57 protein-coding genes (1 of these 57 running past the window's edge) are annotated in these 57671 nt (G+C 43.8%); 47 read left to right on the top strand and 10 right to left on the bottom strand.

Translation table 11 applies throughout. The features are described 5' to 3' along the window. Together B4K11_RS08395 and B4K11_RS08390 are read left to right on the top strand one after the other, a co-directional pair. Positions 1-424: the 3' end of a Fic family protein gene (locus B4K11_RS08395; RefSeq protein WP_292949458.1), read on the top strand. The gene continues 788 nt to the left of window position 1, outside the view; only the last 424 of its 1212 coding nucleotides appear in the window; its start codon lies beyond the left edge, outside the window; its stop codon occupies positions 422-424. A gap of 509 nt (positions 425-933) precedes the next feature. Further along, positions 934-1395 carry a DUF1499 domain-containing protein gene (locus B4K11_RS08390; protein ID WP_292949461.1) on the top strand — a complete coding sequence of 154 codons (462 nt, stop codon included), beginning with the start codon at positions 934-936 and terminating at the stop codon, positions 1393-1395. Between the two features lie 426 nt (positions 1396-1821). Here B4K11_RS08390 and B4K11_RS08385 read toward each other — a convergent pair whose 3' ends face one another. Both B4K11_RS08385 and B4K11_RS08380 read right to left on the bottom strand, forming a co-directional pair. Next, positions 1822-3960, bottom strand: coding sequence for a TonB-dependent receptor (locus B4K11_RS08385; RefSeq protein WP_292949463.1), 2139 nt, complete (start codon positions 3958-3960; stop codon positions 1822-1824). A gap of 201 nt (positions 3961-4161) precedes the next feature. Then, the gene (locus B4K11_RS08380) at positions 4162-4707 is read right to left on the bottom strand and encodes an NUDIX hydrolase (protein WP_292949466.1); all 546 of its coding nucleotides are present in this window, start codon (positions 4705-4707) and stop codon (positions 4162-4164) included. 148 nt (positions 4708-4855) lie between these two features. Here B4K11_RS08380 and B4K11_RS08375 point away from each other — a divergent pair, with 148 nt between their 5' ends. The 4 genes from B4K11_RS08375 to B4K11_RS08360 are packed head-to-tail and all read left to right on the top strand — an operon-like array spanning position 4856 to position 6532. Further along, complete coding sequence (locus B4K11_RS08375) at positions 4856-5479, top strand: CoA pyrophosphatase (protein ID WP_292949468.1); 624 nt, start codon at positions 4856-4858, stop codon at positions 5477-5479. After that, positions 5479-6003: a gamma carbonic anhydrase family protein gene (locus B4K11_RS08370; RefSeq protein WP_292949525.1), complete on the top strand. Its 525-nt coding sequence runs from the start codon at positions 5479-5481 to the stop codon at positions 6001-6003. The genes B4K11_RS08375 and B4K11_RS08370 overlap by 1 nt, the downstream gene beginning before the upstream one ends. Before the next feature lie 3 nt (positions 6004-6006). Continuing rightward, on the top strand, positions 6007-6198 hold the full coding sequence (locus B4K11_RS08365; protein ID WP_292949471.1) for a DUF1289 domain-containing protein: 192 nt from the start codon (positions 6007-6009) through the stop codon (positions 6196-6198). 31 nt (positions 6199-6229) lie between these two features. Continuing rightward, positions 6230-6532, top strand: a complete 303-nt coding sequence (locus tag B4K11_RS08360; protein WP_292949474.1) for an MTH1187 family thiamine-binding protein — start codon at positions 6230-6232, stop codon at positions 6530-6532. 69 nt (positions 6533-6601) lie between these two features. On the opposite strand, the gene B4K11_RS08355 is transcribed toward B4K11_RS08360, so the two are convergent. Continuing rightward, complete coding sequence (locus tag B4K11_RS08355) at positions 6602-7879, bottom strand: HlyC/CorC family transporter (RefSeq protein ID WP_292949477.1); 1278 nt, start codon at positions 7877-7879, stop codon at positions 6602-6604. Between the two features lie 113 nt (positions 7880-7992). After that, entirely contained in the window at positions 7993-8778 is a 786-nt protein-coding gene (locus B4K11_RS08350) for a cytochrome C assembly family protein (protein ID WP_292949480.1), read from the bottom strand. A gap of 239 nt (positions 8779-9017) precedes the next feature. Here B4K11_RS08350 and ffh point away from each other — a divergent pair, with 239 nt between their 5' ends. The 16 genes from ffh (at position 9018) to B4K11_RS08270 (ending at position 27130) form a co-directional block, all read left to right on the top strand. Beyond that, positions 9018-10421 (top strand): signal recognition particle protein, encoded by a 1404-nt coding sequence (ffh, locus tag B4K11_RS08345; protein ID WP_292949483.1) that lies wholly within the window; start codon positions 9018-9020, stop codon positions 10419-10421. Positions 10422-10577: 156 nt separating this feature from the next. Continuing rightward, positions 10578-10826 (top strand): 30S ribosomal protein S16, encoded by a 249-nt coding sequence (rpsP, locus tag B4K11_RS08340; RefSeq protein ID WP_292949484.1) that lies wholly within the window; start codon positions 10578-10580, stop codon positions 10824-10826. A gap of 27 nt (positions 10827-10853) precedes the next feature. Next, positions 10854-11387 carry a ribosome maturation factor RimM gene (gene rimM, locus B4K11_RS08335; protein WP_292949487.1) on the top strand — a complete coding sequence of 178 codons (534 nt, stop codon included), beginning with the start codon at positions 10854-10856 and terminating at the stop codon, positions 11385-11387. Between the two features lie 3 nt (positions 11388-11390). Then, entirely contained in the window at positions 11391-12140 is a 750-nt protein-coding gene (gene trmD / locus B4K11_RS08330) for a tRNA (guanosine(37)-N1)-methyltransferase TrmD (protein WP_292949489.1), read from the top strand. A 17-nt stretch (positions 12141-12157) separates the two neighbouring features. Further along, positions 12158-12514, top strand: coding sequence for a 50S ribosomal protein L19 (gene rplS, locus B4K11_RS08325; RefSeq protein ID WP_292949491.1), 357 nt, complete (start codon positions 12158-12160; stop codon positions 12512-12514). A gap of 191 nt (positions 12515-12705) precedes the next feature. Further along, positions 12706-14127 carry a hypothetical protein gene (locus B4K11_RS08320; RefSeq protein WP_292949493.1) on the top strand — a complete coding sequence of 474 codons (1422 nt, stop codon included), beginning with the start codon at positions 12706-12708 and terminating at the stop codon, positions 14125-14127. Between the two features lie 98 nt (positions 14128-14225). Continuing rightward, positions 14226-15122, top strand: coding sequence for a site-specific tyrosine recombinase XerD (gene xerD / locus B4K11_RS08315; RefSeq protein WP_348703238.1), 897 nt, complete (start codon positions 14226-14228; stop codon positions 15120-15122). Positions 15123-15208: 86 nt separating this feature from the next. After that, positions 15209-15961 (top strand): thioredoxin fold domain-containing protein, encoded by a 753-nt coding sequence (locus tag B4K11_RS08310; protein ID WP_292949497.1) that lies wholly within the window; start codon positions 15209-15211, stop codon positions 15959-15961. A gap of 188 nt (positions 15962-16149) precedes the next feature. Next, positions 16150-17451 (top strand): homoserine dehydrogenase, encoded by a 1302-nt coding sequence (locus tag B4K11_RS08305; RefSeq protein ID WP_292949499.1) that lies wholly within the window; start codon positions 16150-16152, stop codon positions 17449-17451. Positions 17452-17463: 12 nt separating this feature from the next. Beyond that, positions 17464-18858 carry a threonine synthase gene (thrC, locus tag B4K11_RS08300; RefSeq protein ID WP_292949501.1) on the top strand — a complete coding sequence of 465 codons (1395 nt, stop codon included), beginning with the start codon at positions 17464-17466 and terminating at the stop codon, positions 18856-18858. Between the two features lie 102 nt (positions 18859-18960). After that, positions 18961-19839 carry a YdcF family protein gene (locus B4K11_RS08295; RefSeq protein WP_292949504.1) on the top strand — a complete coding sequence of 293 codons (879 nt, stop codon included), beginning with the start codon at positions 18961-18963 and terminating at the stop codon, positions 19837-19839. Beyond that, the gene (recJ, locus tag B4K11_RS08290; RefSeq protein WP_292949507.1) at positions 19839-21578 is read left to right on the top strand and encodes a single-stranded-DNA-specific exonuclease RecJ; all 1740 of its coding nucleotides are present in this window, start codon (positions 19839-19841) and stop codon (positions 21576-21578) included. Before B4K11_RS08295 ends, recJ begins: the two co-directional genes overlap by 1 nt. 18 nt (positions 21579-21596) lie before the next feature. Next, entirely contained in the window at positions 21597-21779 is a 183-nt protein-coding gene (locus B4K11_RS08285; RefSeq protein WP_292949510.1) for a hypothetical protein, read from the top strand. Between the two features lie 68 nt (positions 21780-21847). Next, a complete protein-coding gene (gene mobA, locus B4K11_RS08280; RefSeq protein WP_292949512.1) occupies positions 21848-22435 on the top strand; it encodes a molybdenum cofactor guanylyltransferase MobA in 588 nt (195 codons plus the stop codon). 559 nt (positions 22436-22994) lie between these two features. Then, positions 22995-25019: an acyltransferase family protein gene (locus B4K11_RS08275; RefSeq protein ID WP_292949514.1), complete on the top strand. Its 2025-nt coding sequence runs from the start codon at positions 22995-22997 to the stop codon at positions 25017-25019. A 263-nt stretch (positions 25020-25282) separates the two neighbouring features. After that, positions 25283-27130: an EAL domain-containing protein gene (locus tag B4K11_RS08270; RefSeq protein ID WP_292949516.1), complete on the top strand. Its 1848-nt coding sequence runs from the start codon at positions 25283-25285 to the stop codon at positions 27128-27130. 29 nt (positions 27131-27159) lie between these two features. On the opposite strand, the gene B4K11_RS08265 is transcribed toward B4K11_RS08270, so the two are convergent. After that, complete coding sequence (locus B4K11_RS08265) at positions 27160-28881, bottom strand: SulP family inorganic anion transporter (RefSeq protein WP_292949518.1); 1722 nt, start codon at positions 28879-28881, stop codon at positions 27160-27162. 141 nt (positions 28882-29022) lie between these two features. On the opposite strand from B4K11_RS08265, the gene B4K11_RS08260 reads away from it, so the two are divergent. The 9 genes from B4K11_RS08260 to B4K11_RS08220 all read left to right on the top strand — a co-directional run bounded on the left by B4K11_RS08260 (position 29023) and on the right by B4K11_RS08220 (position 37824). Next, positions 29023-29673 (top strand): NUDIX domain-containing protein, encoded by a 651-nt coding sequence (locus B4K11_RS08260; RefSeq protein WP_292949520.1) that lies wholly within the window; start codon positions 29023-29025, stop codon positions 29671-29673. An 84-nt stretch (positions 29674-29757) separates the two neighbouring features. Next, positions 29758-30201, top strand: a complete 444-nt coding sequence (locus B4K11_RS08255) for a DUF1249 domain-containing protein (protein WP_292949521.1) — start codon at positions 29758-29760, stop codon at positions 30199-30201. Further along, a complete protein-coding gene (locus B4K11_RS08250; RefSeq protein ID WP_292949523.1) occupies positions 30194-30964 on the top strand; it encodes a metallophosphoesterase in 771 nt (256 codons plus the stop codon). The genes B4K11_RS08255 and B4K11_RS08250 overlap by 8 nt, the downstream gene beginning before the upstream one ends. A 58-nt stretch (positions 30965-31022) precedes the next feature. Further along, positions 31023-31634 carry a YqiA/YcfP family alpha/beta fold hydrolase gene (locus tag B4K11_RS08245; protein WP_292959321.1) on the top strand — a complete coding sequence of 204 codons (612 nt, stop codon included), beginning with the start codon at positions 31023-31025 and terminating at the stop codon, positions 31632-31634. A 150-nt stretch (positions 31635-31784) separates the two neighbouring features. Continuing rightward, positions 31785-33677, top strand: a complete 1893-nt coding sequence (gene parE / locus B4K11_RS08240; RefSeq protein WP_292952146.1) for a DNA topoisomerase IV subunit B — start codon at positions 31785-31787, stop codon at positions 33675-33677. Between the two features lie 106 nt (positions 33678-33783). Then, a complete protein-coding gene (gene parC / locus B4K11_RS08235) occupies positions 33784-36063 on the top strand; it encodes a DNA topoisomerase IV subunit A (protein ID WP_292952149.1) in 2280 nt (759 codons plus the stop codon). Continuing rightward, on the top strand, positions 36056-36688 hold the full coding sequence (locus B4K11_RS08230; RefSeq protein WP_292952152.1) for an SH3 domain-containing protein: 633 nt from the start codon (positions 36056-36058) through the stop codon (positions 36686-36688). The genes parC and B4K11_RS08230 overlap by 8 nt, the downstream gene beginning before the upstream one ends. 104 nt (positions 36689-36792) lie before the next feature. Further along, on the top strand, positions 36793-37101 hold the full coding sequence (locus B4K11_RS08225; RefSeq protein ID WP_292952155.1) for a hypothetical protein: 309 nt from the start codon (positions 36793-36795) through the stop codon (positions 37099-37101). 27 nt (positions 37102-37128) lie between these two features. Further along, complete coding sequence (locus B4K11_RS08220) at positions 37129-37824, top strand: GGDEF domain-containing protein (protein ID WP_292952158.1); 696 nt, start codon at positions 37129-37131, stop codon at positions 37822-37824. A gap of 43 nt (positions 37825-37867) precedes the next feature. Here B4K11_RS08220 and B4K11_RS08215 read toward each other — a convergent pair whose 3' ends face one another. Further along, complete coding sequence (locus tag B4K11_RS08215; protein WP_292959320.1) at positions 37868-39415, bottom strand: hypothetical protein; 1548 nt, start codon at positions 39413-39415, stop codon at positions 37868-37870. Between the two features lie 225 nt (positions 39416-39640). On the opposite strand from B4K11_RS08215, the gene B4K11_RS08210 reads away from it, so the two are divergent. The 16 genes from B4K11_RS08210 (at position 39641) to B4K11_RS08135 (ending at position 53416) form a co-directional block, all read left to right on the top strand. Next, on the top strand, positions 39641-40897 hold the full coding sequence (locus B4K11_RS08210) for a glutamate-5-semialdehyde dehydrogenase (RefSeq protein ID WP_292952162.1): 1257 nt from the start codon (positions 39641-39643) through the stop codon (positions 40895-40897). Between the two features lie 6 nt (positions 40898-40903). Continuing rightward, on the top strand, positions 40904-41554 hold the full coding sequence (gene nadD / locus B4K11_RS08205; protein ID WP_292952164.1) for a nicotinate-nucleotide adenylyltransferase: 651 nt from the start codon (positions 40904-40906) through the stop codon (positions 41552-41554). A gap of 9 nt (positions 41555-41563) precedes the next feature. Next, positions 41564-41896: a ribosome silencing factor gene (gene rsfS / locus B4K11_RS08200; protein WP_292952166.1), complete on the top strand. Its 333-nt coding sequence runs from the start codon at positions 41564-41566 to the stop codon at positions 41894-41896. Between the two features lie 8 nt (positions 41897-41904). Then, entirely contained in the window at positions 41905-42372 is a 468-nt protein-coding gene (gene rlmH / locus B4K11_RS08195) for a 23S rRNA (pseudouridine(1915)-N(3))-methyltransferase RlmH (RefSeq protein ID WP_292952169.1), read from the top strand. A 27-nt stretch (positions 42373-42399) separates the two neighbouring features. Next, positions 42400-44298, top strand: coding sequence for a penicillin-binding protein 2 (gene mrdA / locus B4K11_RS08190; protein WP_292952172.1), 1899 nt, complete (start codon positions 42400-42402; stop codon positions 44296-44298). Further along, positions 44291-45433, top strand: coding sequence for a rod shape-determining protein RodA (gene rodA, locus B4K11_RS08185; protein ID WP_292952175.1), 1143 nt, complete (start codon positions 44291-44293; stop codon positions 45431-45433). Before mrdA ends, rodA begins: the two co-directional genes overlap by 8 nt. A gap of 106 nt (positions 45434-45539) precedes the next feature. Continuing rightward, complete coding sequence (gene mltB, locus B4K11_RS08180; protein ID WP_292952178.1) at positions 45540-46673, top strand: lytic murein transglycosylase B; 1134 nt, start codon at positions 45540-45542, stop codon at positions 46671-46673. 9 nt (positions 46674-46682) lie between these two features. Further along, positions 46683-47513 carry a septal ring lytic transglycosylase RlpA family protein gene (locus B4K11_RS08175; RefSeq protein WP_292952181.1) on the top strand — a complete coding sequence of 277 codons (831 nt, stop codon included), beginning with the start codon at positions 46683-46685 and terminating at the stop codon, positions 47511-47513. 123 nt (positions 47514-47636) lie between these two features. Then, positions 47637-48800, top strand: a complete 1164-nt coding sequence (locus tag B4K11_RS08170) for a D-alanyl-D-alanine carboxypeptidase family protein (protein ID WP_292952184.1) — start codon at positions 47637-47639, stop codon at positions 48798-48800. Between the two features lie 97 nt (positions 48801-48897). Then, the gene (locus B4K11_RS08165) at positions 48898-49752 is read left to right on the top strand and encodes a D-amino acid aminotransferase (RefSeq protein WP_292952187.1); all 855 of its coding nucleotides are present in this window, start codon (positions 48898-48900) and stop codon (positions 49750-49752) included. A gap of 17 nt (positions 49753-49769) precedes the next feature. After that, on the top strand, positions 49770-50048 hold the full coding sequence (locus B4K11_RS08160; RefSeq protein WP_292952189.1) for a YbeD family protein: 279 nt from the start codon (positions 49770-49772) through the stop codon (positions 50046-50048). Further along, entirely contained in the window at positions 50048-50695 is a 648-nt protein-coding gene (lipB, locus tag B4K11_RS08155) for a lipoyl(octanoyl) transferase LipB (RefSeq protein ID WP_292952192.1), read from the top strand. The genes B4K11_RS08160 and lipB overlap by 1 nt, the downstream gene beginning before the upstream one ends. Before the next feature lie 6 nt (positions 50696-50701). Next, a complete protein-coding gene (gene lipA / locus B4K11_RS08150; protein ID WP_292952195.1) occupies positions 50702-51685 on the top strand; it encodes a lipoyl synthase in 984 nt (327 codons plus the stop codon). A gap of 130 nt (positions 51686-51815) precedes the next feature. After that, a complete protein-coding gene (locus B4K11_RS08145; protein WP_292952198.1) occupies positions 51816-52253 on the top strand; it encodes an OsmC family protein in 438 nt (145 codons plus the stop codon). Positions 52254-52427: 174 nt separating this feature from the next. Continuing rightward, positions 52428-52820: a hypothetical protein gene (locus B4K11_RS08140; RefSeq protein WP_292952201.1), complete on the top strand. Its 393-nt coding sequence runs from the start codon at positions 52428-52430 to the stop codon at positions 52818-52820. A gap of 35 nt (positions 52821-52855) precedes the next feature. Beyond that, positions 52856-53416, top strand: a complete 561-nt coding sequence (locus B4K11_RS08135; RefSeq protein WP_292952204.1) for a lysophospholipid acyltransferase family protein — start codon at positions 52856-52858, stop codon at positions 53414-53416. A gap of 35 nt (positions 53417-53451) precedes the next feature. Here the strand turns inward: B4K11_RS08135 and B4K11_RS08130 are convergent, their stop codons facing one another. The 4 genes from B4K11_RS08130 to leuS form a co-directional block, all read right to left on the bottom strand. Further along, positions 53452-53784 (bottom strand): c-type cytochrome, encoded by a 333-nt coding sequence (locus B4K11_RS08130; RefSeq protein ID WP_292952207.1) that lies wholly within the window; start codon positions 53782-53784, stop codon positions 53452-53454. A gap of 93 nt (positions 53785-53877) precedes the next feature. Next, positions 53878-54912, bottom strand: a complete 1035-nt coding sequence (holA, locus tag B4K11_RS08125; RefSeq protein WP_292952210.1) for a DNA polymerase III subunit delta — start codon at positions 54910-54912, stop codon at positions 53878-53880. A gap of 20 nt (positions 54913-54932) precedes the next feature. Further along, positions 54933-55442, bottom strand: a complete 510-nt coding sequence (gene lptE, locus B4K11_RS08120; protein ID WP_292952213.1) for an LPS assembly lipoprotein LptE — start codon at positions 55440-55442, stop codon at positions 54933-54935. A gap of 23 nt (positions 55443-55465) precedes the next feature. After that, on the bottom strand, positions 55466-57671 hold a 2206-nt coding region (leuS, locus tag B4K11_RS08115; protein WP_292959319.1), incomplete at its 5' end, for a leucine--tRNA ligase.

The raw sequence follows: 57671 nt of genomic DNA, 5'->3' as shown, positions 1-57671 counted from the left end.
GTGGCTTGTATACGTATTGGGTGGAATCGTTAAAGAATTCAAAAAGGTTACAAATCTTATGGATTTTGAGTTTGTGAAAGAACATATCCTACTTTCAGCCATCAACGGCGCTTATGAACAAGGGAAGATTGAGCAGAATGATCATAAAATTCTGAGATGTGTCTATCATCTGGAAAGTTTCAAAACAGGTGATACCGAAGACCTCAAGCTGGCCCCTGCATACAGATCAAGATTGCTTGGCGCTATGCTTGAAAAGGGGCTGATTAAAACGAAGGCAAGAAGAGGTCGTATCTATCAAGTTAACTATCTTCATCCACAATTAATGTACGGGGTTCTCAAAGCACTTGAGTATCAACGAATGCTGCCTCCGCCGGACAAAATGCTAGCGAACGCTATTAGTAAGGAACGACGTGAACTCGAATGAAAAAACTTGTGCTGGGCTGTAGATCAATATTAGTTTTTAGTCGCTCGTGGCTTGATTAAATGGCTGGAGCAGATATGTAACAAGCGCGTCAATTAGGACGCTGAATCTCACCCGTTAAAACAAACACCTCAAACTAACGAGGAGTTCGAAAATGCCAAAGTAGACACAGCCAAGAAGATAATTTGGGGCAGAGTAAGTTTTTTAAAATTGGCACAGACTCAAACATCTTGACGCAGCCGAGTATCACAAAAAAGACAAGGACTAAAACCTCGCTCAGAGGCTGAGCTCCAACAGGGAACAGGAGGCTGTTTTTACAAGAGTGTATTCTTAAGGGAAAGAGCTGTTGTTTTCCCTTAAGGGCTGAAAGCCTACAAGAACAAATCAAAACCTCGCACTGGCACCCTCCGGGCATAAAGGGTGGCTTCCAACAGGGCATATTCCAACAACTTCCCCTATATTTACCCTATGCGAGCTTATAAAAAGCGCCACCCTAATTTCTGGAGACTCCCTTGAATAAACAAACCCTCACCGCTTTCTTTTGCTTGCTAATCTTAACCGGCTGCTCAGGAGCTATGCCAAAATTAGGCGTTCAGAATAGCCTGTTGGAAGCATGCCCATCATCACCGAAGTGTGTCAGTAGTCAGGCCAGCGATGAAGCTCATTATATTGAGCCAATTAAAGCGACAGGTTCTGTGTCGGCAGTTAAAAAAGATCTGCTAACGATATTGGAAGGGATCGAGCGAACCGTAATCACCTCAGCGGAAGGAAACTATGTTAGGGCTGAGTGTGCATCCAAAGTTTTTGGTTTCGTTGATGATATTGAGTTTTTAATTATTAATGTGGATAACTCTGATGACGTATTGATTCATGTGCGGTCTTCTGCAAGAGAGGGGTACTTCGATTTTGGTGTGAACCGAAAACGAATTGAGAGCATTAGGCAGCAAATGACTTCAATGGCTAAATCTAATTAAGCGAAAGCGCGGTGTTCAGTTTTAGAGGTTAAGCGGAGTTAATAGGAATTACGAAGTAATCGCGCTTAGGAAAAGCTTTCCAATTAAATCGCATGATATGTTATTGGGATTTACTCTGGAATTGGCACGGAATCAAACACCTTTGACGCAGCCGAGTATCGAAAAGAACAAACCTCGCTCAGGGGGCTGAGCTCCAGCGGGGAATTGAGCGGAGCGAAACAAGGAATAGGCGGCTGTTTTTACAAGAGTGTATTTTTAAGGGAAAGAGCTGTTGTTCCCCCTTAAAGGCTGAAAGCCTAAAAGAAAAAATCAAAAGCTCGCGCACGGGGTGGCTTCCTACAAAGGGAACTTTCTTAAAAACGAATCGCGTGAATCAAAAAAGCCACCTTTAATAGGTGGCTTGTTGCTACATGCTAATCTCAATCATCAAAACTGATAACGATAACTCAGCATGGCTGAACGGGGTGCTCCTGCTGAGAACGCTTTGTCTCCGCTGGTATCTTTGGTAACTTCAACGGCATAACGTTTATCGAACAGGTTCTGCACGTTTAAGCTAATGTCATGTGGGCCTTTGGCATAGCTAAGATTAACGCTAGTGACAAAGTCATAACCGCCATACTTCTCACTGTTTGCGTGGTCTAGGTAATACTCACCCCAGCTATCCGCTTGAATGCGCGCTTTAACACCACTTGGGTGCGTATAGTCTGCATTGATGCTGTAGTAGTGCTCAGGGATAAAGGGGAGTTGGTTACCTGAACGATCAAAGTTGGTCGGTGGACCCATGCCGTAAACGATTTCTGAGAATTCGTTGTAGCTGTAATCGCTATAGGCATAGTTAAAGCCTAGCGCGAGTTGACCGGCAATCTGTTCCTTTAGTACTTGGAATGAACCGCTGAACTCGATACCTTTTTTATCGGTACTTCCTGCGTTTTGGTAGATGCTTTCGCCATCTGTGCGTACGTTGATGATCTCATCTTCTACTTCACTGACATAAGCATTGAGATCAAACTGCCATGTATGCGACCGGCCTTTAATCCCTATCCCTATACTACGGCTGGTGGCGTTTTTAAGGTCGTCGTTACTTTCCAGTTCGCTGGCAAAAGGGACTTGCTCGCCTTGCGCAATATTGCCGAATAGGGTGAAGTTTTGGTTTAGCTTATAGCTTACGCCAATACGAGGTGAGAATAGGTCGAAGCTGTGCTTCAGTTCACTATTGCCGCCGCTACCAGGCACTGTTAGGTAGCCGCCCATCCCATAGTTATAAGAGGTATCGCTGCTCCAGGTGTCTTGTTCTATTGTGATGTGGTCGTAGCGAAAGCCTGCATCGATCAATAGCTTGTCGTTAGGCCTTAGGTTTTCTTGAAGGAAGACGCCGTAGACGGTATTGATCTCATCTTGCTCCTCTAGCAGATCGCCCTTTCTATCAGATAGAGTACTGGTAATAACGGGGCCCGCTGTGGCAATGTCTGCGTAGGCGTATTTCTTCGCATTCATGTTTCTGTCTTGGCGGTAGGTTAGGCCGCTGACCAGCGTGTCTTTACCGAGTAGCTCGTGTGCGTATTCAAGCTCTAAATCTGTGCCCCAGATATCAACACCCGGTGTGTCATTGATCGCGCCAGTGACAGGGTGGAAGTGTGTCCAGTGGTTGTAGTAAAGGCGAGGTTTTAGTGTGAGTGCCCCTAACTCGACGTTGAGTCGGCTATTGAAAAAGAATATTTCGGAATCACGTGCCGAGTGTTTAAACGCGCTGTCGTTGTCGGTTTGTTTACCTGTACGTTTGTATTCTTCAAATTGACTCTCGTTCATATCACCGGGCAGGTTTAGCTTAGCTTTGGTGTAGCTGAACTCTGTTTCTAGTTCACTGTTATCAGAGAGAAGGAATCCACCTTTAAGGCTGAACTGGTTAGATTCAAATTCATTATGTCTGCGCCAGTCGTTGTCGGCTTTGCGGTGGGATGCGGTAAATGCAAAAGCATGACCTTCATCGGACATAAGTGACTTGCGAAGGTGAACGTTCTTGTGACCCTCTTCGCCTGCGCCTAAACGTATCTGGTCGCGTCTATCATCAAATACTGATTTTGAGATGATATGGATCGCGCCCCCTGTGGAGCCTGTGGCGTAAATATTGCCAGGCCCTTTACTTACTTCTATCTGTTCTATGTCTTGCGTGTCGATAAAGTCCATACGGGTGAAGCTGTCTGGATCGGTAATGGGCACGCCGTCTCTAAGCACCATAATTTCACGAATACCGTATTGCGCTTTTAACCCAGCACCACGGACGATCATACGTGAGCTGTAACCACCGCTGGTGGATTCAATTAATACGCCGGGCGTACCTTTCAGGGCATCGGCGATGTTATACATCTTCTCTTGTTCTATTCGTTTCTGATCAATGATGGCGATGCTTTCAGGCACTTCTGCCGAGTTACGTTCTGCGCGGGTTGCAGTCACTGTTATTGTGTCGGGAACAGCGATCTCTTCTGCAAATACAGAGATGGGGGTGATCACCGCAGAGACTAGAATGGCGAGTTTTTTAATTGGAAATGATTTTAGTGAAGGCTGCATCGTGTTTCCGTCCGTAGTATATATTGGCGCGGAAATTAGATGATTTTAGAAAGGCAGACAATGTGACACAGTGTCGCGCGACAGAGTGCCACATGTGCGGATTTGTCGCGTTTTCTAGTTCACAGAAGGGCATCCAGAGGTTTTGCTTTGGGCCCTATCTATAAGGCTTTTAGCTTAATTATTAAGGGGTAGGCAACCCATTTAGTCTGACGCTCTGTTGATGTCGACGCTGCGCTCTCTTAAAGGGAATACGTTGTTAACGCGGTCTGCAAAGTAAAACTTCAGTGCGTTTCTTATGGTTGGAAATGCCAGCTCATCCCAAGGGATCTCTTCTTCGCTGAAAAGCTCGACTTCTAAGGATTCATTGCTTGGGGCGTATTCTGCTTTATCCATATGGGCAAGGTAGATCATTTGTACTTGATTCACATGTACGATGGAGGTCAGCGTGTATAGATGGCTGATACGGACCTGCGCATTGGCTTCTTCAAATGTTTCTCTTAAAGCGCCTTGCTCGGTTGATTCATTATTCTCCATAAAGCCTGCGGGTAGCGTCCAATAGCCTTTTCTTGGCTCTATTGCACGTTTGCATAGTAGGACTTTGTCTTCATAAACCGCTAAGCACCCGGTGATGATTTTAGGGTTTTCGTAGTAGATAAGGTCACAGGAGTCGCAGATATGGCGTGGCAAATTATCCTCTTCAGGGATGCCTATGCGGATAGGTTCTGCGCAATTTGAGCAGTATTTCATGGTGAACTCCTGATAATGAAGCATCATTCTAACGTGATTCTCCACTGTTGAACAAAGAGTGCTTCTTCAGTTTTTGTAGAAATCGACTTAAGTTATTGCTCAGCTTAGGGGTATGATTAAGAGATAGCTCTGTGAAAATGATAATGCGATGTTAACGACAATTAAAAAACGTTTAATTAACTTTAAGCCTAGAAGGTTTCCGTTTCCATCGGATAGGCCGCAAGCCAGTGTGCTTATCGCACTCACTGATCATGAGGACCCGGAAGTTATTTTGACTAAGCGGGCTTCTGGCTTGTCCAGTCATGGTGGAGAGATCGCTTTTCCCGGCGGTAAATATGATGAGACTGATCCGGATCTGTTATTTACAGCGCTTCGTGAAGCCCATGAAGAGGTTGGTTTGTCACCTGATCAAGTAGATATAGTCGCGCCCTTGGGGCAGGTGATGTCTAAACATGGTTTGCAGGTTACACCTTGGGTTGGGATTATTCCTAAGTCTGTTGAGTTAACGGCTAATCCCGGTGAGTTGGATGAGGTGTTCAGCGTCCCGCTTAGCTTCTTTATGGCGGATCAGCGTTATGCGACGGATGAGATTCGCTTTAAAGGCAAAGCCGTTTATGTACCCGCTTGGGAGTATGAGGGGCATATCATATGGGGATTAACCGCTTATATGCTGGTGGAACTTTTAAATGAAGGCTGTGGTGCGGGTATCCCTATGAAACCGAGGCCAGAACATAAAATTCGTTATTTTTCGAACGATTCTGAGGATAGATGATGTTGTATTCTGTAGCAGGGCAAAAGGTTCAATTGGTGGGTGAAGAGCATTTTGTTGCGGACAATGCGACGGTTATAGGTAATGTGACTCTGCATCATTGCAGTAGCATCTGGTTTAACGTCGTTATCCGCGGTGATAATGATCCAATTATTATTGGGGAACGAACTAATGTACAGGATGGTGCGATCCTGCATACAGATCCGGGATATACGCTGGCTCTAGGTAAAGATGTGACGGTTGGTCATCAAGCGATGCTACACGGTTGTGAGGTGGGTGATGGATCTCTGATTGGTATTAGTGCTGTGGTGTTAAATGGCGCTAAAATAGGCAAAGGCTGCCTGATTGGTGCTAATGCACTTGTTCCTGAAGGGATGGTTATACCGGATAATTCTCTAGTGGTGGGATCGCCTGCAAAGGTGAAGCGCACGTTGTCAGATGAGCAAGTCGCAGGCCTTAAAGAGAATGCAGCCCACTATGTTGAGAATATGCGTCGTTTTAACTCCAGTTTTGAAAAGCAAAGGTAAGTCATGAACGAAGAGGTGAATAAGCCTATACCTAGCCCTTGTGTAGGTGTGTGTGCACTAGATGAAAACGATCTTTGTATCGCCTGCCAGCGCAGCGGGATTGAGATTGGTGAGTGGGGTGTTTACAGCAATGAAGAGAAAAAGGCTGTTTTGGTCAAAATTAAGCAGCGAGAAGCTGGGGATTTGTCAGAGTGATCCCTTTTGTACGTGAAATGGTGTACGTGAAATGAATGTCATGATTGATATCTGTATTGTTCCCTTAGGTGTTGGCGTTTCAGTCTCTGACTACGTGGCAGCCTGTCAAAAAGTGTTACAAGCGGCAGGGTTGAAACATGAGATGCATGCTTACGGCACTAATGTTGAAGGCGATTGGGATGATGTCATGGCCGCGGTGAAGCGTTGCCATGAGGTGGTCCATGAGATGGGCGCTCCGCGCATTACAACATCGATGCGGTTAGGTACACGTACTGATAAAGCTCAAAGCATGAATGATAAAGTTCGGAGTGTTATTAAGAAGCTTGAAGGCTAAAATTAACGTTTAGTCGTTAATCAATAAAAAAGGCCCATAGGACCTTTTTTATTAATCGGTTAAAGCGCTTTATTCGTCGTCTTCAACGGCTTTAGGCATGGCAATAATACGTGCTGTTTTGATCACGTTATCGCTCACTTGCAAGGTTTCGATCCGGTAATGTTCTAGTTGTAAGCAGACATTGGCTTCCGGTATTGATTCCAGTGTTTCAGTGATTAGGCCATTCATGGTTTTAGGCCCGTCAGTAGGAAGTTCCCACTCCAATGCTTTGTTAACGTCACGTATATAAGCACTACCATCAATATAGAAACTGCCATCTTCCTGCGGGTAGATATCTTGATCTGATTCTTTGTTGTTAGATGAAAGCTCACCGACGATCTCTTCTAAGATATCTTCAAGCGTTACGATACCTTGAATATCACCATACTCATCGACCACAAGGCCTATGCGGCGGTTTTGAGATTGAAAGTGCACTAACTGTGTTTGCAGTGGTGTGCTTTCTGGAATGAAGTAGGGTTCACGAATAACCTGCAGAATCGCCGCTTTAGTGACTTTCCCTTCGTGGAAAACCTGTGCCAAGCTGCGCATATGCAGTAGGCCAACAACTTTGTTGAGTTCACCTTGGTATACAGGTAGACGAGTATGTTCTGTTTGGCTTAAGTGCTGAATGATCGTATCGATATCTTCGTCAAGGTCGATCCCGAGCACTTCATTTCGCGGGATCATAATGTCGTTAACGGTAACTTCTGAAAGCTCTAAAACCCCTAACAGCATGTTCTGGTTGTTTTGTGGCAGCAGTGCACCAGCTTCATGTACAAGGGTGCGGAGCTCTTCGGTGCTTAAATGGTGGTTGTTATCGCCTGTAACGTTGACACCAAACATTTTAAGGAAGGTGTTGGTAATGCCGTTGATGATCCATACAAGCGGGTAGATAAGCTTAAGCAGTGGCGCCAATATGTAGGCAGCAGGGAAGGCTATTTTCTCTGGATAGAGCGCAGCCATGGTTTTAGGTGATACTTCGGCAAAGATAAGAATAACAACCGTCAAACCTAAAGTAGCAACCATAATGCCAGCGTCACCCCATAGGCGAACACAGACAACAGTAGCGATGGCTGAAGCAAGGATGTTAACAAAGTTATTACCGATGAGGATGACGCCAATAAGTCGATCAGGGCGTTCTAGTAGCTTGCTGGCTTTGCGTGCACCGCGGTGCTTCTTTTTAACGAGGTGTTTTAACCGGTAGCGGTTAAGGGACATCATGCCTGTTTCAGAGCTAGAGAAAAAAGCAGAGCTACATATTAAAAAACAGAGAACTCCAAGGAGAAATCCTATCGATGCGTCTTCCAAGACGGTATGCCTATCTTATGAATGGAGAGGTATTTTCAAATTTGGGGTTAAAACTGTCAAGAGATAATAGCTTTACGCGTTATGTATTTAGCCGTAAAGCCATTATTTTATGCTTATACAAGCCATTCAATAACCATTTTGCTGCCAAAGAAACCTAACGCAAGTGAAACGAAGCTGGCAATGCTCCATCGGACAGCAGTATTGCTGCGCCAGCCAAAACTGATGCGGCCAAATATTAATGTTGCATAGAGGCACCAAGCAAAGAGCGAGAATACGGTCTTATGAACAAGGTGCTGAGCAAATAGGTCATCAAATACAATAAAACCGGTAATCAATGATGCAGTTAACAGAATTAAACCGGTCCACACCATCTCAAACAACAGACGTTCCATTGTTTGAAGAGGCGGCAGGGATGAAACCAAGCCACGAGTATGATGCTGTTTAAGGGCAGAAATTTGACGAGAGAGAAGAATTGACTGCAATGTAGCAATGGTGAAAATACTGTAAGCCAATATAGATAGAAGGATGTGAGCAATCACTCCTCCTGCATAGACCTTACCTTCAGCAACTCCGGCAACTAGAGTGGCCAATGCGGTGACAGCGGCCATTGGGAAAACAGCAATAAAAAGGTTGTCGATATTTTGTCTTAAGCTACTGAGCAGTACGATACTTGCGACAAGCCATGAGATAAGCGAGCCTACACTGAATAGGCTGAGATTAATCCCGGCCGGTTGGTGCAGCACAATATAAAGCGCTAACGTATGCGAGCATAGACCGAGTAAACCAAGCAGTTGGTTGAAATAACGAGGCTGTTGACGGCTGCCTTGCATGACCTGCCATTGCAGGAATCCTGAAGCGCTATAAAGCATGACTGCAACAAGTGTTGAAATAGCTAACATCTATATCTCTTCTGTCCAAAGTTCCAGTAGAACAGTGTATTGGCGTGAGGTGCTAGTTTGTCACAGTTAGGCATTGGATTAAAGAAGTTCGGGCCAGTTATAAGTGGTTATGCTAAAGGGGCTGCTCAGGATGCTTCTAGTACGTTATAATGCGCCAATAATTAACTAAGTTTATCTTTTTCCCTAAATTAGTATGCTCGTCAGCAAAGCTCTTTCGTAGGGGAAAGTCGAGGCAGGACATGTTTGAGAATTTAACAGAACGACTTACGCATACGTTACGCTCAGTGACCGGTCAGGCGAAACTGACGGAAGACAATATTAAAAGTACGTTGCGTGAAGTGCGTATGGCGTTATTGGAAGCTGATGTAGCGCTTCCTGTTGTTAAAGAGTTTGTTAACAGCGTTAAAGAACGTGCTGTTGGAACGGAAGTTACCAAAAGCCTGACGCCGGGTCAGGTGTTCGTCAAGATCGTCAATGAAGAGATGGTCAAGGTGATGGGGGAGGCGAACGAACAGCTGAACCTAGCGGCTACACCACCTGCAGTTGTTATGATGGCTGGTTTGCAGGGTGCGGGTAAAACCACCTCTGTTGCTAAGTTAGGTCGCCATCTACGCGAGCGTGAAAAGAAAAAAGTATTGGTTGTATCTGCCGACGTATACCGTCCTGCAGCGATCAAGCAGTTAGAAACATTGGCAGGAGAGGTTGAAGTCGACTTCTTCCCATCGTCAGCGGATCAAGATCCAGTTGATATCGCCAATGCTGCGATTGCTCATGCTCGAATTCAACACCATGACGTTCTGTTAGTCGATACAGCAGGTCGTTTGCACGTTGATGAAGACATGATGGGCGAGATTAAGCGCCTACATGAAGCAGTTACTCCGGTTGAGACGCTGTTTGTTGTTGATGCTATGACTGGTCAAGATGCAGCTAATACGGCTAAAGCATTCAATGAAGTACTACCGCTAACCGGTGTTATCCTGACAAAGACCGATGGTGACGCCCGTGGTGGTGCGGCACTGTCTGTTCGTCAAATTACTGGTAAGCCAATTAAGTTCTTGGGTGTGGGCGAAAAAGTCGATGCCTTAGAACCGTTCCATCCTGATCGTGTTGCATCACGTATCTTAGGTATGGGTGATGTACTTTCTCTTATCGAGGAAGCTGAACAGAAAATAGATAAAGATAAAGCTGAAAAATTTGCCAAGAAAATTAAAAAGGGCAAAGGCTTTGATCTTGAAGACTTCCGCGAGCAGATCTCCCAGATGAAAAACATGGGTGGTATGGCGGGCATGCTAGATAAGCTTCCGGGTATGGGGCAGTTAACCCAGGCAGCTAATACGGCTAATGCTGAGAAAGGCATGCATCAGATGGAAGCGATTATTAACTCTATGACGCCTATGGAACGTCGTAAACCGGATGTGATCTCTGGTTCACGTAAAAAGCGTATTGCTAAAGGTTCAGGTACTCAGATTCAAGATGTTAACCGCTTGCTTAAACAGCATAAGCAGATGTCGAAGATGATGAAGAAGTTTAGCGGCAAAGGCGGCATGACCAAAATGATGCGCGGTATGAAAGGAATGCTGCCTCCTGGTATGGGTGGCGGTCCTGGCGGTATGGGTGGTCCTGGTGGCTTCCCGGGCATGTAAGCCGGTTAAAATTAATACATAAAAAGACTTTATTAGGGCGGGTAATTCAAGTAGAATTTCCGCCCTAATTTTTAATGGCTCAGTCTGCCTTAAAAGCGGGCTGTTTTATCTAACTGTGGGCGATTTTAAAACCCACTCAATAAGGGGATCTAACGCATGGTAACTATTCGTTTGTCTCGTGGCGGCGCCAAAAAGCGTCCTTTCTATCACATCTCAGTAGCTGACTCACGTAATGCACGTGATGGTCGTTTTATTGAGCGTGTGGGTTTCTTCAACCCTACAGCACGTGGTCAAGAAGAAGGTCTTCGCATCGATCTTGATCGTGTTGAGTACTGGCAGGGTAAAGGCGCACAGCTTTCTGAGCGCGTTGCTAAGCTAGTTAAAGAAGCTAAAGCAGCTAAGTAATTTTTAGGTTTTTGGTCAGGGTTAAAAATGAGCAGTAATCCAAGTAATGAACATCTCATTGTCGGAACAATTACTGCGGTCTATGGGATTAAAGGGTGGGTGAAAATATTTTCACACACTGACCCAATAGAAAACATCTTTAACTACAAACCTTGGTTAGTGAAAGTTGGTGGTGTATTGAAGCCTCTTGAGGTGGAAACCAGCAAACGCCATGGTAAAGGCCTAGTTGCAAAACTGGTTGGAGTAGATGATCGAGATATCGCACGCAAATATTGCGGGTTAAACATTTCGGTTGCAGCGAGTCAGCTTCCTGTTTTGGATGCGGGCGAGTACTACTGGAGTCAGTTGCAAGACCTATTAGTTTATACCGAGTCTGATCAATTATTGGGCAAGGTAAGCCACCTATTAGAAACTGGTTCAAATGATGTACTAGTTGTGAAGGGAACGGCAGACAGTATCGATCAAAAAGAGCGACTGTTGCCCTATCTTCCTGATCAGGTGATAAAAAATATTGACCTTGAAACAGGTACTATGCGGGTCGATTGGGACCCGGAATTCTGATTCATGTGGTTTGGAGTGGTAACGCTTTTTCCTGAAATGTTTGATGCAATTCGTTGCTATGGCGTAACAGGACGAGCGGTTAAAAATGGTTTGATACAGATGCAGTGCTGGAGTCCTCGTGATTTCGCGCATGATAAGCATAAAACTGTTGATGACCGCCCTTACGGTGGTGGCCCAGGCATGCTGATGAAAGTTCAGCCTCTACGGGATGCTATCCAAGCGGCTAAAGACGTTGCGGGTGATGAGGTAGTAGTTATTTACCTTTCCCCTCAGGGACGCCGAATGGATCATAAGGGAATGCAGGAACTGGCTTCACGCAAGAAGCTGATTTTGGTAGCTGGACGCTATGAAGGTATTGATGAGCGTCTAATTGAAGCAGAGATTGATGAAGAGTGGTCGCTAGGTGACTTTGTCCTTAGTGGTGGTGAACTGCCAGCAATGACTATGATTGATTCGGTTTCTCGCTTAGTTCCAGGTGTTTTAGGACATCAGGATTCAGCAACCGAGGATTCTTTTTGCGATGGATTACTAGATTGCCCGCATTACACACGACCAGAGCATTATGATGATAGGCAGGTACCTGATGTGTTGCTAAGCGGCAACCATAAAGAGATCAGACGCTGGCGTCTGAAACAGCAGTTAGGAAGAACGTGGCTACGCCGCCCTGATATGCTGGAATCTCTTGAGTTAGACGCTGAGCAAAGGTCATTGTTAAACGATTTTATCCGGGAGACCCACGGGTCCGAAGGTTGAATGTTTAGGAGCAAGCGATGAGCGGCAAAAACCTAATTATTCAGCAGCTTGAAGCTGAACAAATGAATAAAGAAGTACCAGAATTTGCACCGGGTGATACCGTTGTAGTCCAGGTTAAAGTTGTAGAGGGTGAGCGTACCCGTCTACAGGCGTTTGAAGGCGTAGTGCTAGGCAAACGTAACCGTGGCGTAAATTCTGCATTTACAGTACGTAAAATCTCTCACGGTGTGGGTGTTGAGCGTACTTTCCAGACTTTCAGCGCAACTGTTGATAGCATTGAAGTTAAGCGTCGTGGTGATGTTCGCCAGGCTAAGCTTTACTACTTGCGTGAGCGTAGCGGTAAGTCTGCACGTATTAAAGAGAAGTTGAGCTAAGCTCTTCTTTATCTTTATTGAAAAAGCGGCCTCGGCCGCTTTTTTTGTGCTTGGCGCTTGCTTATAGATTCCTTTGTATAAAATGTTTAGATTATTCTGCTATAAAGGTTGGACAGAATTATGGGTTCAAGCCCATAATAATTAGAGTTTTTACAAGGTTTTGTGCTCAGAAACGATGGTTAGGCTAATTTATGCAGAATAAACTGATTAAACGTGTAGCAACTTTATTATCAATAATTTTAATTCCTGTGCTGTTGTTTGCTGGCGTTTATGGTTTTGTCTGGTGGAAAGTTTCTGAATTTGCAGATGGTTTTTCACGCGATATTTCACCTTTTGCGGAGATGAAATATAAACAGATTCATATAGATCTTGCTGAGGCCGAGGTGGGTTTACGTGGTATGAGCTTCACCCCGACGGGTATGGAGGGTGATATAGGTTTAGAGTCTGCCATCTTAAAAGCACCCTCTTGGGGCTTTATTTTAAGCTTAGAGGAAAAGCTTTCACAAGGGGAGCTGCCTGAAGAGTTTAATGTCGATATCAAAGGGTTAGATATCGATCTGAAAAGTGGTTATATGCAGGACTGGGGGCGAATGGCGAGTGATGTTCAGCGTCAGGCGGGGCCCGGTTACGATACGTTAGGTTGTGGTAAATTGCAGCATTTCTCAGTCGCTGATATGCGAAAAATGGGTTATAGCCGGATTCGTAGCGATCTGTCAGTACAGTACAGTTTTGATACGGTGGATAAAGAACTTAATTTCGATATGCAAAGTAAAACTACCAATATGGCTGATATGAGCATGTCGATGGATATTGGGGTTGCCAGTGATTCGCTGAATATGCAAACCATTGTGTTTGCTCAGCCCAAGTTAAAAAGGGTTGAAGCACGCTTTTATGATCGAGGCTATAACAAGCGCCGTAGTACTTTCTGTGCGGACCTGAACAAAGAGAGTGTTGCTGATTATCGACTACGTTATGCAGAGCTGTTTAATCAGCGTTTAGAATATGACGGTTGGACAGTTCCTGAATCATTATTGAGTGCATTAGATAGTATAAATAAACCTGGAGGTTCCATGTATTTTCGGGTGGATCTGCCGCAAGGTTTTGGGATGCAATCAATGGCGATGGTGCAGTCTCCGGTTGATCTGATTGATGCTTTAAACCCTTACGTTGAATTTAATGGTAAGCCTATCATTTTGGATGGCATATCATGGAGTGAGCCCGATCCAGATGGCCAAAGACTTTTGCATGAGCTAAATATGAGTGACTCAGCAGAAGGTGATGACCAAGAGGGGCTTGTGTTAGGTGAGAGGCTAGAGGCTGAAGAGGTTGTTGAGGCGGGAGCTCCTGTGTATGAAAAAGGGCCTAGCTATTTTCGGAATAGAAGCAGCAAGAAAGCAGAGAAATCTTTTAAGACAGTTGAATTGCCTAAGTTGTCATCGCATATAGGCGAGCCTGTTATTTTGTATACATATTTTGGTCGTAAAGTTCAGGGTAAGCTTATTACCGTGACGGAAAAGGTTGTTACGGTTGAGCATCGCTTGGTTGATGGTCGAGGTACGGCAACTTACCCGATCGCTCGTAATAAAATTCAAAGCGCGCGTTTATATTATTAATCTTTAGTTATCGGTAGCTAGATTTCAGCCAACGCCTGCCCTTCATAATTTGTAGATGGGAATGTTTTTTGTCTAGTAAAAGAGTTGCCTCTACGCCTCTGTGTGAAGCAGATCAGAAGCTTATTGATACTTACCTTGATGCTATTTGGATGGAGAAAGGCCTAAGTGACAATACTCTACAATCCTATAGGCGTGACCTTTCTCAGTTCTCCCATTGGCTTAAAGGCTGCTCTGGTGAGCTTTTGCATGGTTCCCGTGGAGATATTCAGCAGTATCTTGGCTGGCGAGTTAAAGAGCGGCTAAGTGCAAACTCTACATCTCGAATGTTATCGTGCCTTAGAGGCTTCTATCGCTATCTATTACGTGAAGAGCATATTAGTGAGGATCCTACCCTTTTGATCGATAGCCCAAAGAAGGGGCGGAGCTTGCCTAAAACCCTGACGGAGGATGATGTTGAGGGTTTACTAAACGCTCCTCAGGTGGAGGATCCAATCCATTTTCGTGATCGTGCGATGCTTGAAGTGCTTTATGCTACCGGTTTGCGCGTGACAGAGCTGGTAAGCTTGCAACTCTTTGAAGTCAATCTGAATCAAGGTGTAATTCGGGTGATGGGTAAAGGTGGAAAAGAGCGCTTGGTACCTTTAGGGGAGGAGGCGATTAGCTGGCTTCATCGCTATATAGCAGGGGTGCGACCTTTGTTGTTAGGTGAAACTGTTAGTGATGTTTTGTTTCCGAGCCGCCGAGGTCAGCAGATGACGCGTCAAACGTTCTGGCATCGTATCAAACATTATGCGCTGGTGGCGGGTATTGATAAGCCCCTGTCTCCCCATGTGATGAGGCATGCATTTGCGACCCATCTTCTAAATCATGGTGCTGACTTGCGTGTAGTGCAGATGTTGTTAGGCCATAGTGACTTATCAACCACTCAGATTTATACGCATGTTGCGCAGCAGCGATTACAGTCTTTACATCAACAGCATCATCCTCGAGGATGATGTATTAGAATAGTGAACTTTTGATCTTTTGTGTGGTCAGTTCTTTAAGACCAAGGTGCACTTGGGTTGTTATTTATGAGGAAAGCATGAAAAAAATATTAAGCGCGGCTGTATTGCTGATTACTTGTTTTGCAACAACATCATATGCCAATGATGAAGCGAAGGCATTTGTTGATGAGTTGTTGCCAGCGCATTTAAAGTCAAAAACTGCCGTAGAGACGCCGGTTTCTGGTCTTTATGAAGTTGTTTTAAGTAACGGAGATATACTTTACGTTGATCCTAAGTCAAAATCTTTTCTCTCCGGGCAGTTGATGTCATTTTCTGAAGAAGCTGGGGTGATCAATTTGACCCAGCAGAAGAAGCAAGAGTTAAGTAGCCTGAAGAATACTGAGCGTAAAGCTGCGCTGGCTGATATTGATGCTAAGGATAAAGTGACCTATTCCCCTGAAGGGGAGGTGAAAGGCCGGATTCATGTTTTTACTGACATTTCATGCGGTTACTGCAGAAGGTTGCATCAAGAAATGTCAGAGTTAAATAAGTTGGGTATTGAGGTTAGTTATTTGGCTTTTCCGCGTGCTGGGAACGGTTCTGCTGCGCATAAACAGATGAATGCTATTTGGTGTGCGGGCAATGATCAGGAGCGTCGTGATGCGATGGATCAAGCTAAGCTTTCTGGGGGTATTAAAGGTTCAGATTGTAAGACTTCAGTAATTGAACAGATGGAGTTAGGTCAGAATTTGGGGGTGCGAGGTACGCCCGCAATGATCTTGGAGAGCGGTGAGCTTATGCCGGGTTATCGTCCTGCTAAAGAGCTTGCTAAGGTCCTTGGTATTAAGTAAAAGTGGAATGTATGAAGGGAGCCAAATGGCTCCCTTTTTTTTGTTGGTTCATAAGCCGCACAAAGATAGAGCTATTGCCTTGTTTTGGCTATAATGAGCGCCTAATTTTTTGTAAATTGCAGAATGTACCCAAAAATTAATCAGGGTTGCTGCAATTTCTTTCGTTCAACAGCATGAGAGGTGCAGGTTTGAAACCGGTCAAAGTTGGTATCTGTGGATTAGGTACAGTCGGCGGTGGCACATATAATGTGCTGAAGCGTAATGCTGAAGAGATTGCTCGCAGAGCAGGACGTAAAATCATAGTGGAAGAGGTAGGTGCACGTCACCTAAATCCAGACTGTGATACCAAAGGTACGCAGATTACAGCGGATATTTTTGAGGTAGCGAAAAACCCAGAAATTGATGTCATTGTAGAATTGATCGGTGGCTATGACGTTGCTAAAGAGCTTGTGCTAACGGCGATTGAGCATGGTAAGCATGTTGTAACTGCGAACAAAGCGCTTATTGCTGTACATGGTAATGAGATCTTTGAAGCCGCTCAGAAAAAGAATGTGATGGTTGCTTTTGAAGCGTCTGTTGCAGGCGGTATTCCAATTATCAAAGCGATCCGCGAAGGTCTTTCTGCGAATAAGATTAATTGGTTGGCGGGTATCATCAATGGTACTGGCAACTTCATCATGACTGAGATGCGTGATAAAGGTCGTGACTTTGATGACGTTTTAGCTGAAGCTCAGGCGCTTGGCTATGCTGAAGCAGATCCTACTTTTGATGTTGAAGGGATCGATGCTGCACATAAATTGACGATTCTTGCATCACTTGCGTTTGGTATTCCGCTACAGTTTGAAAAAGCGTTTACTGAAGGTATCAGTAAAGTGACTCGCGAAGATGTTCAATACGCGGATGAACTGGGTTATCGCATCAAGCACTTAGGTGTGAGCCGCAGAACTGAAAAGGGTGTTGAACTTCGTGTACATCCAACATTGATCTCTGAATCTGCACTGATCGCTAATGTAAATGATGTGATGAATGCAGTATTGGTTGATGGTGATGCTGTTGGTCAAACTATGTACTACGGACCAGGTGCCGGTGCTGAAGCCACTGCTTCATCTGTTGTTGCTGATATTGTTGATGTTGTACGTACATTGACAGCAGATCGTGATAACCGTGTTCCTCACTTGGCATTCCAGCCTTCTGAGTTGTCTGATACGCCTATTCTTCCAATGGATCAGACTGAGTCTGCGTACTATCTGCGTATGAATGCTCAGGAAAAGCCAGGTGTACTTGCGATGATCACAAGCATCCTAGGTGGTGAAGATATCAACATTGAAGCGATCATTCAGAAAGAGACTAGCGAAGAGCAGGTTCCTGTGATTATTCTGACTCAGTCTGTACTTGAGCAGAAAATGAATGATGCGATCGAAAAAATTGAAGAATTGGATGAGATTAACGGCAGCGTTACTCGTATCCGCGTTGAACATTTTGACAGTTAAGGGGTTAACCTCGTGAAATATATCTCTACTCGGGGTAAGGCTCCGGCAATGAATTTTGAAGAGGTTCTTCTTGCTGGATTGGCAAGTGACGGCGGTTTATATGTGCCTGAAACTTTACCAACTTTCAGCAAAGAGGAGATCGCTTCTTGGGCTGGACTTCCATATAACGAATTAGCTTATAAAGTGATTAAGCCGTTTGTGGATGATTGCATTGAAGATGCTGATCTTAAGCAGATGATCGATGAAACCTACGCAGGTTTTAATCACATCGCTGTAGCTCCTTTAAAAGAGCTAGGTACAAATGAGTGGGTTTTGGAGCTTTTCCATGGTCCGACATTAGCGTTTAAAGATTTTGCGCTTCAGTTGCTTGGCCGCTTGATGGATTACGCACTTGAGAAGCGTAAAGAGCACTTAGTTATTATGGGTGCGACTTCAGGTGATACGGGTTCTGCTGCGATTGAAGGCTGCTGCCATAGTAAGCATCTAGATATTTTTATTCTGCATCCGCATAACCGTGTATCCGAAGTACAGCGTCGTCAGATGACAACGGTTATTAAAGACAATGTCTTTAATGTGGCGCTTGAAGGAAACTTCGATGATTGCCAGCAGATGGTTAAAGATAGCTTTGCTGATCAGTCCTTCCTAAAAGGTATGAGGCTTGGTGCGGTTAACTCGATCAACTGGGCGCGTATTATGTCCCAGATCGTTTATTACTTCTCTGCATCTTTGGCTGTAGGTGGTCCGCATCGTGAAGTAAGCTTCTCTGTGCCGACAGGTAACTTTGGTGATATTTTCGCCGGTTACTTAGCGAAGAAGATGGGGTTACCTGTTAAGCAGTTAGTTGTTGCGACTAACCGTAATGATATCTTGCACCGTGTAATTTCCGGCAATGATATGTCTAAGGGTGACCTTGTTCATACACTGTCTCCATCAATGGATATCATGGTCTCTTCAAACTTCGAACGTATGCTGTTTGATGTTTACGGTAACGATGGCGAAGCAATTAGTGACCTTATGGCGCGCTTCTCTAAAGAATCCGTTGAGCTTGATTCAGACCGTTGGAATAAAGTACGCGAGTTATTTGATAGCTGTGCAGTTGATGATGATACAACCTGTGATGTTATTAAGCAGGTATTCGCAGAGACTGAATACTTACTTGATCCACATACGGCTATTGGCGTTCATGCTGCACGTGAGTGCAATCGTGATAAGTCCGTACCGATGATTACGCTTGCTACGGCTCATCCAGTGAAATTCCCAGAGCCTGTTGTTAAAGCGGGCTTAGAATCTCCTCAGTTACCGGCTCATATGGTTGACCTATTTGAGCGTGAAGAGAAGTTGGATGTATTGGATAACGATCTGAATACAGTACAGCAGTTTATTGCGAGTCACGTTCATACTGAGTAATTAATCAGGATAGTGTGATACTCTCAAAACCCGGTGTTAATAACGCCGGGTTTTTTGTTTTCTATGATTAAATTTTTTCGTTAGCGAGGGGATAGCAAGGCGATGACGGACCTGTTTTTTTATCTGTCGAAAATATTCTGGGCAATTGTTCAACCAGACCATTTTTTGCTGCTGATGCTTGTGTTTGGTTTGCTACTTTGGCGCAGGGCTTTAGGTGTCTTTTTGGTCTGGAGTTCAGTGCTTTGCATGGGCGTTATTGCCCTCTTTCCTGTTGCTAACTATCTATTAGAGCCACTTGAGCAGCTTTTTCCAAAGCCGGTGCTCACTCAAGAGGAGCCGATTGCTGGCATTATCGTTTTAGGGGGAGGGGAAGAAGCGGAATTGAGCTCCCTTCATAGGATGCCGCAGTTCAACCGATCTGCTGAGCGGTTAATGGTAGTTCCTAGTTTGATGCTCAGATATCCACAGTTGAAGGTTATTTTTACCGGTGGTTCCGGCTCTTTAAGTCGCCCTAACTATCGTGGTGGTGATGTTGCGCAGCAGTGGCTGGCCGATCAGGGCTTGAGCGCTCGCCTAATCGTAGAGAGAGATTCAAGAAATACGTTTCAAAATGCAATCTATACGCGAGAAATTATTGAGGAGATGGAGGTTGCTCCAGAAGGGAAATGGTTATTAGTGACCTCAGCATTTCATCTCCCGCGTTCTGTTGGTGTGTTTCGACAAGTAGGCATTGAGGTAATTCCTTATCCTGTTGATTATATGGTGGCTGAAAACCGATTACGCATCAACATGAATGACAATATGTCAGATTTAAATATAGCGGTCAGAGAGTGGATCGGTTTGGCTGCGTATTATCTAACAGACAAAACTCCAGAATGGCTGCCTAAGCCTAAGCCTAAGCCTGAAATGGAGCCAAATGTTGAGCCTGAAATCGCAGTAGAACAACCTAGTCCTAGTTCAATGATGGAAGCAGAGAAATAATGAAACAGCTCGTTATTGCGCAACGGGAAACACCTGATTTAAGCCTACCTGTTTTTAAACAGGAGAACCCAGTGTTGGCGCGTATTTATGCTTCACGCGGTATTCATGATTTACAAGGCTTAGGGCGGAATCTGAATGAGCTGTTACCCGATACCGGCTTAACGGGTATCGAAAAAGCGGTAGAGCGGCTTATTCAAGCAGTGCAGCAGCGTCAAAAAATTATGATTGTTGGTGATTTTGATTGTGATGGCGCGACGAGCACGGCTGTTGCTGTTTTAGCGCTGCGCATGATGGGCGCCGCTGATGTCTGTTATCTAGTGCCGAACCGTTTTGAGTATGGTTACGGTTTGAGCCCAGAAATTGTTGTTGAAGCACTTAAGCAGCACCCTGATCTATTGATTACGGTTGATAATGGCATCTCTAGTATCGAAGGCGTTGCTGCGGCCAATTTGGCGAATTTAGATGTTGTAGTGACTGATCATCATCTAGCTGGAAATACGCTTCCAGAAGCTTATGCGATTGTTAATCCTAACCAACCTGATTGCCAGTTTAATGCTAAATCTACCTGTGGTGTCGGTGTTATTTTTTACGTGATGATCGCATTGCGTCGCTCACTACAGCAGCAAGGATGGTTTGAACAGCAAGGCTTGCCTACACCCAATTTAGGTAGTTTATTAGACTTAGTGGCGTTGGGAACAGTAGCCGATGTAGTTCCGTTAGAGCAGAACAACCGAGTGTTGGTGTATCAAGGTTTACAGAGAATTAAAGCAGGGCGTTGCCGTCCTGGGATTAAAGCGTTAATTGAACTTTCTGGGCGGCAGCAGCATAAGATTGCGTCATCAGACCTGGGATACGCGTTGGCTCCACGCCTTAATGCTGCGGGCCGTTTAGAAGATATGTCGATAGGCATTGAGTGCTTATTAACGGACTCCGAACATAAAGCAAAAGAGCTTGCCGCAACACTGAATGAGCTCAATCAAGAGCGAAAGGGTATTGAGCAGGAAATGCAGCAACAAGCATTAGATCTGTTGGCTCGTTTGCAATTTGATGATGAAGAGCTTCCCTATGGGTTATCACTTTATGAACCTGAATGGCATCAGGGAGTCATTGGTATACTTGCTTCAAGAATTAAAGAGCGTACTCATCGACCGGTAATCGCTTTTGCCCAAGGGGATGAGGGGGAGCTGAAAGGTTCTGCTCGTTCAATTCCTGGATTTCACATCCGTGATGGTCTTGATGCGATCGCGGCTCAGCATCCTGAACTGTTGCGTAAGTTTGGTGGGCACGCTATGGCAGCTGGTTTAACGATAAGCGATACGGATCTAACCCTGTTTCAGAGCGCTTTCGATCAGGAGGTCAGGCGGCAGTTATCAGAGAGTGACTTGCAGCAACAGGTACTGACTGATGGGGCGTTACATGCAAATGATATGACCATTGAACTTGCCGAGATGCTGCGTGACGCAGGTCCTTGGGGGCACCAGTTTCCTGAGCCTATCTTTGAAGGTGAATTTACATTATTGCAGCAGAGAATCGTTGGTCATCGTCATCTGAAAATGGTGCTAATGGAACCAATATCAGGCTTAGCGGTTGATGCGATTCAGTTTAATGCGGACATGGAGCAGTGGCCGGATGAATCTCAAACCCATGTGCGGGTTATATACCGGTTAGATGTAAATGAGTTTCGTGGGCGAAAAACAGTACAAATGTTAGTTGATCATCTATTAACTCTCGATAAATGAAAACGTGGAATCATAGAAATGAACGAATTTACTTTAGACGAACTTAACCTACTTTTAAGCGTATTTGAAAAAGCGGGAATTACCGTTGAGAATGGTGCTGAAGGCGAAATGTTACAACGCGTTAAAGCGGCGCAGGAAAACCGTCAAGAGTTAGATAGCATGGAGTTTGATGATTGCTTAGGTGGGGCGTGTAAACTGTAATTATAAGGTTCTCTTAGGTTGGTTGATGTTGTTGATTATAAATAGCGCGTTAGAAATGGGTGGAGCTCATGAGTAATGAATTATCTGTTGCTGCGGTTATTTTAGCGGGTGGTGAAGGCCGCCGTATGGACGGCGAGGATAAAGGTTTAGTTCATTTTCAACAGCGGCCTATGATTAGCTGGACGCTTGATAAGATTTCACCTTTGGTGAACGAGGTGTTAATCAGCTGTAACCGTAATTATGATCAATATGAGTCATTCGGCGTTGGTGTTGTTTGTGATCAAAAAACAGGTTTTTTGGGCCCTTTGGCTGGGGTGCAAGCCGCTTTAAATGAGCTGTCAGCACGTCATACTCATCTGTTAATACTTCCCTGTGATACGCCTTTAGTGAGTGACCATTTGTTACGGCGTTTAATACAGCAGAGCTTGGAGTCTCCACAAGATATTATCTACTTGAATGAGGTGGGTCGTGCGCATTTTTTACATGCCATTATTCCAACACAGTATGCGGATAATTTGAACGCCTCATTAGATCAGGGTGTTAGGGCTGTCTATCGTTGGTATAAACAGTATCCTATTACTGAAATTGATACATCTCCTTACGCCCACACCTTAATAAATATCAACCAGCTATCCCAGCTTGAAGGGACAGCTTAGAGCACGCAGAAATTTTAATGTCTCAGAAACCTTCTGAAATTATCCCTTCCCCCCGGCCTCCTCATAAATTAGTTCGATAAGGGGATAATTAAATGAAGATATTAAAGTTACTTGAAGATAGAGATTGTAAAGTCATAAGATCTCGATTCTGTACTTGTTAAGCTATTTGGTATGAAGGGCTGACCGTAAATGGTGGTTTATTTATGCCTTGGATTTAATGCATATATTATGATGCCCCTAATAGAGAGTCTTACAAAGGCTTTCAGTAGAAACATAGCTGATAGAATATAATTTTTTGTATTCTTTGGGTTTTATAGTCCTTATTGAAGATGTTAAATTGATAGTAAAAACTGCTACAGAGACCATATTACGGGTTAGCACTATAGTAAATATGGAGAAGCCAACTTTTTTATGTTAGTGATAACTGATAGGCCTTGAACGGCTTGATCGGTAATTCCTTTTTCTTATTCGCATTAAGTGTAATCTGCTTGCATCCCAATTCCCTAATTGTTTCTGTTATCATCTGCTGCTTTCGAATAGATATTGGGATTTATTCTAAATGGAAATTAGGTATAGATCAGAAATTGATGGTCTTAGAACTTTAGCTGTTCTTTCTGTGATTATCTATCATGCTGAATTTGTGCTAGGTAGCGGAAAGTTACTAGCTGGTGGCTTTTTAGGGGTAGATATATTTTTTGTTATCTCAGGGTTCCTGATTACTTCTCTCATGATGAGTGAGTTTCATCATACAGGTACGATTTCAATTACTAATTTTTATGAAAGGAGAGCGAGGAGGCTGTTACCTGCACTGCTGGTTGTTATGCTCGCTTCTCTTCCATTTGCATGGTTTTATTTGTTGCCTGAGCAGCTCATTGATTTCTGTAATTCACTTATTTCTTCACTTTTTTTTGGTTCGAACTTTTATTGGAATTATAGTTTGCAACAATATGGTGCAGAATCGGCGCTGTTAAAGCCTTTTCTGCATACTTGGTCGTTAGCAGTTGAAGAGCAGTATTACATAGCATTTCCTCTTCTCCTTCTTGCAGCCTTTCGCTGGTGTAAATCCCACATATTTCTGTTGCTTGCAGTAGGACTGCTTTTTAGCTTGCTATTTGCTGATTGGATGACTCCTAAAGATGCTTCATTCTCATTTTATATGCTGCCAAGTCGGGTTTGGGAACTTTTAGCTGGTGGTGTTTTAGCATATTTTCTTAATTTCTATCCTCAAAATGAAAATAACTCGTTTTTAAATAAGGCCATGCCTAAATTGGGTTTTATATTGGTTTTATATTCAGTACTGTTTACTGAGTTTGATTCTAATCACCCCGGATTTACAACTTTAATACCTGTTATAGGCACAATGCTGATTATCGGTTTTGCTAGTAAAGGAGAGGTGATAACAAGAATTCTTTCAAGTAAAGCATTTGTGTTAATTGGCTTAATATCGTACTCATTATATTTATGGCATTATCCAATTTTTGCATTTCTTCGAATAGAATCATTATTTAGCAATTATTTAGATAAAGTTATTGCGATAGTTGCTACGTTTCTGTGCTCCATGATTAGTTATCGATTCATTGAAACCTTTTTTAGATCGTCGGCACTGGTACCAAATAGGTTTTTTATTACTTTTATCTCTGCTTTTGTTCTTATAATAGGAATTTTTTCTTATTACGGTGTTGAAAGTAACGGTTACGCTTTTCGATACCCGCCTATAATTTCAAATATCGAAACTAATATTTTGAAGGACAAAATCTGTAAGGAAGGTCTTCATTGCTCTTTTAATGAAAGAGGAACGAAAAAGCTTTTCTTGGTCGGCGATTCACACATGATGACGTTAGAATCATCACTGTTGAAGTATTCAAAGGGTAATGGCATTAACCTAAATGTTTTGAATGCTCCTGGCTGTCAGTATATTTTGAAATTAGAGAGAGTAAGTAAGACGTCAGGGGCAATTAGCAAGTGTTCCAGCAAATTACAAAAGGTTAGGCAGAGAGTTTTATTGTCTTCTGACCCTTCTATAGTAATTTTAGGGGGGAGGTTACCATTGATACTTTCAGAAGATAGATTTGACAATCAAGAAGGCGCATATGAAGGCGAAATGAAAGAGTTCTTGCAATATGATAAAAAGCGCCTTTCATCGCATGAGGATAGAAGAAAAGCTATTTTTATAGAGTATAAAAAGACCGTATTAGAGTTAGCCAATTACGGACATCAAGTCATTTTGATATATCCAATTCCTGAGGTTGGTTGGAATGTCCCTAAGCGTTTAAAGCATATAATTCAAAGCGTTCCTCCGAATAAAATAGAGAGCGAGTTATCTAAAAAACCAATAACAACGTCTTTTGATGTCTATCAGGAAAGATCAAAGGATAGCTTTTCTCTGTTGGACGGAATCATGCACAGAAATATTTCTAGGGTTTATCCGCATAGACTTTTTTGTAATACAGTAGTAGATGGAAGGTGTGTGACACATGATCTGGAAAATTCCTATTACAGGGATGATGATCATTTGAGTAGCGTAGGTGCTTCTATGCTTATGAATGAGATTTCAATGAAACTTGGGATGTTAATACATAATTAATTAGCTTGATGTGAGATTTAGATGAGTAGTAGTTCATTTCTGATGGTTATTGATTTGGAAGAGATATAGCGCTTAGCTTGTATCATCATTTGCCCAGTTAGTTGTTAGCTATGGCTGGATATAGAAAAGTAAAGGGGCTTTAAATGCGAGTCTTCTGGATATGTAAGACCAATAAAAGTTGTAGATTTAAACATTTTCACTCAAATGTAATATCAGCGCTTTAATCTAACCTGAACTTTATAAACAGTTTTATTGGTTAGTTTATGTTACTCGCAACGGATGAAGTCGACGCTGAAACACGTCGTAAGCTGCTTTTAGATATTCTTGAGAAAAAATCTCTTTACCCTCACTTTCAGCCTATTGTTGATCTTAAAAAAAATGATGTGATTGGTCATGAGGCCTTAATTCGTGGCCCTGTTGACAGTGTAATGAGATCCCCCGGTGCGTTATTTCAAACTGCAATAGAGAATGATTTACTCCATTCTTTAGAGTTATTGTCCCGTCGTCGATCTTTAGAACGCTTTGCTGAACTGAAACCGGGCGGTAAGCTTTTTCTTAATATTAGTGCGTCCTTATTAGGTACTCCGGAGCATACGGAAGGTTTTACTGCTGAACTGTTGCAGAAATTGGGGATATCGATTGAGGATATTGTGATTGAATTATCAGAACAGCATCCTTTTGATAAATACGGGCTGACGAATAGTGCCGTTGAATATTATCGAAATGAGGGTTTCCAAGTAGCTGTTGATGATTTAGGTACTGGTTACTCAGGTTTAAAGTTGTGGTCAGAACTAAACCCTGAATATGTGAAAATTGATAGGCACTTTGTTTCGTATATTGATACGGATCCAGTGAAAAGAGAGTTTGTGCGGGCGATCTACAATATAAGTCATACAATGGGCTGTAAGGTTATCGCCGAGGGGATTGAACGTCAGGAAGAGGTCGCTACACTGCTTGAACTAGGTATCAGTATTGGTCAGGGGTTTTACTTAGGTTATCCCAACCCTGAGCCTGCGCTCTGCTCTTTGGTTTTTTGCGATTCATCCTCATCTAATAATGAGAAAGCGTTACTGGAACATGGGGAAATGGCGGTTTCGTTATTACGTCAAGCTCCTGCGGTATCTGCTGATGATTCAGTACTGTTTGTTAGTGAACAGTTTCAAGCAAATCCTGAGTTGAGTGCGTTGCCTGTTATAAGAGAAGGCGTGCCATTAGGAGTGGTCAAGAAATCTGATCTATTAGAGCTATTTTCCACACAATATGGGCGCGCTCTTTATGAGAAAAAGCCTGTTTCTAGGATCATGAGTAAAGATGTATTGCTGGTTGATCGTGAGTTGAGCTTGGTTGAGGTTTCAAGACTCGTTACGGATCAAGAGAATAGTGCTTTACAGCAAGATATTATTATCACTCAAGATGATTGTTATTTTGGAATGGGCAACTTGCGTGACCTTCTAAAGCGTTTAACTGAATTGAAAATACAAAATGCACAGTACGCTAATCCGCTGACTTTATTGCCGGGCAACGTGCCGATTAATAATAAAGTAGATAGTTTGCTTAAAAGTACAGCTGATTTTCATATTGCCTATTTTGATTTAAATAATTTTAAGCCGTTCAATGATTGTTATGGCTACTCTAAAGGCGATCAAGTGATCCGTTTGTTAGGAGAGTTGCTAGGTCGTTTTGCTGGGCATGAGCATAACTTTATTGGTCATATCGGTGGAGATGACTTTGTTGTTGTTTACCGAACGTCAGATTGGCAGTTAAGTTGTGAGCGTATTTTGCGAGAATTTGATCGTGAGGTGAGGGCTTTTTACACACCAAAAGATTTACAACATGAAGGAACATGGTCAACTGATCGTAAAGGCTCCCGCCAATTCTTCCCGCTTTTAGGTCTTGCAATAGGCGTGGTGCATCCGGATCCCTATCGTTGTGAAAGCTTTCATGAGGTTGCGGAGTTAGCTGCTATGGCAAAAAAAGAAGCCAAAAAGAATGTTCATAGTTCGTTGTATATCTCTGCTAGAAGAGCGACTCAAGTTGAGAAAGATATGCGTGAGTGTTCATGTCTAAATGACGCTTCTTACCAGAGAGCTGCAACGTCGCAATCTATATAGACTTTTCGAGATGCGGAGTTGCTTCGCGTTTATGTTTTGGTCAGAGTGCGTAAGGCTTGGTCTGTCGTAAAAAAAACCTGCCCAGGCTCAAGTTTTTTTAGGAAATGAGTGTTTTTGAATTGGTCCATAACTGGGCCTTTTACCTCTGAAAGATGAAGTATCACCCCTTTATCTTTCAAGTTAGAGACGAGTGTTTCTAAGGTTTCTAGTGCACTAGCATCAATGAAGTTGATCGCACTGCAAATAAGGACGACATGTTGAAAACGAGGGTTGTCTGTACATTGATGCAAAATAAATTTTTCGACAAAGCGGGTATTCGCAAAGTAGAGACTTTCATCGACCCTTAATGCGAGTACGGTTTCTTCAGTTTTGACATCATGCCTAGCGGTATTTCTAAACTGTTCACTGTTACCTAACCTTCCTACAATCGCAATGTGTGGCTGGCTGGCGCGGTAGAGTAATAGTGCAATTGATATGGCGATGCCGAATAAAATACCTAGTTCTACCCCTAATATAAGTACAAGTATGAATGTGGCAATGAGGGTTAAGGCATCTGCTTTATTGAATTTCCAGCACTCTCTAAATGTTGAAATACTGATTAAAGGAATAACCGCCATAATGATGATGACCCCAAGTGCCGCTTTAGGGAGGTAATAAAAAAGAGGGGTAAAATAAGCAACCACAAGCGCGACTAATGTGGCGCTGATTGCGGATGCGATTGTTGTTTGAGCGCCTGCGCTATGGTTTACCATCGAGCGCCCAAAACCCCCTGCTACAGGATAGGTTCCGCTAAACCCCGCCCCTAGATTGGCAGCCCCAAGTGCAATTAACTCTTTGTTTGGATCAATTCTTTCTCGTCGCTTACTAGCTAGTGCGGTACCTACTGAGACACTCTCAATAAATCCAATAAGTGCAATAAGAAGAGCAGGTATAAACAGTTGTTGCCATAGCTGTAGATCAATCTGGATGCCTCCGATGTTAGGAAGTCCTTGGGGGACTATGCCAACGGTATCAACATTTTTAGTTTGGTCTAAATTGAAGTGCCAAACGAGTATAGATCCTATCAATAAAACAAACATAGGGCCCGTTTTGCAGAGCGGTTGGGCAAACCATAGAGGTAATTTTAATAGGTTGAGAGTTTGGCAGAGTTTACTTTTGCATAGCCATAGTATGGCGAACGCGAGTAATGAGAGTAAAAGGGTTATGTGATTGGTTTGATGCAGGTGGGTATAGAGAGCAACAATATTTTGATCTAGACCTGTTGCTCTAGGAAACTCAATTCCTAGTACATGCTTTAACTGACTTATTGTAATGATGATAGCTACAGCGCTCGTGAAGCCTGATAGCACAGAATGGCTGATGAAGTTAACAATAGCGCCGAGTCGTATGATGCGTAGAAACAGTAAGATTATTCCAACCAGAAATGAGAGATTAACGGCAGCATTTAGGTATTCGCTACTACCTTGAGTGGCGACTGTACTTATGGCGGTGCTAACCATTAAAGACGCTATAGCTACGGGCCCAACAGCAAGAGAGCGGCTGCTTCCAAGTAGAGAGTATATGAGCAGTGGGAGTATGCTTGCATACAAGCCATATTCTGCAGGTAGGCCTGCTAATAACGAATAGGCCATTGCTTGTGGGATAAGCATTATAGCGACAATAGCCCCTGCTATGAGATCGCTCACTAAGGTTTGGCGTGTGTAGGTGTTAAGCCAGCCGAGCACGGGGAAATATTGGTTTAAGAATCCCATTGATTTGCCATTGTTTCTAGTAGAGCCTCTTATTTCTTTAAGGTTTAAGTATATTCTAACTGATTATATGGCTTCTGCTAGCTATGAGGCTAGTGATTGCTATAGTTGTTTCTTCTATAGATATTGACTGGGATCAAAAGCATGTCTGAACAAACGAAAATAGCGCCTTCAACTTCGGAACTATGGCGATCTACTTTTAGTCAAAAAGATTTCAGCATTGATAAACAAGAATCGCTTTATGATGGTTTTTTCAAAATGCTAAAGCTTCATCTAACGCATAAAACATTTGCAGGCGGTGAAATAAGTATTCAACGTGAGTTGTTTTATCGAGATGATGCGGTATGTGTACTGCTTTATGATGCGGTAAAACAAGCGGTTGTTTTGGTCGAGCAATTTAGGGTAGGGACTTATGACAATCCTAAAGGACCTTGGTTGTTGGAGCTCGTGGCTGGAATTGTCGAAAAAGGCGAAACACCTGAAGATGTAGCGCGCCGAGAGTCTGTAGAGGAAGCGGGGGCGGAGTTAGGTGAAGTCGTTTCAATAAGTCGTTTTGTTCCGAGTTCGGGCGGAACACGAGAGTATATCGATCTACTGTGTGCGAACGTAGACTCTAGCGGTGTTGAGGGTCTTCATGGGCTAGCAGAAGAGGGGGAAGATATTAAAGTACATACGCTTCCTGTTAACGATGCCTTTGAATTGGTAAAAAATGGTACGATAAACAATGCACCTGCCATAATTGCTATACAGTGGCTGCAGATTAACAAAAGTGAATTAGATAAGCGTTGGACTTAGTTCATAGGTTTAGAATAAGTCCTTTCGTTTAGAAATAGACGAGTAGCCCGCTGTTAGGGCCGGTTGTAACCCCTTGGTGATACTATGAAGCGTAAGTATATTCCAGATTTAAGTCGGCAGATGTCACAGTGCGAGGCAAATTACCTACGCATTATGAAACTGTTGCCGGATCTGGATAGTTGTAACGAGCGTGAGTTTCAAGTGAGCTGGCCTGAACATTGTGCATACTTACGTTTTCGTGTTGATGAGCGTTTCAAATATACCTCAACTGTTTTGGTTAGCCATCGCTATGAGAAAACCTCTCCTTGGCTAGAATCTCCTGGGCTGGTGGTGCGTCTATATCATGATGCTTCGATGGCTGAGGTGATCTGTTTACAGAAAAGAAAGCAACTGTCTGGCGTATACCCTTATCCCAATCGAAATATGCATCTACCGGATGAAAAGTTACAGCTTAATGAGTATTTAGGAGAGTGGTTGAGTGAATGCTTAAGTCATGGTCACTCAATGGAGCCTGTTTTCAGTGCATGATTCACCCTCTTTTCGTTTACTTCAAGTAACCGATATGCACCTTCAGCAAGATGCTGAAACTCAATTGAAAGGGTATAACGTTGAGCAGCGCTTCCAAGAAGTGATGGCCTGCGTACAGACAGAAGAAGCAGACCTTCTGCTTTTAACCGGTGACCTGTCACATCATGCGCCAGCCGCATATGGGCGTATTTCTAATTCTCTTCAGCAGCTCGCATTTCCCAGTGCTTGGATTCCCGGAAACCATGATCTGTTGTCAGAGATGTCGAATTTCTCCGAGCAGGGCTATGGAAGAAAGATTATAGAGTTAGGCCGTTGGAGTCTTCTTTTATTGGATACCACATCAAACCCTGATGGGAAGGGGAGTGGTTCATTGGCTGATTCTGAGTTGGACTTTTTGATACAAGCGTTAGATAAAAGAACACCTGAACAGCACGTTCTTATTGTTATGCATCATCATCCTGTCTCAGTGGAAAGTGCTTGGCAAGATAATATAGATTTGGCCAATAAAGATGATTTTTGGCGTATAGTTGATCGTTATTCCTGTGTGAACGCTGTTATGTTTGGTCATGTACATCAACAATGGAGTCTTGAGCGCGGTCAGGTAAAACTGTTTTCTACTCCGGCGACTGCGCCACAGTATAAAGCACGTACAGAGAGGCCTGTTGTAGAGACCGATACCCGTTTTCGAGGTGCTGCTTATGGCCGTTACCAGCTTTTTGACGACGGAAATATTCAGGCAGAAGTTATTAGATTACCCGCATAAACGTTCTAGCTATTGCACCAACCTTTTCCCTCCGGTAAGTTCTTTTCAGAGGAAAAAAATGATTAGACCTATCTATATCTATGTTCACGGTTTTAACAGCTCACCGCAGTCGATGAAAGCCCAAATCTTTTTGCAGGCGATGCAAAAAAGAGGGCAAGAAGATCAGGTGTTGATTCCTGACTTGTCTCATTGTCCGGCGCAGGCGATGGCAGCATTGCAAACGTTAGTCGAGGCTAATTTATCCACTACAGTGGTGCTTCTTGGGAGTTCTTTAGGTGGATATTACAGTACATGGCTAACTGAGCATTACGCGAATGTAAGATGTGTGTTAATTAACCCTTCAGTGCGCCCGTTTGAGTTGTTGCCGCAATATTTAGGTCTTAATGAAAACTACTATAGTGGTGAATGTTACGAGTTGACCACAGAGCATTTGGAACAGTTGCTACGTTTTAATTGTGAAGCTGTAACGAAGCCAGATTCATTCTTACTGTTAACGCAGACAGGTGATGAAACCTTAGATTACCGTGAAGCAGTTGATAAGTTTGCTGCTTCACCACAATTTGTTCAATCTGGCGGGTGTCATGGGTTTGAGCAGTTTGAGAAAATGATTCCAACTATTCTGGCTTTTGGCCAGGGGCGTGTAGAGTTGCCCGAAGTACGGCCTTTATGAAAAGGTGCTGTCCTTATAAATAGCGCAGCCTTTAATAAACGGTACGGCTTTTAATAAGTAATATGGCTTTTAAATAAGTAGTACTGCTTTGAATAAATAGTACAGCCTATATAAATTTAGTGATGCTTGCTAAGACAGGAAACAGGATTGATGTCCCAGCAATATGATGCAGGTTCGATTGAAGTATTAAGTGGTTTAGATCCGGTTAAACGTCGTCCGGGAATGTATACCGAAACGGATCGTCCTAACCATTTAGCACAGGAGGTTATTGATAACTCCGTTGATGAGGCGTTGGCCGGTCACGCTAAGCAGTTAGATGTTGTGCTGAACAAAGATAACTCTTTGAGTGTAACGGATGACGGGCGAGGTATGCCTGTAGATATTCACCCTGAAGAGGGTGTCAGTGGTGTTGAGCTGATTCTTTCTAAGCTGCATGCCGGCGGTAAGTTTAATAATGAGAATTATAACTACTCAGGTGGTTTGCACGGCGTAGGGGTATCGGTTGTTAACGCGCTATCCAAGCTCTTAGAGGTACAAGTTCGCCGTGGAGGTCAGGTTTATCAAATCACCTTTGCGGATGGTGAAAAGGTATCAGAGCTTGAAGTGATCGATACTTGCGGTAAAAGAAACACGGGGACAACGGTTCGTTTCTTGGCTGACCCTCAATACTTCGATACCCACAAATACAGTATCACCCGTTTAAAGCATAACCTGCGAGCAAAAGCGGTGTTATGCCCGGGCCTTAAAGTGACCTTTACTGACCTGAGCGGTGCCAAGAAAGAGAAAGATGAATGGTTTTATGAAGATGGCCTGGTGGATTATCTAAAGGGAACTACTCAGGTTTTTGAGTCTTTACCGTTGGAACCATTCTCGGGCTCCCTTCAGGGTGAAGAAGATGCGGTTGAATGGGCTGTACAGTGGTTACCTGAGGGTGGTGAAATGACGTGCGAAAGCTACGTTAACCTGATCCCTACAGCTCAAGGCGGAACTCATGTTAATGGTTGTCGAACCGGTTTGTTGGAAGCGATGCGGGAGTTTTGTGAATTCAGAAGCTTGCTGCCTCGTGGTGTAAAGCTTACAGCAGATGATGTTTGGGATAAGTGCTGTTATGTCTTGTCCGCTAAGATGCAGGATCCGCAGTTTTCAGGTCAAACCAAAGAGCGTCTGTCCTCTCGCCAAATAGCAGCGTTTATTTCAGGAGCAATTAAAGATGCTTTCTCTTTATGGCTTAACCGTCATGTTGAAGAGGGCGAGCAGCTTGCCGAAGTAATTATTGCTAATGCTCAAAAGCGTATGCGCTCCAATAAAAAGGTGGTGCGTAAAAAGGTGACTCAAGGCCCTGCATTGCCTGGGAAACTGGCGGATTGTTCCGGTGGTGATGCGATGCAGTCTGAGTTGTTTCTAGTAGAGGGTGACTCGGCAGGCGGTTCTGCTAAGCAGGCGAGGGAACGTGAGTTTCAGGCGATAATGCCATTACGCGGTAAGATCTTGAACTCTTGGGAGGTCGATCCCAGTGAAGTGCTAGGGTCGCAAGAGATCCATGATATATCGGTGGCGGTAGGTGTTGAGCCTGGGTCAGATAATCTAGAAGGTTTGCGTTACGGTAAAGTTTGCATACTGGCTGATGCCGATTCCGATGGTTTACACATTGCTACGTTGTTATGTGCGCTGTTTGTTAGGCACTTTAAACATCTTGTAAGCGAGGGGCATGTTTATGTTGCAATGCCGCCGTTGTACCGTATTGATGTGGCTAAAGAGGTTTTTTACGCGCTAGATGATGCAGAGAAAGATGGCATTATTGAGCGTATTCGTGCTGATCGAAAGAATGCAAAAATTGGTGTCCAGCGATTTAAGGGATTGGGTGAGATGAACCCTTTGCAGTTGAGGGAGACAACTATGTCGCCTGATACACGCCGACTAGTTCAGTTAACCGTAGAGCCTGGCGATGGTACGAACGAGATGATGGATATGCTTCTTGCGAAGAAGCGTTCCGGTGATCGTAAGACTTGGCTGCAAAGTAAAGGCAATTTGGCTGATATTTAATCGTCAGTATTTTAAATGCTGATGTTCATTTTTTGATGCATTAAGTGGCTTATCAATCTCGATGTTTTAATGATAAGGCCTTATGGATAAGCGGTAACACGTAGATATGACGGTACAAACGACTTTTGAAGATGGGACTGAACGTTTAGCCCTTAAAGATTTCACTGAAAAAGCTTACTTAGATTACTCAATGTATGTGATCTTGGACCGAGCTTTGCCACATATAGGTGACGGGATGAAACCCGTACAGCGCCGTATTGTGTATGCGATGTCAGAGCTTGGCTTAAAAGCGACGGCTAAGTTTAAAAAATCCGCAAGAACGGTGGGTGATGTCTTAGGTAAATTTCATCCTCATGGTGATTCTGCGTGCTATGAAGCGATGGTGCTGATGGCGCAGCCATTCAGTTATCGTTACCCTCTCGTTGATGGACAGGGCAACTGGGGCTCTCCTGATGACCCTAAATCGTTTGCAGCGATGCGTTATACCGAGTCTCGTTTAGCCGCTTATGCTGAAGTATTACTAGCTGAAGTAAAGCAGGGAACGGTTGATTGGGTTCCCAACTTTGATGGCACGATTGATGAGCCTGCAATACTTCCTTCGCGCTTACCTAATGTATTGCTCAACGGTACAACGGGTATTGCTGTGGGTATGGCAACGGATATCTTGCCGCATAACCTGAATGAAGTAACGAATGCGTGCATTCACCTGCTAGATAATCCGCGTGCGGATCTTGAAGAGATCAGTGAATTTATTCCTGGCCCTGATATGCCAACGGATGCGGAAATAATCTCCTCTCCTAGTGATCTGAAACAGATCTATAAAACAGGACGTGGTTCTGTTCGTATGCGTGCGGTTTACATGAAAGAGCAGGGTGAGATTGTTGTCACTGCACTACCGCATCAAGTTTCAGGGGCTAAAATTCTGGAGCAGATTGCCGCTCAGATGCAGCAGAAGAAATTACCGATGGTGAGTGATCTACGTGATGAGTCTGATCATGAAAACCCTACGCGGTTGGTGATTATTCCCCGCTCTAATCGAGTGGACGTAGAGCAGTTGATGGCTCACCTGTTTGCTTCAACAGATCTCGAGCGCACTTACCGTGTCAATATGAATATGATTGGCGTGGATGGTAAACCGCAAGTTAAAAACCTACACCAAATCTTGGTCGAGTGGTTAGGTTGGCGTACGGGTATTGTACGAAAAAGGCTACAACACCGTTTAGAAAAAGTTTTAGAAAGGTTACATATCCTTCAGGGTTTAATGGTGGCTTATCTCAATATTGATGAGGTCATTGCCATCATTCGTCACGAAGATGAGCCAAAAGCTGAGCTGGTTAAACGCTTTGGTCTGACGGAGATTCAGGCTGATGCCATCCTTGATCTTAAGTTACGTCATTTGGCTAAGTTGGAAGAGTTTAAGATCCAGTCTGAGCAAGATGAGTTAGATGCTGAGCGTAAAAAGCTTGAAGGTATTCTTGGTTCAGACAGTAAGATGCGTAAGCTTATCAAGCAAGAGCTTAAAGATGCTGCTGAACAATATGGAGATGAACGTCGTTCTCCAATCGTTTCACGCGATGAGGCTCAAGCCTTCAGTGAGAAAGATCTGCTAACCTCCGATCCTGTGACCGTGGTTATCTCCAAGCAGGGTTGGATTCGAGCGGCTAAAGGGCATGATATAGATGCGACCGGTTTGAATTATAAATCCGGCGATGCCTTTAAATTGGTCTGCAAAGGGCGTACTAATCTGCCGACTATCTTGTTTGATACCACCGGACGAAGTTTTACCATCGATACTCACAATCTACCGTCTGCGCGTGGGCAGGGTGAGCCTATAACTGGGCGAATTACTTTGCCTAAAGGTTCTACCATTGATGCGGCGATATCTGGTAAGGACAGTGATCGGGTGCTGATGTCGTCGGATGCGGGTTATGGTTTTATTACTAAGATTAGTGATCTGACCAGTAAAACGAAGAACGGCAAAGCCGCGTTAACCCTGCCTAAAAATGCGAAAATATTGGCGCCAACCGTTGTTCATGATATGGCGAATGCACTGTTAGCTGCTGTGACGAATGAGGGACGTTTATTAGTTTTCCCCGTGAGTGAGTTGCCGGAGCTTGCTAAAGGTAAGGGGAATAAGATTATTAATATCCCTTCTGCAAGAGCATCTAGTCGAGATGAGCTGGTTGTTGCAACGAGCATATTGTCTGCCGAGGACACTTTGCTTGTGCATGCAGGTAAACAGCATTTGAAACTGAAGCCATCTGATATTGAGCATTATCAGGGGGAGCGTGGTAGGCGTGGTAATAAGTTGCCGCGAGGTTATCAGCGTGTTGATAGTCTTGAAGTATGCGTTGCTAAGCAGGAAACAGTGGAAACTAATGAATAAATTAGCCTTGATCAGGAACTTATTCTTATTGGTGCTGACTGTCTTGCCCTGCTCAGCAAGTGCTATAGAGTTTTATCTGGTTGAAGGCGGCAATGTAAATATTCGTAAGGGCCCAGGGCAGCAGTGGCGAGTACTTTCTAAGGTCGATGATGGTCAATTAGTGCTTGAGACTCGCCGACAGGGCTATTGGTCTGAGGTGTTTTATCTAGATAGGCGAAAAACAAAAATACAGGGATGGATATATAATACTTATTTAGTTCCTCAGGTGTTGTCAGGTGAGCCTAGTTCTAAGGATGAATTACAAGTAGATGTTTCAGCGAAGCAGACAGTATGCGTCGATAAAGCGGGAGTAAGTATCGGATCTACTTGTTATTTGGATGTGAACTTTCATCTAGTTGTTCCTCAGGCTGAGGTCGAGGAAGTTCAGATTTCTTGTTGGGCCGATTTTGTTATCCCTGGGCATAAAGATGTCACTCCTGTGCAAGCAAGTCATACTGACGTGTTTCATGTATTAGGCGGCGCAGTGGAGGGGCAAATGCGGCTGACCGCTGGTCTTAATTTAATCGTAGCACCCAAGGATTACAGTGCGACTTATTACAATTGTTCAGCTGTTAAGATTGAATGATTCAGCTATGCTATAAGGCGATGTATTTATTTGCTATTTAGTGTCTTGTTCGAAAGCTATTTTTATAGGATAAGGCACAGCCAGTTTGTAAGGCGGCTCATGTCATGGAGGGACATATTATTCGCAAGCGTTCAGGTCGTAAAATTACGATGCTTGCGACCTCTTTGTCGATTGGAATTCTTCTAGTCGGCGGTTTGTTGCTCTATCTTTCTTCAGGGGTCAGAGATGCTTGGAGTAACTTTAGTATCGTTTCAGCTGAGCGAACCACTTTATTGCTTTATGCTAGCAATATTGATCTGGCTAAAACCTCTCTCCAATTAGATCTACCTATCCATGAAGTGGATGGTCTTGTGCGCATTGATGATACTACACCTGCGTTGAATGCGCTGGGTGTCTTGCAGGAGAAAACCTAGCGTTATAATCACTCTGTTTCTAGTGTGATGAGTGAGCGAATTTCGTTGCTAATAAATGTATTGCTCTTAGGAGTGCTGTCCCTGCCTTTTATCGTGATGATTGCTTATCATTATCATGATGTGATGAATAGTTTTCTTGCATTAATACACGAAAAACAAAAAGTTGAGCGTGCGTTAGAAAATGTAGAGGCTCAAGCAGCCGCTCAGCATACTGAGTTGACCTATGAAGCAAATCATTGTGATTTAACTCGGGTCTCAAATCGTAAGGCTTTTATGCAGATGGGGCAGGCTGTTTTGGATAATGCCAAAATTACAGACGCTTGTTTCACTGTTCTGTTTGTTGATGTGGATGATTTTAAACTCATTAATGATAAGCATGGGCATGAGGTTGGAGATAAAGTTCTGATCGAGATTGCTGCTAGGTTGAAAGACTCTCTCAATAAAGGGGATATTGTCGCGCGCATTGGCGGTGATGAGTTTGCAGCTATTCTTCAATGTTCTGAAGGCGCTTGCTATATTGATGCAATCATTGAGCGGTTATTTAGTAGTTTAAATCAGAGTTATGAATGTGTTTCTGATGGATTGCAGGTGAGTTGCTCTGTCGGAGGGGCCGCCTATCCTGAAGAGGGTGAGTCACTTGCGAGTCTGATAAACGTGGCAGATCAGCACATGTATCAGGTGAAAAAGAATGGTAAAAATGGGATCTGCTTATTGGAAGTTTGAGCAGTTATTATCTGTATTTGACTTGTTGGTAGTTTAACTAAAACTATTTCTTAAAGATTTTAGTTAATAGGTGATTTGCTTGCTTCTGTAGAAGAGCCTGATGGTTAGGTGTGATCTTTAAGAGTAGTACCTTATCTTCATCTTCACGACGGATTTCAGCTTCTTTTAGCAGTGCTTGTTTTAACTTGGGTGCTTCAGTCAGTGCTGTGTGGCTAATTAGCTCGTTGCTGTGCGTGGTGCGTGTTAGAAAATGAGCTTCCTCTTTCACCAATGCATATTTGTCATGATGTCCTCTTGAAACAGACATCTGTAGGCTGAGTACGGGTTGGAAGCCTTTTATTCGTGCTTGGTTAAAGCCTTTATATAGCAAGCTAAATAGCATGGCTGCGCAGAGGGCGTTTGTACCATGGTTGTCGTCTGAATCTCTTAATTCAAAGCGTAATAAAATATCGTGGTTATCAAGCTGTTCAGCTTCACCATGATAGATTCGGGCGACTTGTTTAGCTAAGTAAAGATATACGTTGAGCAGGGTGGCCTTTTCGTCAGGCGGCATGTTATCTGAGCTGGCGGTATTACTATCTATATAGAAAAGATAAATTGCATCTTGTGGGGCTAATATCAGCTCAAGTTCATCTTCAAATGAATAAAGCCCAAGTTGCACCTCTTCACGTTCATCTCTCTGTTTTAAAAGTGGGTTTTGGGAGAGAGGCGCGTTTTCTTGAGTGGGAGGGGGAGGTGCGTTTGTAACAAGGCCCTCTTCGACAGCGAAATCGTCACTGTTTGTCTCTTTGTCATCCGGTTCTAGGTCTTGCGGTTGATGCTCGAACTTAGGCATCTTAGTCGCGAGGCTCTGTTCCGGCTTTAATAGATCAACTAATGATTCGGTTTGTAGCTGGTCTACCTGCGGTGCTGCTTGGTCTAGTGTAGGGGCTTTTTCTTGCACATCTCTCTGAGTATGACTGCCCATTGAATCAGTTGCTTTATGCTGGGCCGAGTCTAGTTGTTCTGTCCTTCGAAATTCAGGTGTGTTTGACGTTGTGGCCGAAGGAAGTGAATTATCGGCTGCTTCGGTCTCTTCTGTTTCTACTATGTCGGTCTGAATCGCTAAGGTTTCTGAAAAAGATAGGTCTGAGGTAATGCTTTGTTCTGTCTCTTCGTCTTCGTCTTCGTCTTCGCTTGAGCGATAGCCGAATAGCCATAGCGCCGACAGGGCTAAGATGATTGAAGCGAGTGCAATAATAGCTAAGGGCCATAGCTGGCTACGAAGCATACTTTCAATAGGTGCAGGGTTTAGCCATAAAGTGACAGTTGCAAGGTTTCTATCTTGCTGTAATAGGCGTTTTTGCAGTTTTAAATCACTTATATTACCCGCTCTTGCGATGATAATGCCTGAATTGTTCTGAATCTGAAGTCCGCTTATATATGAAAGGTTCTTCAGTTCATTCAATAAAAAGTTCAGGCTAACACGATCATTCGATAAGAGTAGTGGGCGAATCAGGATATCACTTTGCTTCGCTAGCGTGTTCCCTAATGTGCGTGTTTCATTTTGCGCTTGCCTGCTGGTGGCAAAATTCATATAAGCAGCACTCAACACAAATCCTAAAAAAAGGATTAAGCCGACAATCGCTAAATGTTGTCGTTTAGAGCTGTGGCTTTGGGATGGGCTAAATGTCACAGGAAAAATAGGCTCAAAATGGGAACGAAAGGCAGATAATAGCAGTTCATTGAGGGGAGTGTGAATATCAATTGCATTCGGACCATGACCGCAGGTTATCTGGCGGGTATAATATAGGGCTTAATGATAGGAAGGACGGCTATGAACGTACAAGAATACATGATCGAATTAGGCGAAAACGCACGCGATGCGGCTCGTTTAGTAGCAAAAGCAGACACTAACCTGAAAAATCAGGCGTTGTTAGCAATGGCTGATGCAATCGATAGTAGCCGACCGGCATTGACTGAAGCGAATGCGATAGATCTTGAAAATGGTCGTAATAACGGTCTAGATGCGGCAATGCTTGATCGCCTTGAGTTAACTGATGCTCGAATCGATACGATGATTGAAGGCCTGCGTCAGGTTGCTACATTACCTGATCCAGTGGGTGCAATTAATGACCTTAAATACCTACCGAGCGGTATCCAGGTAGGTAAGATGCGTGTGCCTTTAGGTGTTATCGGTATTATTTATGAGTCGCGTCCAAATGTAACAGTGGAAGCAGCGAGTTTATGCCTCAAATCAGGGAATGCGACAATTTTACGTGGTGGTTCTGAAGCGATTAATTCTAATCAGGCGGTTGCAGCGTGTATTCAACAGGGGTTAAAAGCTGCCGGTTTGCCTGAAAATGCGGTTCAAGTTGTCGAAACAACGGATCGAGAAGCGGTTGGTCAGATGATTACAATGCCTGAGTATGTGGATGTTGTTGTTCCTCGCGGCGGTAAAGGCCTGATTGAACGTATTAGTCGCGATGCCAAAGTGACGGTGATTAAACATCTTGATGGCATCTGCCATGTGTATATTGATGATCAAGCTGATCACGGTAAAGCGGTGAATGTTGCGCTGAATGCAAAGACGCACCGTTACGGCACCTGTAATACGATGGAGACATTATTGGTTCACGCCAATGTTGCTGCAGAGGTTCTTCCAGCTTTATCTGAGCGTTATCAAGCAGCGGGTGTTGAACTCCGTGGCTGTCAGCAGACGCGTGAATTGTTGCCGCTCATTAATGAAGCAACAGAAGCTGATTGGGAAACAGAGTATCTAGCGCCTATTTTGTCGATCAAACTGGTTGAAAATATGGATGAAGCGATTCGTCATATTAACCGTTATGGTTCGCACCATACGGATTCTATTATTACTGAGAATTACACTAAATCACGTTCTTTTTTACGTGAGGTCGATTCCAGTTCAGTAATGGTAAACGCATCAACACGTTTTGCTGATGGCTTTGAATATGGTTTGGGTGCAGAGATTGGTATCTCAACTGATAAAATTCATGCTCGTGGCCCTGTAGGGCTAGATGGTTTGACCTCTGAAAAGTATGTGGTTTTGGGTGATGGTCATATTCGTCAGTAATCAATCATGAATGATGATGCCTATGTTTTTATGGGAGGAACATTTGATCCTATCCATAACGGACACTTGAGAACGGCCTTAGAAATTCAGCAATGGATGGGGGTTAAGCATATCTGCTTAATCCCCTCTAAAGATCCAGTTCATCGCTCTACCCCTGGACGCTCAGCGAATCAACGTTTAGCTATGGTGAGATTAGCAGTAGAAAATGAACCTGCGTTGGTTGCTGATGATAGAGAGGTTTGTTCCGATAAGCCCTCTTATTCACTACACACGCTGCTATCGTTACGACAAGAGTTAGGCGAACAGCATCCTATATGTATGATTATGGGGATGGATGCGTATCAAACGCTGCCTAGCTGGCATGAATGGGAAAGGTTTATAGAGTTAGCTCATCTGATTGTTGTTAAAAGGCCCGGTTATGAAGAGCCTGATTGCAATGTTTTAGGTGAATTTACCAAAAAACACAGAACAAAAAGTATTGAACATGTTTTAACATCTCCAGCAGGCGCAGTACTTTTCCATGAGCTGACCCCTCTAGGGATTTCAGCCACACAAATTCGTCAGACGATTACGCGGGGCGACTCTCCGCGTTATCTTTTTCCAGATAGTGTCTGGCACTATATCCAAGACAACCGTTTATACGGTTTAACTAATTGAAGCGAAATAATGCAAACTGAAAAAGTAATAGAAATAGTTAAAAACGCCCTAGAAGATATGAAAGCTAAGGATATTATTGATCTTGATGTGCGCGGTCGTTCGACTGTGACGGATCATATGATTATCGCCAGTGGTACTTCTAAACGTCATGTCGGGGCTGTGGCTGAAGAGGTTATTATTAAGGTCAAGGAAGCAGGTCTTTTGCCTTTAGGTTCTGAAGGACAGGGCGTTAGTGACTGGATCTTAGTCGATTTGGGTGATGTTGTTGTACATGTGATGATGCCGGATGCACGTGAGTTTTATGATCTTGAACGCCTTTGGGGCGTTGAAAAAGACGCATAGAACTTTTTATGAAAATCCGAATCATAGCTATTGGCGGCAAAATGCCATCGTGGGTTAACGATGGCTACCGTGAATACACCAAGCGTTTACCGAATGATTTTCAAATTGAGATGATCGAACTGCCGCTTGGGCATCGTGGTAAAAGCGCAGATATTGCTAAAGCGAAAAAGCAGGAGGGTGACCAAATGCTAGCGGCTATTCCTAAAGGGGATAAAGTCATCGCTTTAGAAGTTCTTGGTAAAAATTGGTCGACTGAACAATTGGCTGCACAAGTAGAAGATTGGCGTATGGATGGGCGTAATATTAGCCTACTAATCGGTGGGCCTGATGGTCTAGATAGCCGCTGTTCAGCGATGGCAGATCAAAAGTGGTCACTTTCCGCTTTGACCCTGCCACATCCATTGGTACGTGTGATGCTGGCTGAACAACTTTATCGAGCGTGGACTGTCATTCAAGGCCACCCTTATCATAAATAACGTTCTATATAAGAAGCACTGACGGATATGGCAGCAGAACGCCTGAAGGATCACTCTAAAGAAAGTCGGACATTTAAAGTACGTGCGGTCTTGGCTTTTTTTGTTGTGATCGTGATGCTATGTGTATTGATTGGGCGCTTATACTATCTTCAGGTTGTTGAGCATGAACGTTATTCTGCAATGTCTGAAGATAATCGCGTTCAACTACAACCGGTTCCCCCGACCCGCGGGCTTATCTATGATCGTAATGGTGTGCTGCTAGCCGATAACAGGCCAAGCTACAGTGTGACTATTTTGAAAGAAGAGGTGAAGGATCTTGATGAGATCCTTGCCCAGTTAAAAACGCTTATCCCCATTACCGATCGGGAAGTTGAGCGCTTTAAAAAACGTTTATCTCAACGTCGCAGGCCTTTCCAATCGGTTCCCGTTCGTTTTCGCTTAAGTGAAGATGAGATCGCTAAAATCTCTGTTAATTATCATCGACTCCCGGGCGTTAGGGTAGAGGCCGAGTTGATTCGTTATTATCCTTATGGTGCTTCTCTTGTACATGCAATGGGGTATGTTGGGCGAATTAACGAGAAGGAATTAGCAAAGGTTGATCCAACTAACTACGCCGCGACGCATTATATTGGCAAGTTAGGCATCGAAAAGTTTTATGAAGATAAACTTCATGGCGAAGTGGGTTTTCAAAAAGTGGAAACCAATGCGCGTGGCAGAGTTATGCGCGTACTGGAGCGGACAGACCCAAGACCTGGTAAAGATATTGTTCTGCATTTAGACCTTCGGTTGCAACAGATCACAGAGAAACTCTTGGTCGGGCGTCGAGCCTCTGTTGTTGCGATTGATCCCAAAACCGGTGGGCTTTTGACAATGGTCTCTACACCTGCATATGACCCTAATATGTTTGTGACGGGAATCTCTTATAAAAATTATAACGCTTTGCGTGAATCAGCGGATCTTCCTCTATTTAACCGTGCTATCAGGGGGCGTTATCCTCCAGGCTCTACGATAAAGCCAATAGTGGCGCTCTCTGCGATTGATAGTGGCATTGTTAAACCGACTTATTCTATTTTTGACCATGGTTGGTATACATTGACCCATGGCGGTCGTAAATATCGGGACTGGAAAAAAACAGGGCATGGACGTGTCGATATGTATGATTCCATTGCCCAATCTTGTGATACTTGGTTTTACGATGTAGCGCATAAAATGGGTGTTGATCCGATGTCTAAATACCTTGGTATGTTTGGTTTTGGGCAAGTCACTAGTTTGGATCTACCAGAAGCGCTGGGTGCTATTTTGCCTTCGAAAGAGTGGAAAAAGCGCGCCCGTAAAGCGCCTTGGTATACAGGTGACTCTTTGAATATGAGTATCGGGCAAGGTTTCTTTGTATCAACGCCACTTCAGCTAGCGACTGCAACGGCCGTGATAGCTAATCGAGGTGAATGGATTGCGCCACGTATGCTAAAAGGGACTAAAAAAATTAATGATGCGGGTACTGAAGTGCTTGAAATGGCAGATTTTTCTGGCAGTAAGTCTCCGCCTGCGGATGTGGTTCTTAATAAAGATGAACATTGGGATGACATCATTAAAGGTATGCGTGATGTAATGCATTCTAAGCGCGGTACCGCACGTCGTTCAGGTGCGAATTCCAGTTATGAAATAGCAGGTAAAACGGGTACGGCCCAAGTTGTCGGCATTAAGCAAGATGAAGTTTATGATGCGGAAAAACTAGCGGAAATTCATCGAGACCATGCGTTATTTATTGCCTTTGCCCCTCTCGATGATCCGCAAATAGCGGTCGCTGTGATTGTGGAAAATGGTGGGGGTGGATCAACCACTGCGGCGCCGATAGCGCGTAAGGTTATGGATGCATATCTGTTAGGAATAGACCCATCAGAGGAAGAGGTCGCGAGCAATGAATAGTCGCGAATTTGAGCGCTATATGCCGGAAGCTCATGATCATCTTCGGCAGCGCCCAAGCCTTTGGAGTTATACCCGACTAGATGGATGGCTGTTGCTGTTATTGCTAATGCTCTGTGGTTTTGGCTTGTTTGTTCTTTACAGCGCCTCCGGACAGGATATGGGTTACGTTAACCGTCAGGCGATTCGCATGGGGGCTGGATTCTGTGTGATGGTCTTTTTAGCGCAGCTGACTCCGCGCTTATTAGGGCGTTGGGCTCCGTGGTTGTACGTAGTTGGGATCGGTTTACTGGTTTGCGTTATCTTGTTTGGTGTGGGTGCAAAAGGGGCGCAGCGCTGGATTGCATTGCCTGGATTTAGGTTTCAGCCCTCTGAAATTATGAAGCTTGTTTTGCCGCTCACCGTTGCATTTTATTTGGCTCATCGACCTTTGCCACCCCGATTTAAGCACATCTTTATTAGTTTGGTATTAATTGGGATGCCAACTTTACTTATTATGAAGCAACCGGACCTTGGTACATCACTGCTGATTGCGGCTTCGGGTGTATTTGTATTGTTGTTATCGGGCATTTTATGGCGATATATCTTTACTGCTTTAGGTTTGGCAGCTGCAGCACTACCGGGGCTGTGGGCTGTAATGAAGGACTATCAGAAGCAGCGAGTGCTTACTTTTCTTGATCCGGAGAGTGATCCGTTGGGATCAGGCTGGAATATTATTCAATCAAAGACAGCGATTGGTTCCGGTGGTATTGATGGTAAGGGCTGGTTAAGCGGGACTCAGTCACAGTTGGACTTTTTACCCGAGTCGCACACCGATTTTATTATTGCCGTTGTTGCCGAAGAGCTTGGTTTTATCGGTGTCAGTATTCTGCTAACGCTTTATCTGCTTATTATAGCGCGTGGTTTGGTGATAGCAGCAAGGGCACCAGATAGCTTTGGACGGTTGCTAGCGGGTAGTTTGATTTTAACATTCTTTGTGTATGTTTTTGTGAATATTGGTATGGTGAGTGGCTTGCTACCTGTTGTGGGGGTGCCCCTGCCTTTGGTTAGTTATGGTGGTACGTCGATAGTAACGTTAATGGCGGGGTTTGGCATGATAATGTCTGTTCATAGTTACCGAACCATGCTTTTAAAATGAATGGTGTTGTGTACAGCTAGATTCGCTAATAAGGTTCCCGTAGTGATTGATTAAGTAGAATCTAGTATGTGTTTTTATGTGTCTATTTTTTGTTGAGGGTTCAGGAATGAAACCATGTTCATTATTTACCGCAGTTGTGACAGCGGGCTTAGTTTTAACCGGTTGTTCAGCAACCGCTGAGAAGAACGCAGCAGAACCTGCTGTACAGATTGAAAACAGTAGTAAAGACAAGTCATCGTCTAAGGTTAAACTCACTTCAACTCCTGCTATAGCGGCTCCTGTAGGGGCTGGGTCATATGTAGATTACCCTCGCGCTCAACAATTTATTGAAGATATGAAAGCCGAAGGTTTTGATGAGGCTTATGTTAAAGATGTACTCGGCCAAGCTAAGCGACAGCAGTCCATTCTAAAAGCGATCTCACGTCCAGCAGAAAAAAGCCTAACTTGGGGCGAGTACCGAAAGATATTTTTAGGTCAGAAGCGTATTAATCAAGGCGTCCAGTTTTGGAAAGAAAATAAAGAGGCCTTGGCTTTAGCTGAAAAAACTTACGGGGTACCAGCGGAAATAATTGTTTCTATTATTGGTGTAGAAACTCGTTATGGTCGGATTATGGGTAGCTACCGAGTACTCGATGCATTAGCGACCTTAGGGTTTGATTACCCGCGCCGTAGTGATTTTTTTCTAGGCCAATTAAAAGAATATTTAATATTGGTTAGAGAAGAGAGTGTTGATGTTACCGCGCTGAAAGGTTCTTATGCTGGCGCGATGGGTTTTGGTCAATTTATTCCGTCAAGCTATCGAAGCTTTGCAATCGACTTTGATCAAGATGGTCAAAGAGATATTTGGGCAAATAAGAAAGATGCGATAGGCAGCGTAGCTAATTATTTTGCAGAGCATAAATGGACGCCAGGTGAACCCGTTATCAGTGGTGTTTCGTTTAGTCAGAAAGTAGATGATGCTTGGCTTAGTAAAGGTCGTGCGGGACTAATTCCTGAACTTACACTCGCCGATTGGCAGCAGCGGGGGGTGGATCCGCAGCTGACTTTATTACCCGATGAAAAAGCTATTTTAATGCGTTTAGAATTAGGTCAGGATGAACAATATTGGTTAGGTTTGCATAACTTTTATGTGATAACTCGTTATAACCACAGCAAACTTTATGCGATGGCTGTTTATCGCTTGAGCGAACAGATTAAAATGGCTTATGACAAATCTGTTACTACGGCTAACAAAAATTAAGAGTAGATAATGTTAAACAAACTATTGGTTTTTGCATTTATCGTTATGTTGGTCGGGTGTTCTTCAACTGGCAGTAATAGCGGGCGCTACTCGATGAAGCATGATAAAGCGCCGGAACGGCCTGTAGATGTGTCTCGTGTAAAAGATGCTGTTCCTCGAGTTGAACCTAAAAGTAGGGGCGGAAATAAAAGCCCTTATACTGTACTCGGCAAACAGTATTATGTGATGCCCAACGCGCAGGGATATGTCGCTACAGGTACCGCTTCTTGGTATGGTCGCAAGTTTCATGGACATAAAACATCTAATGGTGAAGTCTATGATATGTATAAAATGTCCGCTGCTCACAAATCCTTACCTTTACCTACCTACTTGAAGGTGACCAATGTCGATAATAACCGTCAGGTTGTTGTAAGGGTAAATGATCGTGGACCTTTCCATGGAGATAGAATGATTGATCTGTCTTATGCGGCGGCCTCTAGATTAGATATGCTGAGTAAAGGTACGGCGAATGTCCGTATTGAAGCGATTGATCCACGTGCTTGGCAAAAGACAGGTGCTGTAGTGGCGCCAGCTTCAAATGCTGTCCAGCCATCGGTGACTGGGCGGTATTTACAAGTAGGTGCGTATTCTACACGTTCAGCAGCTGAATATGTTGAAAGCCAACTGCGGCCTTTACTGACGGATTTTGCCGTCATTATTCGCCCTGTAAAAAATAGCCAAGGGCACGAATTACATAGAGTGCAGGTCGGACCGCTAAAGAGTACTACTTCTTTATCCGGTTTAGTCCAGCAAGTGGAACAAATGGGCTATGCTAACCCACGTATTGTAGACTTCCCTTGATTGCTTAAGTAGAGTAATTCACGGCGTATAAGTGGACTTTAAATAACGATGAGATCAGTCAGTACCTTGTTACCTCTTATAGGGGTATGTGTACAGGTCAGCAGATCTCTTTAACCAGTTTGGATGACAATGTTTAATAAGGCTTCAAAGTTTTTCTGTACATTATTTTTTGCATTTTCAGTGCTCAGTGCCGGTGCTGCGACGAGCTTAATTCCAGCGGAGCCACAGATTGCCGCTAAAGCTTATCTGGTTATCGATGCGGACACGGGAAAGGTGATTGCTGCTCGTAATGAGAACACTCGTTTTGCGCCTGCTAGTCTGACGAAGATGATGACGGCTTACATTCTTGAGTATGAGCTAAGCAAAGGGAATGTGGGCGAAGAAGATTTAGTTCTAGTGAGCGAAAAGGCCTGGAGAACTCAGGGCTCTCGAATGTTTATCCGTGAGGGTACTCAAGTGCGCTTAGGTGACCTGATGAAAGGAATCGTTATCCAGTCGGGTAATGATGCATCAGTGGCTGCAGCAGAGCACATCGCAGGCAGTGAAGCGGCATTTGCGGATCTAATGAATCAGCATGCCCGTTTACTTGGTATGAAGAATACCAACTTTCTGAATGCGACAGGTCTTCCTGGGGAGGGTCATATCTCGTCTGCTTTTGATCTTGCGGTTTTAGCAAAAGCGATTATTCAGGATTTCCCTGAACATTATGGAATGTATTCGGAGAAGTACTTTACCTACAATAAAATTCGTCAGCCAAACCGTAATAAATTGCTTTGGCGTGATAAAACCGTTGATGGCTTGAAAACAGGTTATACCGATGCCGCAGGCTATTGTTTGGTCGCTTCAGCTAAACGTGATGGTATGCGGCTGATTTCAGTTGTATTGGGTACTAAAGATGAAGAAGCACGTGCCCGTGAAAGTCAGAAATTACTCTCTTATGCATTCCGTTATTATCGTACACACAAGCTTTATGAAAATGATGTGGTCTTAAATACCGCAAAAGTGTGGTCGGGTACGCGTGATCAACTGCGTATGGGAGTGACGGAATCATTATCTGTCACTATTCCTCGCGGCCAAGCGGATAAATTACAAGCTACAATGGATATAGACCGAGTTATTACTGCACCGATTGCTAAAGGGCAAGAACTTGGCAAAGTGCGAGTTACTTTAGAAGGTGAGTTGGTGACGGAAGTCCCTCTAGTCTCGATGGATGCGATTCCTGAAGCTGGATTGCTAAAACGAATTTGGCATGCAATTTTGCTTTTTTTTACTAGCTTGATTGGTTAATGCGTCAAAGATGGCTTCTCTTTAGTCGGAGCCCCTTTGATAATTGCAAGGATGCCCGCATTTACTGAGTAGATGCGGGTATTTGCGTTTAGGTGATATGAATATAGTTTATCTTAACGGTGAGTTTTTACCGGAGCAGGAAGCTAAAGTCTCTGTTTTCGATAGAGGTTTTCTCTTTGGTGATAGCGTTTATGAAGTGATTCCTTTTTATCAGGGAGTCGGCTTTCGCCTTGATGAGCATATTGGCCGTTTGAATCACAGTTTAAGAGCGGTACGCATACAGAATGATCAGGATTGGGTTGGAATATTAGAGCAGCTTGTGAGTAAAAATGGAGGGGGAAATCTTTCTGTTTATCTACAGGTGACTCGGGGAAGTGCGGGTAAGCGTAGTCATGCTTATGATGATTCTCTACAGCCCACAGTTTTTGCATGCTGCACAGAAATAAAAGATATTTGGCAGGCTGGTGTTGATGATGTGGTGTCGTTAAAGGCGATCGTTACAGAAGACCTTCGTTGGCATCGATGTGATATTAAATCAACATGCTTACTGCCTAATATATTGGTTTTACAGCAAGCGAAAGATGAAGGTGTGCAAGAGGCACTGTTTTCACGCGACGAAAAACTAACCGAAGGCTCTGCCTGTAACTTGTTTATTGTGAAGCGTGGTGTGTTGTATACCCCTAAGCGGAGTTCTGAGATTTTAGGGGGTATCACCCGTGAGCTTATTCTTGAGCTAGCGGATAAGCATGGCATACAGTTTCAAGAGAGTGATATTGATTATGATCGACTGTTGTCAGCAGATGAAGTTTGGGTCTCTAGTTCAACCCGGGGTATTGTTCCCGTTATTGAGATTGATGGTCAGCAGATTGGCAATGGTCAGAAGGGCCCTGTGTGGCAAAAAATGTTTGAATTATTTACCGACGTTCAGCGTAAGCTGATGACGGGTCGGTAGTTATTGGTAGAGTAAAGATGACTGGTAAGCAGCAAGAAGCACCTAAAATTGAATTTCCTTGCCCTAACTACCCTATAAAGGTTGTCGGTAGGAATGACGAAGGCTTTCGTGGGTTTGTTATTGAAACTGTTCAAGTTCATGTGCCTGATTTAGACCTATCAACAGTGACAGTGCAAGATAGTCGCAATGGCAATTTTCAGTCAGTAAGATTTACGATTACTGCGCAAGGTGTAGAGCAGCTTTCTGCTCTGCATGAAGCATTGATCGCTTCTGATCGCGTAAAAATGGTAATTTGATGACATCTTCTCAGCTGATTGTACGTGAGCTAGATTTACAGCCCTACGAGCCTACATGGCATAAAATGCAGCAGTTCACTAATGAGCGTGACGAGACTGATGCAGATGAAATTTGGTCGTTACAGCATGAGCCTGTTTTTACTCAAGGCCAAGCTGGAAAAGCTGAGCACTTGCTAGGCACTGGAGACATTCCAGTGGTTCAGGTTGACCGTGGTGGACAGGTAACGTACCACGGGCCTGGGCAAGCAATCATTTATCTTTTGTTGAATTTGAAACGAAAGAAAATGGGTGTTCGTGAACTCGTCACGATTATGGAAGACGCTATTGTTGATACATTGGCTGAGTATCAGGTGAATGCTTATGCTAAGCCTGATGCGCCGGGTGTGTATGTTGATAATAGTAAAATAGCCTCGTTGGGTTTAAGGGTTCGACGCGGTTGCTCATTTCATGGGCTGGCATTAAATCTTTCGATGGATTTAGAGCCGTTTTTAAGAATAAACCCATGCGGTTATGCTGGCATGGCGATGACACAGTTAGGAATGCTGGTAGATGATCTTGATCAGGTCGACGCTACCCAGCGTTTACTAACTAATTTGATAAGCAAGCTCGGGTATTCAGAAGTTACTCGGCTAAACACACTGGATTGAGCCTAAATGTCTGAAGAAAAAAAACAAACGACAGCTAAAAAGCGTGTACAGCAGGGCGTAAAATTACGTGGTGCTGACAAAGTCGATCGTATTCCAGTTAAGGTGATCCCTACTGAGAAAAGCGATATGCCACGTAAGCCAGATTGGTTGCGTGTTCGAATGGGTTCAAGTGCAGAAGTTAAACGTATTAAGGATAAACTGAGAAAGCACAAGCTATCCTCTGTTTGTGAAGAAGCTAGCTGTCCGAACCTTGGTGAGTGTTTCAGCCACGGTACTGCAACATTCATGATTATGGGGGACATTTGTACGCGCCGTTGTCCATTCTGTGATGTGGCACATGGCCGCCCTAATGCGCTTGATAAGAATGAGCCTTATGAGATGGCGGTCGCTATCGCAGATATGGGGCTTCGTTATGTAGTGGTGACTTCCGTAGATCGTGATGATCTTCGTGATGGTGGCGCGCAGCATTTCGCAGATTGTGTACGCGAGACACGTCAGCAAATACCTACGATCGAGATGGAAATTTTGGTGCCCGATTTCCGTGGGCGCATGGATATCGCGATTGATATTCTGACCGAAACTCCTCCAGATGTATTGAATCATAATATGGAGACGGTACCGCGTTTATATAAAGCGGTTCGTCCCGGCTCTGATTATGAATGGTCCTTACGCTTATTGAAAAAATATAAAGCGAAGAACCCAGAGGTACGTACTAAGTCAGGTTTGATGGTGGGCATTGGTGAAACAAATGAGGAAATCATCGAGGTGATGAAGGATCTTCGTGCCCATGATGTTGATATGTTGACTATTGGCCAGTATCTACAGCCGAGTGGTAATCATCTTAAAGTTGAGCGTTTTGTGACTCCTGAGGAGTTTGATGAGTTTGGACGTATAGCAAAAGAGCTTGGTTTTACCCATGCCGCTTGTGGTCCATTAGTACGTTCTTCTTATCATGCTGATCTACAAGCTAAAGGTGAGAAGGTTGGTTAATTTTCTAGCCTAGTAGTTTTACACAAAGGTCGTTCTTATAACGGCCTTTTTTATTGCTTTTTAATCTTACCGTTTAACTTTGAAATTCTATATATTAGATTTGCCTAATTTAATGGTTTTAAGGTTCATTATGAGTACAAAAACAATTTCTGTTACCGCTAATATGAATGAAGGTTGGGCTATACGCGCAGATATTCGCGATCATAAAGTCACCATTGATCAACCTCGGGCAAGTGGCGGTACAGATGAAGGTCCTACTCCATTGGAATTTTTCCTGTTTTCCTTAGCGGGTTGTATTGGCAGTATTGGACGTATTGCTGCAGGTCAGCAAAAAATTAATCTGCGCTCGATGGAAATTAAGGTTGAAGCTGACCTTAATCCTAAGGGGTTAATGGGGCAATCAACGGATGATCGTGTAGGGTTTCAGCAGGTAAGAGTAGAAGCGCATATTGATGCTGATTTAAATGATCAGGAGAAACAGGTGTTTCTTGATCAGGTATGTGAGCGCTGTCCTTTGCATGACAATATTAAGTGGGCGACAGAGGTCGTGCATCAGTACGTAGATTAGCGCCGACTGCTTTATATAGAGTGTCAGTCACGGAAGCTTGAGCTATTTCTAGCAGTTTTTTGGTAGTGAAAAGAGTAAAAGATACTTGGATTCCTTTAATGGCTTGGGTATTAGGTGTAGCTTAGGAAGGTAACTGTTTTTAACTCTTTATAGGTCGCTCGTGATACCAATCCTATGATTAAATTACTGATCGCTCTTACTTTACTCGTTTTAGTTGGCTGTGCTCAGAATGCACAGCCTTTAAGAGGGCCAGTTCAGCTTGATCAGGTCAACGTTGTCAATCTATCTAATCAGACTTTAACTAGCGTTAAAATCGAGGTGTTGTCTACACGCAGTAAGATAGTCTGTAAGCAAGTGGCCCCTGAAGGATTCTGTGCTTTCCGTTTTAAGGAAAGAGAGTTACGTGGGGAAACTGCACAGGTTGATTGGCAGATGGGTGATCAAGAATGGCAGGTGTCAATCGATGCTAGTGAGGTAGATATCTCATTTGACTGGTATAGAGTTAGTTTGGACCTTAATCTAACCGCTGATGGTAAAGCTAAAATAATTGCTGTTGAGTCAAACTAAATATCATATGTGCGTATCTGTATTGGGGAGTCGCTATGCAGCATAAAACCATGTTCTCAACCCCCGTTGTCTATCCTATTTTACGCTTTATATCATTGTCGGTACTAAAGTTGCTCGGCTGGAAAGTCCAAGGTGAGGTGCCTAAAGAGTTTAAAAAATGCGTGATGATTGCTGCGCCTCATACAACGAATTGGGATATGCCGTTCAGTCTAATGCTCGCCTTTGCGTTTAATACTCAGCTTAATTGGATGGGTAAGGCTTCCATTTTTAAATTCCCATTTGGTGGGCTGATGCGTTGGATGGGAGGTATTCCTGTTGACCGTTCACGGTCCACAAATATGGTGGGCGCTACTGTAGAGGCTTTTTCTCAGTTTGATGAACTGCGTATCATGATGTCGCCTGAAGGGACTCGATCAGTTGTGCCTCACTGGAAATCCGGCTTTTACCATATTGCTCATGGGGCAGATGTTCCTATTGTGTTGGGTTTTATTGATTATAAGAACAAGGTGGGCGGCGTATTAGGGAGCTTCAAAACGACAGGTGATTATGAAAGTGATCTAAAAGCGATACAGGCACAGTATCAGCCGTATCTATAACCGCCAAGTGTAAAGTTTTAGGCTATTTGTCAGTTTTAACGACTCTCTATTTTGGCTTTCTGCAGTTCTATAATGTACTCGGCCAGTGCATCAGCTTGCTTATCAGATAATTGTTTAAAAGTAGGCATGCTGTGTTGGCCTTTTTTGAAGTCATACTTAATCAACAAAAGTATTTTGTAGGGCTTCATTGGTTTGCTTCCAGCATAATGCTCCATATAGGCGCCAGGGCCTTTTCTCATATGGCAGTCTTTACAGTAATAATTGTATAGGTCTTCTCCTGACTTCATCCTTTCAGGCGGTATTTCGTTATCACAACCCAGTAGGAATACAGAGAATAGAAAGAGTGCACTTACTTTTATGTATCGCATATTGCAATTATCTCATTGATATATAAGAAGTATAGCTAAGTGCTCGGTGTTCACAAATGATAGAGGCTTGAATTTCGACTATTGAATAGACGGTTAGCTCGTTATTGTATTTAGATGATCTAACGGCTGGCCAGCTAAAGTTAGCGCAATAGAAGATAGTAAAAGCCACGCATCTCCAATCGCCATCCCTTTAACGGTTTTATCAACCTCCGCACACTGTTTCAGTGCCGTATTGATTTGTTGGGTAGATAGACGTTGAGCGGCTTTTCGGGCTAAGGGCTTTCTTTTACCCCATATCCTTTCACGCTGACAGACTGCATCAAATGATTGTCCGTTTTGTTGCGCTTGTTGTATTGCTGCAAGGGTACGAAGTTCTTTGGATAAGGCCCACAGAATGATCGGAGGTTCGGTGCCGTCTTGTTTAAGAACTTGGAGTATTTTGTAGCAGCGGGGTGCTTGTCCGTTAAGCGCAGCGTCGGTAAGGCCGTAAATATCGTATCTTGAGCTATCAGATACTGAGTCAATTACATCATCAGCGGTTACGACTTGGCGAGGGAAAAGTAAACTGAGCTTACTCAGCTCCTGTTTCGCTGCAAGTAAATTGCCTTCAATACGATCGCAAAGTAGCTGTATCGCCTCTTCGTCAAGTTGTAGCTCAATTTGGGCTGCGCGCTGTCTGATCCAATTAGGCAGCTGCTCAGCTTCTACCGGCCAAATTTCTACAACGACACCGCTTTTATCAACCGCTTTAAACCAAGCGCTTTTCTTAGCGTTGCCATCTATCTTGTCAGCGGTAATTAATAAAATATTATCGGGGGAAGGGTTAGCTAAATAGCTTTGTAGGATCTCGCTGGATTTCTTATTTAGCTTCTGACTACCTAAGCGTAGTTCAATAATCTTTTTTTCAGCGAATAGAGATAGTGCGTTGGCGCATTCGAGCAGGTATTCCCAGCTGAATTTGGCATCTACATGAAGGACTTCGCGTTCGCTAAAGCCCTGTTGTTGTAGATTGATACGAACTAGGTCTGAGCACTCTTCAGAGATGAGAGGTTCATCTCCGGTAATCAAATATACCGGTGATAAACTTTTTTTTAACTGAGAGCTCAGTTGTTCGGGGCGCAGTTTCATTGTCGCTTCATTGGCCGCTTTTACTGTGCAGGCTTAGTCGCTAGATAGCGTCGAAGAATAGTTTGCGCGATAGAGTTATACAGCTCTTTACGCAGCAGCTCTTCCTGCTTCGAACTTGCCGCAGCGGCATCTTTGTCGTAGGAGTAGATGCGCTCGCGTTGGATGTTAATATCATTCGTCAGCGGTTGGCCCTGTTTGTTGGCTATGAGTATTTTGACCTCTACAGAGATCTCATACTCATCCACATCAGCATTGCTGCTAATAGTTGCTGCACGCCTTTTGTAACGGGAATCAAGAATACGAATTTGATAATCGGCACCGCTGACTTCGCGGATGCCGTTAAATTTCATATTCTGGCGTAAGCTGCTAAGGAGTTGTTGATCAGCATTTCCTGCAATTAGGGTGACCAGCTTTTTATCTTCAGATACATCTTGTGCACCTCGAAGCTGAAAACCGCAGGCGCTTAACAGACTAAATACAGCCATGACAATGACGATATTGCCCGTTAATTGTTTCCAATGCTTGATCATGATTACTCCTTAACAGGTCGCGTTTAGCCTACAACGATATTAACTAAGCGGCCAGGTACAACAATTTTTTTACGAATTGTCTTGTCCGCCATATGCTTTTGTACATTTTCATCAGCGAGAGCCGTATGCAATACGACATCTTCATCTGCATCAGCTGCTACGTTGATCTTGGCACGAACTTTACCGTTAACTTGAACAACCATCTGTATCGTGTCCTGCACTAAGGCAGACTCGTCAACGATTGGCCAGTCAGCGGTCAATGCATCATCGCTGTTACCTAACTCTTGCCATAGCTGATGGCTAATATGAGGAACAATTGGCGCGAGTAGTAGAACAGCGGATTCTAACGCTTCCTGCATAACTGCTCGGCCTTGCTCGCTAATGTCAACGAACTTAGCGATGGTGTTGGATAGTTCCATCACGGAAGCAATGGCGGTATTAAACGTTTGGCGACGTTCAACATCGTCAGATACTTTTTGTATAGTCGCGTGTACTTTTAAGCGAAGCTCTTTCTGTACATCTGTCAGGTTTGCTTTGTCGATGGCTGTAGTGGATCCGCCAACATTTAGGTGATCATGAACCTGCTTCCATAAACGTTTTAGGAAACGGTGAGCACCCTCAACACCGGTATCAGACCATTCTAGAGATTGCTCTGGCGGTGCAGCAAACATCATAAACAAGCGGACAGTGTCAGCACCGTATTTATCGATCATCACTTGAGGATCAATGCCGTTGTTTTTAGATTTTGACATTTTAGACATGCCGTCGTGCTGAAGCTCTTTCCCTGTTTCACGGTGAGTTGCACTAATTACGCGGCTTTTATCGTCTGTTTTGATGTCTACATTAGTAGGAGCGACCCAAACTTGGCCACCTTTTTCGTCTTCGTAGTAGTAACTATCCGCGAGAACCATGCCTTGGCATAGTAACCGTTTGAAAGGCTCGTCACTGTCTAGCAAGCCTTCATCACGCATGAGCTTATGGAAGAAGCGTGAGTATAAAAGGTGAAGAATCGCGTGTTCGATACCACCGATATACTGGTCTACAGGTAGCCAGTAGTTTGCTTTTTCCGGCTCCAACATCGCTTCACTACTACTGCGTGAAGCATAGCGAGCGTAGTACCATGACGATTCCATAAAGGTATCGAAAGTGTCTGTTTCGCGCTCAGCAGGGCCGTCACAGCTAGGGCATGTGGTATTAATAAAGCTTTCCATTTTCTTAATAGGAGAGCCGCTACCATCAAACTCAACGTCTGTAGGCAGTTCAACCGGTAGTTGATCTTCAGGTACTGCTACCGCACCACAGCTAGGACAGTTGATGACAGGGATTGGAGCCCCCCAATAACGCTGGCGTGATACCCCCCAATCTCTAAGACGGAAGTTAACGGTAACTTTGCCTTTGCCTTTAGCTTCAAGGTCGTTAGCGATAGCTTTAAACGCGACATCAAATTCAAGGTCGTCATAGTTGCTGGAGTTAACAAGCGCGCCTTTCTCTGTATAAGCTTCTTCGCTTAGGTCTACGGTTTCATCGTCTAGTGGGCGGATAACTTGTTTGATATCCAAACCGTATGCTGTTGCGAATTCCCAGTCACGCTGATCGTGGCCAGGTACAGACATAACTGCACCTGAGCCGTAATCCATTAATACGAAGTTTGCAGTCCAGACTGGAACTTCTTCACCTGTAAGCGGGTGAATGGCTGTGATGCCAAGTGCCATGCCTTTCTTTTCCATCGTTGCCATATCTGCTTCGGCAACTTTGACGTTTTTGCACTCTTCGATAAATGTCGCAAGCTCTGAGTTTTGTTCAGCTGCTTTTAGCGCTAGAGGGTGTTGAGCTGCTACGGCAACGTAAGTCACACCCATCAAAGTGTCTGGGCGAGTGGTGAAGACTTCTAGTTCACCATAGCCTTCAACGTCAAACATAAGTTCAACGCCTTCAGAACGGCCGATCCAGTTCTTCTGCATGGTACGAACTTGTTCAGGCCACTCATCTAGTTTATCAAGATCTTCTAGAAGCTGATCAGCGTAGTCTGTGATTTTTAGGAACCACTGAGGAATCTTTTTGCGCTCAACTAAAGCGCCTGAACGCCAGCCGCGACCGTCGATAACCTGTTCGTTAGCTAGAACTGTTTGGTCAACTGGGTCCCAGTTAACTTCAGCTTCTTTTTTGTAAACTAAGCCTTTATCCATCAACTTAGTGAAGAACCATTGCTCCCAGCGGTAATATTCAGGG

Source organism: Neptuniibacter sp. UBA6509, from assembly GCA_002435145.1.
Classification (GTDB): domain Bacteria; phylum Pseudomonadota; class Gammaproteobacteria; order Pseudomonadales; family Balneatricaceae; genus Neptuniibacter.
Note: the sequence above shows the minus strand (reverse complement) of the source record. Positions and strands in the feature narration are given on the sequence as shown.

Bases quoted from the DNA above. Each gene is read 5' to 3' on its own strand.
- B4K11_RS08385 (WP_292949463.1), bottom strand. From the start codon at position 3,960: ATGCAGCCTTCACTAAAATCATTTCCAATTAAAAAACTCGCCATTCTA.
- B4K11_RS08380 (WP_292949466.1), bottom strand. From the start codon at position 4,707: ATGAAATACTGCTCAAATTGCGCAGAACCTATCCGCATAGGCATCCCT.
- B4K11_RS08375 (WP_292949468.1), top strand. From the start codon at position 4,856: ATGTTAACGACAATTAAAAAACGTTTAATTAACTTTAAGCCTAGAAGG.
- B4K11_RS08370 (WP_292949525.1), top strand. From the start codon at position 5,479: ATGTTGTATTCTGTAGCAGGGCAAAAGGTTCAATTGGTGGGTGAAGAG.
- B4K11_RS08365 (WP_292949471.1), top strand. From the start codon at position 6,007: ATGAACGAAGAGGTGAATAAGCCTATACCTAGCCCTTGTGTAGGTGTG.
- B4K11_RS08360 (WP_292949474.1), top strand. From the start codon at position 6,230: ATGAATGTCATGATTGATATCTGTATTGTTCCCTTAGGTGTTGGCGTT.
- B4K11_RS08350 (WP_292949480.1), bottom strand. From the start codon at position 8,778: ATGTTAGCTATTTCAACACTTGTTGCAGTCATGCTTTATAGCGCTTCA.
- ffh (WP_292949483.1), top strand. From the start codon at position 9,018: ATGTTTGAGAATTTAACAGAACGACTTACGCATACGTTACGCTCAGTG.
- rpsP (WP_292949484.1), top strand. From the start codon at position 10,578: ATGGTAACTATTCGTTTGTCTCGTGGCGGCGCCAAAAAGCGTCCTTTC.
- rimM (WP_292949487.1), top strand. From the start codon at position 10,854: ATGAGCAGTAATCCAAGTAATGAACATCTCATTGTCGGAACAATTACT.
- trmD (WP_292949489.1), top strand. From the start codon at position 11,391: ATGTGGTTTGGAGTGGTAACGCTTTTTCCTGAAATGTTTGATGCAATT.
- rplS (WP_292949491.1), top strand. From the start codon at position 12,158: ATGAGCGGCAAAAACCTAATTATTCAGCAGCTTGAAGCTGAACAAATG.
- B4K11_RS08320 (WP_292949493.1), top strand. From the start codon at position 12,706: ATGCAGAATAAACTGATTAAACGTGTAGCAACTTTATTATCAATAATT.
- B4K11_RS08310 (WP_292949497.1), top strand. From the start codon at position 15,209: ATGAAAAAAATATTAAGCGCGGCTGTATTGCTGATTACTTGTTTTGCA.
- B4K11_RS08295 (WP_292949504.1), top strand. From the start codon at position 18,961: ATGACGGACCTGTTTTTTTATCTGTCGAAAATATTCTGGGCAATTGTT.
- recJ (WP_292949507.1), top strand. From the start codon at position 19,839: ATGAAACAGCTCGTTATTGCGCAACGGGAAACACCTGATTTAAGCCTA.
- B4K11_RS08285 (WP_292949510.1), top strand. From the start codon at position 21,597: ATGAACGAATTTACTTTAGACGAACTTAACCTACTTTTAAGCGTATTT.
- mobA (WP_292949512.1), top strand. From the start codon at position 21,848: ATGAGTAATGAATTATCTGTTGCTGCGGTTATTTTAGCGGGTGGTGAA.
- B4K11_RS08275 (WP_292949514.1), top strand. From the start codon at position 22,995: ATGGAAATTAGGTATAGATCAGAAATTGATGGTCTTAGAACTTTAGCT.
- B4K11_RS08270 (WP_292949516.1), top strand. From the start codon at position 25,283: ATGTTACTCGCAACGGATGAAGTCGACGCTGAAACACGTCGTAAGCTG.
- B4K11_RS08265 (WP_292949518.1), bottom strand. From the start codon at position 28,881: ATGGGATTCTTAAACCAATATTTCCCCGTGCTCGGCTGGCTTAACACC.
- B4K11_RS08260 (WP_292949520.1), top strand. From the start codon at position 29,023: ATGTCTGAACAAACGAAAATAGCGCCTTCAACTTCGGAACTATGGCGA.
- B4K11_RS08255 (WP_292949521.1), top strand. From the start codon at position 29,758: ATGAAGCGTAAGTATATTCCAGATTTAAGTCGGCAGATGTCACAGTGC.
- B4K11_RS08245 (WP_292959321.1), top strand. From the start codon at position 31,023: ATGATTAGACCTATCTATATCTATGTTCACGGTTTTAACAGCTCACCG.
- parE (WP_292952146.1), top strand. From the start codon at position 31,785: ATGTCCCAGCAATATGATGCAGGTTCGATTGAAGTATTAAGTGGTTTA.
- parC (WP_292952149.1), top strand. From the start codon at position 33,784: ATGACGGTACAAACGACTTTTGAAGATGGGACTGAACGTTTAGCCCTT.
- B4K11_RS08230 (WP_292952152.1), top strand. From the start codon at position 36,056: ATGAATAAATTAGCCTTGATCAGGAACTTATTCTTATTGGTGCTGACT.
- B4K11_RS08225 (WP_292952155.1), top strand. From the start codon at position 36,793: ATGGAGGGACATATTATTCGCAAGCGTTCAGGTCGTAAAATTACGATG.
- B4K11_RS08220 (WP_292952158.1), top strand. From the start codon at position 37,129: ATGAGTGAGCGAATTTCGTTGCTAATAAATGTATTGCTCTTAGGAGTG.
- B4K11_RS08210 (WP_292952162.1), top strand. From the start codon at position 39,641: ATGAACGTACAAGAATACATGATCGAATTAGGCGAAAACGCACGCGAT.
- nadD (WP_292952164.1), top strand. From the start codon at position 40,904: ATGAATGATGATGCCTATGTTTTTATGGGAGGAACATTTGATCCTATC.
- rsfS (WP_292952166.1), top strand. From the start codon at position 41,564: ATGCAAACTGAAAAAGTAATAGAAATAGTTAAAAACGCCCTAGAAGAT.
- rlmH (WP_292952169.1), top strand. From the start codon at position 41,905: ATGAAAATCCGAATCATAGCTATTGGCGGCAAAATGCCATCGTGGGTT.
- mrdA (WP_292952172.1), top strand. From the start codon at position 42,400: ATGGCAGCAGAACGCCTGAAGGATCACTCTAAAGAAAGTCGGACATTT.
- rodA (WP_292952175.1), top strand. From the start codon at position 44,291: ATGAATAGTCGCGAATTTGAGCGCTATATGCCGGAAGCTCATGATCAT.
- mltB (WP_292952178.1), top strand. From the start codon at position 45,540: ATGAAACCATGTTCATTATTTACCGCAGTTGTGACAGCGGGCTTAGTT.
- B4K11_RS08175 (WP_292952181.1), top strand. From the start codon at position 46,683: ATGTTAAACAAACTATTGGTTTTTGCATTTATCGTTATGTTGGTCGGG.
- B4K11_RS08170 (WP_292952184.1), top strand. From the start codon at position 47,637: ATGACAATGTTTAATAAGGCTTCAAAGTTTTTCTGTACATTATTTTTT.
- B4K11_RS08165 (WP_292952187.1), top strand. From the start codon at position 48,898: ATGAATATAGTTTATCTTAACGGTGAGTTTTTACCGGAGCAGGAAGCT.
- B4K11_RS08160 (WP_292952189.1), top strand. From the start codon at position 49,770: ATGACTGGTAAGCAGCAAGAAGCACCTAAAATTGAATTTCCTTGCCCT.
- lipB (WP_292952192.1), top strand. From the start codon at position 50,048: ATGACATCTTCTCAGCTGATTGTACGTGAGCTAGATTTACAGCCCTAC.
- lipA (WP_292952195.1), top strand. From the start codon at position 50,702: ATGTCTGAAGAAAAAAAACAAACGACAGCTAAAAAGCGTGTACAGCAG.
- B4K11_RS08145 (WP_292952198.1), top strand. From the start codon at position 51,816: ATGAGTACAAAAACAATTTCTGTTACCGCTAATATGAATGAAGGTTGG.
- B4K11_RS08140 (WP_292952201.1), top strand. From the start codon at position 52,428: ATGATTAAATTACTGATCGCTCTTACTTTACTCGTTTTAGTTGGCTGT.
- B4K11_RS08135 (WP_292952204.1), top strand. From the start codon at position 52,856: ATGCAGCATAAAACCATGTTCTCAACCCCCGTTGTCTATCCTATTTTA.
- B4K11_RS08130 (WP_292952207.1), bottom strand. From the start codon at position 53,784: ATGCGATACATAAAAGTAAGTGCACTCTTTCTATTCTCTGTATTCCTA.
- holA (WP_292952210.1), bottom strand. From the start codon at position 54,912: ATGAAACTGCGCCCCGAACAACTGAGCTCTCAGTTAAAAAAAAGTTTA.
- lptE (WP_292952213.1), bottom strand. From the start codon at position 55,442: ATGATCAAGCATTGGAAACAATTAACGGGCAATATCGTCATTGTCATG.